The organism is Pseudomonas sp. DTU12.1 (assembly GCF_009873475.1).
GTDB classification, from domain to species: Bacteria; Pseudomonadota; Gammaproteobacteria; order Pseudomonadales; family Pseudomonadaceae; genus Aquipseudomonas; species Aquipseudomonas proteolytica.
In genome coordinates, this window is sequence record NZ_CP045254.1 from 170231 (window position 1) to 226397 (window position 56167).

Annotated in this window: 56 protein-coding genes (2 of these 56 cut by a window edge); 22 read left to right on the forward strand and 34 right to left on the reverse strand. The window is 59.9% G+C overall.

Annotation, left to right across the window (positions count from 1 at the left end):
• From atpG to rpmH, 16 genes are all read right to left on the reverse strand, one after another.
• Nucleotides 1–420, reverse strand: the 5' portion of a protein-coding gene (gene atpG / locus GDV60_RS00795; RefSeq protein ID WP_029290134.1) for a F0F1 ATP synthase subunit gamma. It extends 441 nt beyond the left edge of the window; only the first 420 of its 861 coding nucleotides appear in the window; the start codon lies at nt 418–420; the stop codon falls past the left edge of the window.
• A 50-nt stretch (nt 421–470) separates the two neighbouring features.
• Nucleotides 471–2015 carry a F0F1 ATP synthase subunit alpha gene (gene atpA / locus GDV60_RS00800; protein WP_029290137.1) on the reverse strand — a complete coding sequence of 515 codons (1545 nt, stop codon included), beginning with the start codon at nt 2013–2015 and terminating at the stop codon, nt 471–473.
• A gap of 21 nt (nt 2016–2036) precedes the next feature.
• Entirely contained in the window at nt 2037–2573 is a 537-nt protein-coding gene (locus GDV60_RS00805; protein ID WP_057439298.1) for a F0F1 ATP synthase subunit delta, read from the reverse strand.
• 12 nt (nt 2574–2585) lie between these two features.
• Nucleotides 2586–3056, reverse strand: a complete 471-nt coding sequence (locus GDV60_RS00810; RefSeq protein WP_008439543.1) for a F0F1 ATP synthase subunit B — start codon at nt 3054–3056, stop codon at nt 2586–2588.
• A gap of 56 nt (nt 3057–3112) precedes the next feature.
• On the reverse strand, nt 3113–3370 hold the full coding sequence (gene atpE, locus GDV60_RS00815; protein ID WP_002555987.1) for a F0F1 ATP synthase subunit C: 258 nt from the start codon (nt 3368–3370) through the stop codon (nt 3113–3115).
• 133 nt (nt 3371–3503) lie between these two features.
• Entirely contained in the window at nt 3504–4373 is an 870-nt protein-coding gene (gene atpB / locus GDV60_RS00820) for a F0F1 ATP synthase subunit A (RefSeq protein WP_029290172.1), read from the reverse strand.
• 16 nt (nt 4374–4389) lie between these two features.
• Nucleotides 4390–4797 (reverse strand): F0F1 ATP synthase subunit I, encoded by a 408-nt coding sequence (locus tag GDV60_RS00825; RefSeq protein ID WP_010565865.1) that lies wholly within the window; start codon nt 4795–4797, stop codon nt 4390–4392.
• A gap of 148 nt (nt 4798–4945) precedes the next feature.
• Nucleotides 4946–5818, reverse strand: a complete 873-nt coding sequence (locus GDV60_RS00830) for a ParB/RepB/Spo0J family partition protein (RefSeq protein WP_070996615.1) — start codon at nt 5816–5818, stop codon at nt 4946–4948.
• 9 nt (nt 5819–5827) lie between these two features.
• Nucleotides 5828–6625 (reverse strand): ParA family protein, encoded by a 798-nt coding sequence (locus tag GDV60_RS00835; RefSeq protein WP_005792605.1) that lies wholly within the window; start codon nt 6623–6625, stop codon nt 5828–5830.
• An 18-nt stretch (nt 6626–6643) separates the two neighbouring features.
• Complete coding sequence (rsmG, locus tag GDV60_RS00840) at nt 6644–7288, reverse strand: 16S rRNA (guanine(527)-N(7))-methyltransferase RsmG (RefSeq protein WP_104911259.1); 645 nt, start codon at nt 7286–7288, stop codon at nt 6644–6646.
• The gene (mnmG, locus tag GDV60_RS00845) at nt 7285–9177 is read right to left on the reverse strand and encodes a tRNA uridine-5-carboxymethylaminomethyl(34) synthesis enzyme MnmG (RefSeq protein ID WP_159905995.1); all 1893 of its coding nucleotides are present in this window, start codon (nt 9175–9177) and stop codon (nt 7285–7287) included. The genes rsmG and mnmG overlap by 4 nt, the downstream gene beginning before the upstream one ends.
• 550 nt (nt 9178–9727) lie before the next feature.
• Nucleotides 9728–11098, reverse strand: coding sequence for a tRNA uridine-5-carboxymethylaminomethyl(34) synthesis GTPase MnmE (gene mnmE, locus GDV60_RS00850; protein WP_159905997.1), 1371 nt, complete (start codon nt 11096–11098; stop codon nt 9728–9730).
• 79 nt (nt 11099–11177) lie between these two features.
• Nucleotides 11178–12860 (reverse strand): membrane protein insertase YidC, encoded by a 1683-nt coding sequence (gene yidC, locus GDV60_RS00855; protein ID WP_029290187.1) that lies wholly within the window; start codon nt 12858–12860, stop codon nt 11178–11180.
• Nucleotides 12861–12862: 2 nt separating this feature from the next.
• Nucleotides 12863–13108, reverse strand: a complete 246-nt coding sequence (gene yidD / locus GDV60_RS00860) for a membrane protein insertion efficiency factor YidD (RefSeq protein ID WP_010465488.1) — start codon at nt 13106–13108, stop codon at nt 12863–12865.
• On the reverse strand, nt 13101–13505 hold the full coding sequence (gene rnpA, locus GDV60_RS00865; protein ID WP_029290189.1) for a ribonuclease P protein component: 405 nt from the start codon (nt 13503–13505) through the stop codon (nt 13101–13103). Before rnpA ends, yidD begins: the two co-directional genes overlap by 8 nt.
• 16 nt (nt 13506–13521) lie before the next feature.
• On the reverse strand, nt 13522–13656 hold the full coding sequence (gene rpmH, locus GDV60_RS00870; protein ID WP_003213577.1) for a 50S ribosomal protein L34: 135 nt from the start codon (nt 13654–13656) through the stop codon (nt 13522–13524).
• A gap of 585 nt (nt 13657–14241) precedes the next feature.
• Here rpmH and dnaA point away from each other — a divergent pair.
• The 4 genes from dnaA to gyrB are packed head-to-tail and all read left to right on the forward strand — an operon-like array spanning nt 14242 to nt 20451.
• Nucleotides 14242–15762 (forward strand): chromosomal replication initiator protein DnaA, encoded by a 1521-nt coding sequence (gene dnaA / locus GDV60_RS00875; protein WP_029290191.1) that lies wholly within the window; start codon nt 14242–14244, stop codon nt 15760–15762.
• A gap of 39 nt (nt 15763–15801) precedes the next feature.
• On the forward strand, nt 15802–16905 hold the full coding sequence (dnaN, locus tag GDV60_RS00880; protein ID WP_029290193.1) for a DNA polymerase III subunit beta: 1104 nt from the start codon (nt 15802–15804) through the stop codon (nt 16903–16905).
• A gap of 20 nt (nt 16906–16925) precedes the next feature.
• Nucleotides 16926–18029 carry a DNA replication/repair protein RecF gene (gene recF / locus GDV60_RS00885; RefSeq protein WP_029290195.1) on the forward strand — a complete coding sequence of 368 codons (1104 nt, stop codon included), beginning with the start codon at nt 16926–16928 and terminating at the stop codon, nt 18027–18029.
• Nucleotides 18030–18033: 4 nt separating this feature from the next.
• The gene (gene gyrB, locus GDV60_RS00890) at nt 18034–20451 is read left to right on the forward strand and encodes a DNA topoisomerase (ATP-hydrolyzing) subunit B (RefSeq protein WP_032857164.1); all 2418 of its coding nucleotides are present in this window, start codon (nt 18034–18036) and stop codon (nt 20449–20451) included.
• 85 nt (nt 20452–20536) lie between these two features.
• On the opposite strand, the gene GDV60_RS00895 is transcribed toward gyrB, so the two are convergent.
• Entirely contained in the window at nt 20537–21256 is a 720-nt protein-coding gene (locus GDV60_RS00895; protein ID WP_029290199.1) for a response regulator transcription factor, read from the reverse strand.
• Nucleotides 21257–21273: 17 nt separating this feature from the next.
• Between GDV60_RS00895 and GDV60_RS00900 the strand changes: the two genes are divergently transcribed.
• From GDV60_RS00900 to GDV60_RS00910, 3 genes are all read left to right on the forward strand, one after another.
• Complete coding sequence (locus tag GDV60_RS00900) at nt 21274–21726, forward strand: hypothetical protein (RefSeq protein WP_133715196.1); 453 nt, start codon at nt 21274–21276, stop codon at nt 21724–21726.
• A 369-nt stretch (nt 21727–22095) separates the two neighbouring features.
• The gene (locus GDV60_RS00905) at nt 22096–23085 is read left to right on the forward strand and encodes a FecR domain-containing protein (RefSeq protein WP_029290203.1); all 990 of its coding nucleotides are present in this window, start codon (nt 22096–22098) and stop codon (nt 23083–23085) included.
• 18 nt (nt 23086–23103) lie between these two features.
• Entirely contained in the window at nt 23104–25407 is a 2304-nt protein-coding gene (locus GDV60_RS00910; protein ID WP_159905999.1) for a CHASE2 domain-containing protein, read from the forward strand.
• A 169-nt stretch (nt 25408–25576) separates the two neighbouring features.
• Here the strand turns inward: GDV60_RS00910 and GDV60_RS00915 are convergent, their stop codons facing one another.
• The 4 genes from GDV60_RS00915 to glyQ all read right to left on the reverse strand — a co-directional run bounded on the left by GDV60_RS00915 (nt 25577) and on the right by glyQ (nt 29973).
• Complete coding sequence (locus tag GDV60_RS00915; RefSeq protein ID WP_029290207.1) at nt 25577–26347, reverse strand: 1-acyl-sn-glycerol-3-phosphate acyltransferase; 771 nt, start codon at nt 26345–26347, stop codon at nt 25577–25579.
• A gap of 82 nt (nt 26348–26429) precedes the next feature.
• On the reverse strand, nt 26430–26969 hold the full coding sequence (gene gmhB, locus GDV60_RS00920; RefSeq protein ID WP_169870889.1) for a D-glycero-beta-D-manno-heptose 1,7-bisphosphate 7-phosphatase: 540 nt from the start codon (nt 26967–26969) through the stop codon (nt 26430–26432).
• Nucleotides 26969–29023 carry a glycine--tRNA ligase subunit beta gene (glyS, locus tag GDV60_RS00925; RefSeq protein WP_029290211.1) on the reverse strand — a complete coding sequence of 685 codons (2055 nt, stop codon included), beginning with the start codon at nt 29021–29023 and terminating at the stop codon, nt 26969–26971. Before glyS ends, gmhB begins: the two co-directional genes overlap by 1 nt.
• Nucleotides 29020–29973, reverse strand: coding sequence for a glycine--tRNA ligase subunit alpha (gene glyQ, locus GDV60_RS00930; protein ID WP_003213601.1), 954 nt, complete (start codon nt 29971–29973; stop codon nt 29020–29022). The genes glyS and glyQ overlap by 4 nt, the downstream gene beginning before the upstream one ends.
• 81 nt (nt 29974–30054) lie before the next feature.
• On the opposite strand from glyQ, the gene GDV60_RS00935 reads away from it, so the two are divergent.
• The gene (locus GDV60_RS00935) at nt 30055–30612 is read left to right on the forward strand and encodes a DNA-3-methyladenine glycosylase I (protein WP_159906001.1); all 558 of its coding nucleotides are present in this window, start codon (nt 30055–30057) and stop codon (nt 30610–30612) included.
• 41 nt (nt 30613–30653) lie between these two features.
• A complete protein-coding gene (locus GDV60_RS00940) occupies nt 30654–31541 on the forward strand; it encodes a lysophospholipid acyltransferase (protein WP_070996605.1) in 888 nt (295 codons plus the stop codon).
• Nucleotides 31542–31677: 136 nt separating this feature from the next.
• On the opposite strand, the gene GDV60_RS00945 is transcribed toward GDV60_RS00940, so the two are convergent.
• The 5 genes from GDV60_RS00945 to def are packed head-to-tail and all read right to left on the reverse strand — an operon-like array spanning nt 31678 to nt 36229.
• The gene (locus GDV60_RS00945; RefSeq protein WP_092232380.1) at nt 31678–31989 is read right to left on the reverse strand and encodes a tetratricopeptide repeat protein; all 312 of its coding nucleotides are present in this window, start codon (nt 31987–31989) and stop codon (nt 31678–31680) included.
• 18 nt (nt 31990–32007) lie between these two features.
• Entirely contained in the window at nt 32008–33381 is a 1374-nt protein-coding gene (trkA, locus tag GDV60_RS00950) for a Trk system potassium transporter TrkA (RefSeq protein ID WP_029290222.1), read from the reverse strand.
• A 23-nt stretch (nt 33382–33404) separates the two neighbouring features.
• Complete coding sequence (rsmB, locus tag GDV60_RS00955; protein WP_029290224.1) at nt 33405–34715, reverse strand: 16S rRNA (cytosine(967)-C(5))-methyltransferase RsmB; 1311 nt, start codon at nt 34713–34715, stop codon at nt 33405–33407.
• The gene (gene fmt, locus GDV60_RS00960; RefSeq protein WP_070996598.1) at nt 34715–35665 is read right to left on the reverse strand and encodes a methionyl-tRNA formyltransferase; all 951 of its coding nucleotides are present in this window, start codon (nt 35663–35665) and stop codon (nt 34715–34717) included. The genes rsmB and fmt overlap by 1 nt, the downstream gene beginning before the upstream one ends.
• Nucleotides 35666–35722: 57 nt before the next feature.
• The gene (gene def, locus GDV60_RS00965) at nt 35723–36229 is read right to left on the reverse strand and encodes a peptide deformylase (protein WP_029290229.1); all 507 of its coding nucleotides are present in this window, start codon (nt 36227–36229) and stop codon (nt 35723–35725) included.
• 265 nt (nt 36230–36494) lie between these two features.
• Here def and dprA point away from each other — a divergent pair, with 265 nt between their 5' ends.
• Nucleotides 36495–37589 carry a DNA-processing protein DprA gene (gene dprA, locus GDV60_RS00970; protein ID WP_159906003.1) on the forward strand — a complete coding sequence of 365 codons (1095 nt, stop codon included), beginning with the start codon at nt 36495–36497 and terminating at the stop codon, nt 37587–37589.
• A 54-nt stretch (nt 37590–37643) separates the two neighbouring features.
• Nucleotides 37644–38201: an L-threonylcarbamoyladenylate synthase gene (locus GDV60_RS00975; protein ID WP_029290233.1), complete on the forward strand. Its 558-nt coding sequence runs from the start codon at nt 37644–37646 to the stop codon at nt 38199–38201.
• A gap of 122 nt (nt 38202–38323) precedes the next feature.
• Here GDV60_RS00975 and GDV60_RS00980 read toward each other — a convergent pair whose 3' ends face one another.
• Nucleotides 38324–39301, reverse strand: coding sequence for a quinone oxidoreductase (locus GDV60_RS00980; protein WP_159906005.1), 978 nt, complete (start codon nt 39299–39301; stop codon nt 38324–38326).
• Nucleotides 39302–39461: 160 nt separating this feature from the next.
• Between GDV60_RS00980 and hemF the strand changes: the two genes are divergently transcribed.
• Complete coding sequence (hemF, locus tag GDV60_RS00985) at nt 39462–40394, forward strand: oxygen-dependent coproporphyrinogen oxidase (RefSeq protein WP_029290237.1); 933 nt, start codon at nt 39462–39464, stop codon at nt 40392–40394.
• Nucleotides 40394–41215, forward strand: a complete 822-nt coding sequence (aroE, locus tag GDV60_RS00990; protein ID WP_070996592.1) for a shikimate dehydrogenase — start codon at nt 40394–40396, stop codon at nt 41213–41215. The genes hemF and aroE overlap by 1 nt, the downstream gene beginning before the upstream one ends.
• 87 nt (nt 41216–41302) lie before the next feature.
• Here aroE and GDV60_RS00995 read toward each other — a convergent pair whose 3' ends face one another.
• The 3 genes from GDV60_RS00995 to betC form a co-directional block, all read right to left on the reverse strand.
• Nucleotides 41303–42865, reverse strand: a complete 1563-nt coding sequence (locus tag GDV60_RS00995) for a SulP family inorganic anion transporter (RefSeq protein WP_070996591.1) — start codon at nt 42863–42865, stop codon at nt 41303–41305.
• A 152-nt stretch (nt 42866–43017) separates the two neighbouring features.
• Nucleotides 43018–43935 carry a choline ABC transporter substrate-binding protein gene (choX, locus tag GDV60_RS01000; RefSeq protein ID WP_159906007.1) on the reverse strand — a complete coding sequence of 306 codons (918 nt, stop codon included), beginning with the start codon at nt 43933–43935 and terminating at the stop codon, nt 43018–43020.
• A gap of 19 nt (nt 43936–43954) precedes the next feature.
• Nucleotides 43955–45469 carry a choline-sulfatase gene (betC, locus tag GDV60_RS01005; RefSeq protein ID WP_104911265.1) on the reverse strand — a complete coding sequence of 505 codons (1515 nt, stop codon included), beginning with the start codon at nt 45467–45469 and terminating at the stop codon, nt 43955–43957.
• 103 nt (nt 45470–45572) lie between these two features.
• Here betC and GDV60_RS01010 point away from each other — a divergent pair, with 103 nt between their 5' ends.
• From GDV60_RS01010 to GDV60_RS01035, 6 genes are all read left to right on the forward strand, one after another.
• Entirely contained in the window at nt 45573–46496 is a 924-nt protein-coding gene (locus tag GDV60_RS01010; RefSeq protein WP_159906009.1) for a LysR family transcriptional regulator, read from the forward strand.
• Nucleotides 46497–46604: 108 nt separating this feature from the next.
• On the forward strand, nt 46605–46931 hold the full coding sequence (locus GDV60_RS01015) for a DOPA 4,5-dioxygenase family protein (RefSeq protein ID WP_029290249.1): 327 nt from the start codon (nt 46605–46607) through the stop codon (nt 46929–46931).
• A 163-nt stretch (nt 46932–47094) separates the two neighbouring features.
• Nucleotides 47095–48060 carry a 2-dehydro-3-deoxygalactonokinase gene (locus GDV60_RS01020; RefSeq protein WP_159906011.1) on the forward strand — a complete coding sequence of 322 codons (966 nt, stop codon included), beginning with the start codon at nt 47095–47097 and terminating at the stop codon, nt 48058–48060.
• A 1-nt stretch (nt 48061) separates the two neighbouring features.
• Nucleotides 48062–48682 (forward strand): 2-dehydro-3-deoxy-6-phosphogalactonate aldolase, encoded by a 621-nt coding sequence (locus GDV60_RS01025; protein WP_092232355.1) that lies wholly within the window; start codon nt 48062–48064, stop codon nt 48680–48682.
• Between the two features lie 48 nt (nt 48683–48730).
• Nucleotides 48731–49879: a galactonate dehydratase gene (dgoD, locus tag GDV60_RS01030; protein WP_029290255.1), complete on the forward strand. Its 1149-nt coding sequence runs from the start codon at nt 48731–48733 to the stop codon at nt 49877–49879.
• 138 nt (nt 49880–50017) lie between these two features.
• Nucleotides 50018–51334: an MFS transporter gene (locus GDV60_RS01035; RefSeq protein WP_133715185.1), complete on the forward strand. Its 1317-nt coding sequence runs from the start codon at nt 50018–50020 to the stop codon at nt 51332–51334.
• A 117-nt stretch (nt 51335–51451) separates the two neighbouring features.
• Here GDV60_RS01035 and trpA read toward each other — a convergent pair whose 3' ends face one another.
• Nucleotides 51452–52261 carry a tryptophan synthase subunit alpha gene (gene trpA / locus GDV60_RS01040; RefSeq protein ID WP_029290259.1) on the reverse strand — a complete coding sequence of 270 codons (810 nt, stop codon included), beginning with the start codon at nt 52259–52261 and terminating at the stop codon, nt 51452–51454.
• Entirely contained in the window at nt 52261–53487 is a 1227-nt protein-coding gene (gene trpB / locus GDV60_RS01045) for a tryptophan synthase subunit beta (RefSeq protein ID WP_154908008.1), read from the reverse strand. The genes trpA and trpB overlap by 1 nt, the downstream gene beginning before the upstream one ends.
• Nucleotides 53488–53596: 109 nt before the next feature.
• On the opposite strand from trpB, the gene GDV60_RS01050 reads away from it, so the two are divergent.
• A complete protein-coding gene (locus GDV60_RS01050; RefSeq protein WP_133715184.1) occupies nt 53597–54493 on the forward strand; it encodes a LysR family transcriptional regulator in 897 nt (298 codons plus the stop codon).
• Here GDV60_RS01050 and GDV60_RS01055 read toward each other — a convergent pair.
• On the reverse strand, nt 54490–54816 hold the full coding sequence (locus GDV60_RS01055; RefSeq protein WP_003170746.1) for a YqjD family protein: 327 nt from the start codon (nt 54814–54816) through the stop codon (nt 54490–54492). The two genes, GDV60_RS01050 and GDV60_RS01055, sit on opposite strands and share 4 nt — an antisense overlap.
• A gap of 155 nt (nt 54817–54971) precedes the next feature.
• On the opposite strand from GDV60_RS01055, the gene GDV60_RS01060 reads away from it, so the two are divergent.
• Nucleotides 54972–55187: a dodecin gene (locus tag GDV60_RS01060; protein WP_029290270.1), complete on the forward strand. Its 216-nt coding sequence runs from the start codon at nt 54972–54974 to the stop codon at nt 55185–55187.
• A 113-nt stretch (nt 55188–55300) separates the two neighbouring features.
• The gene (locus GDV60_RS01065; protein WP_104911268.1) at nt 55301–55525 is read left to right on the forward strand and encodes a DUF1161 domain-containing protein; all 225 of its coding nucleotides are present in this window, start codon (nt 55301–55303) and stop codon (nt 55523–55525) included.
• A gap of 58 nt (nt 55526–55583) precedes the next feature.
• Here the strand turns inward: GDV60_RS01065 and GDV60_RS01070 are convergent, their stop codons facing one another.
• Nucleotides 55584–56167: the 3' portion of an LLM class flavin-dependent oxidoreductase gene (locus GDV60_RS01070; protein ID WP_159906013.1), read on the reverse strand. Its footprint extends 418 nt past the window's final position; the window shows 584 of its 1002 coding nt (coding positions 419–1002); its start codon lies off the right edge, out of view — the gene reads right to left on this strand; its stop codon occupies nt 55584–55586.

Sequence of the window (56167 nt, forward strand, 5' to 3'; positions counted from 1 at the left end):
CAGGTGGCTGATAGCTGCAACGACGTTACCGCCGAAGTTGCGGAAAAAGGCCGCACCCTTGCTACCAACAACACACAGATCAATCTCGACGCCGTTTTCGCGGTTTACCGCCATGTCCTTGACCAGGGCCTTGAACAGGTTGGTATTCAAACCACCGCACAAACCACGGTCACTGCTCACTACCACATAACCTACACGCTTGACGGCGCGCTCGATCATGAACGGGTGGCGGTATTCCGGGTTGGCGTTGGCCAGATGCCCAATTACCTGGCGGATACGCTCCGCATAAGGACGGCTAGCAGACATGCGCATTTGTGCCTTGCGCATTTTGCTGACCGCCACTTTCTCCATGGCGCTGGTAATTTTTTGCGTGCTTTTGATGCTCGCAATCTTACTGCGAATCTCTTTTGCGCCTGCCATGTAACACCTATCAGGTTAGCAAGCGGGAGCCTTGCGGCTCCCGCTGCGGCTTACCAGGTTTGGGTGGCCTTGAACTTCTCGATACCAGCCTTCAGGCCAGCGTCGATTTCGTCATTGAAGTCACCCTTCACGTTGATCTTGGCCATCAAATCGGCATGATCTCGGTTGAAGTAAGCAATCAGCGCTTGTTCAAAGCTGCCGACCTTGGCGATTTCGACGTCAGTCAGGAACCCACGCTCAGCGGCATACAGCGACAGCGACATGTCAGCGATCGACATTGGCGCGTATTGCTTCTGCTTCATCAGCTCGGTAACGCGCTGACCATGCTCAAGTTGCTTACGGGTCGCTTCGTCCAGGTCAGAAGCGAACTGGGCGAATGCCGCCAGTTCACGGTACTGAGCCAGAGCGGTACGGATACCACCGGAGAGCTTCTTGATGATCTTGGTCTGAGCGGCACCACCCACACGGGATACCGAAACACCGGCGTTCACAGCAGGACGGATCCCGGAGTTGAACATGGCCGATTCCAGGAAGATCTGACCGTCGGTGATGGAAATCACGTTGGTCGGAACGAACGCGGAAACGTCGCCAGCCTGGGTTTCGATGATCGGCAGTGCGGTCAGGGAACCGGTTTTGCCGGTCACTGCGCCGTTGGTGAACTTCTCTACGTACTCTTCGGATACGCGGGATGCGCGCTCCAGCAGACGGGAGTGGAGATAGAACACGTCGCCTGGGTAGGCTTCACGGCCTGGTGGACGGCGCAGCAGCAGGGAAATCTGGCGGTAAGCCACTGCTTGCTTGGACAGATCGTCATAAACGATCAGCGCGTCTTCACCGCGGTCGCGGAAGAATTCACCCATGGTGCAACCGGAGTACGGTGCCAGGAATTGCAGCGCAGGAGATTCCGAAGCACTGGCAGCCACGATGATCGTGTTGGCCAGGGCGCCGTTTTCTTCCAGCTTGCGAACCACGTTGGCGATGGTCGATTGTTTCTGACCGATTGCTACGTAGACGCAGAAAATGCCGCTGTCTTTCTGGTTGATGATCGCGTCGATCGCCAGAGCGGTCTTACCGATCTGACGGTCACCGATGATCAGCTCACGCTGGCCACGGCCGACTGGGATCATGGCATCGACAGCTTTGTAGCCAGTCTGTACAGGCTGGTCTACCGACTTACGCCAGATCACGCCTGGAGCAACTTTCTCGACCGCGTCGGTCTCGGTGTTGCCCAGTGGACCTTTACCGTCAACAGGGTTACCCAGTGCGTCGACAACGCGACCCAGCAGTTCCTTACCAACCGGAACTTCGAGGATGCGGCCTGTGCACTTGGCGCTCATGCCTTCAGCCAGACTGGTGTATGCGCCCAATACAACGGCACCTACGGAGTCTTGCTCCAGGTTGAGGGCCATACCGTAGACGCCGCCCGGAAACTCGATCATCTCGCCGTACATTACGTCGGCCAGACCGTGAATCCGCACGATGCCGTCAGATACGCTGACGACAGTGCCTTCGTTACGGGCTTGGGAGGTCACATCGAGCTTGTCGATGCGGCCCTTGATAATTTCACTTATTTCGGAAGGATTGAGTTGCTGCATTGCTCTGCTGCCCCTTCAAACTCAAGATTTCAATGCTTCGGCAAGATTCGCGAGTTTGCCGCGAATCGAGCCATCGATAACCAGGTCGCCGGCGCGAATGACAACACCCCCAATGAGGGATGGGTCTTCCGCAACTTGCAGGCGCACTTCCCGGTCGAGTCGTGCACTGAGAACCTTGGCGAGTTTGTCTTGCTGTTCTTGGTTCAATGCAAAAGCACTGGTCACTTCAACGTCTACCGACTTCTCTTGCTCGGCCTTGTACAGGTCGAACAGAGCGGCAATCTCCGGCAAAAGCGGGAGACGGTCGTTTTCGGCAACGACGTGGATGAAGTTCTGCACTTTCACATCAAACTTGTCGCCGCACACGTCAATAAACGTGGCGGCCTTGTCTGCGCTCGTCAGTCGCGGGGCCTTGAGCACGCGCTGCATGGTGTCGTCTTGCGACACTGCTGCAGCCAGGCCGAGCATGGCTGACCAAGAGGCCAGCTGCTGGTGGGCCTGGGCGTGCTCGAAGGCTGCCTTAGCGTAAGGTCGGGCCAACGTGGTCAATTCTGCCATGATCGCCCTCGCTTAAATTTCAGCAGCCAGTTTGTTTACCAGCTCCGCGTGCGCGTTTTGATCGATTGTGGCACCCAGGATCTTCTCAGCACCGCCGACGGCCAGAGCACCCAGTTGGGCACGCAGCGCATCTTTGACACCGTTCAATTCCTGTTCGATCTCGGCCTGAGCCTGAACCTTCACACGGTCAGCGTCGATACGGGCTTTTTCAACAGCCTCTTCAACAATCTGGTTACCGCGTTTCTTGGCTTGCTCAATGATTTCAGCTGCCTGAGCCTTCGCTTCGCGCAGTTGCTGACCCGCTTTATCTTGGGCCAACTCCAGGTCGCGAGCTGCTCGTGCGGCAGCGTCCAGTCCATCCGCGATCTTCTTCTGACGTTCGTGCAAAGCCGCGATGACCGGAGGCCATACGAACTTCATGCAGAAAACAACAAAAATCAAGAACGCTAAGGACTGACCAATAATGGTTGCATTAATGTTCACGCCAATACCTCGCTCGTTCGTTGCACAACACACCAATCACTCGAAAAAACGAGTGATTAACCGGCGAGTTGACCAACGAAGGGGTTCGCGAAGGTGAAGAACAGAGCGATACCAACACCGATCATGGTCACGGCGTCGAGCAGGCCGGCAACGATGAACATTTTAACTTGCAGCATTGGAACCATTTCTGGCTGACGCGCTGCGCCTTCCAGGAACTTGCCGCCCAACAGGCCGAAACCAATGGCAGTACCCAGGGCGCCCAGGCCGATCAACAGTGCAACAGCGATAGCGGTTAGACCAACTACAGTTTCCATCTTTCCTCCCGACTTTTACGTCGTATGGTTTAGGTTTTTTAGATTTTAAAGCGGTAAAACAAATCGTTTCATAGCCCTTGGGGGCCACCTTCCCGTTTCACCGGGAAGGACATCAGACTAGTCGAGACTGGTCTTAATGGTTCTCTTCGTGCGCCATCGACAGGTAGACGATGGTCAGCATCATGAAGATAAACGCCTGCAGGGTAATGATCAGGATGTGGAACACAGCCCACGCCCACTGCAGAACAATGCCCAGGCCGCTAAGCCAGAGCAGGCCGCTGCCGAACATCACAGCGATCAGAATGAACACCAGCTCGCCGGCATACATGTTGCCGAACAGTCGCAGAGCCAGGGAAATCGGCTTGGCGATCAGGGTGACGAATTCCAGCAGGAAGTTCACCGGGATCAGCAGGGCTTGAACGAAGATGTTCTTGCTGCCGAACGGGTGCAGGGTCAGTTCGCCGATGAAGCCGCCGATGCCCTTGATCTTGATGCTGTAGAAGATGATCAACGCGAACACCGACAGGGCCATGCCCAGGGTAGCGTTCGGGTCAGTGGTCGATACCGCGCGGAATGGGATGTGCGGGTCGCCGCTGATCCACATGGCCACTTGCGGGATCCAGTCCACCGGGATCAGGTCGACGGCGTTCATCAGGAACACCCAGACGAAGATGGTCAGTGCCAACGGTGCAATCACCGGGCTACGGCCATGGAAGCTGTCTTTCACGCTGCCATCGACGAATTCGACCAATACTTCAACGAAGTTCTGCAAAGCACCTGGCTGACCGGAAGTCGCCTTCTTTGCCGCCATGCGGAAAATCAGGACGAAGATCAGACCCAATGCGACCGACCAGCCCAGAGTATCCAGGTGGAAAGCCCAGAAGCCCATTTCTTTGGCCTCTGCTGCGGAGTGGGCAAAGCCCCAGCCGCCGTTGGGAAGCTGACCGAAGGTCAGGTTCTGCAAGTGGTGCTGGATATAGCCCGAAGCGGTTGTTTCTGCCATGGTTGCCTCAAACGCCCTAAGGTTTCGAAAGTCTTGTTTTCATTAGCAGGGGAGCGAACCAGCTGACCAGTTGGGTCAACACGAAGACGCCGAATACAGCTAGCGGCGCCAATGGCTTCACACCTGCAAAGGTCAGTGCAAACAGCACTGCCGTCAAAATCAGTTTCCCTGCTTCGCCGGCATAAAAAGACCGGACGATAGCCTGGGCTGCTCGGGCGCCGGAAAACCGAAAGGCCCTGTGAGCAAAATACATATTGGGCAGCAAGGCTATCAGGCCTCCGCAGAGTCCTGAATACCCGGCTACGACCCCATGCCAATACCAAAGCGCCAATGCGGCGATCAGCAGAATGACAAATTGGGCCAATAAAACCGGGAAAACGGCCAAGCGATGGAACGGCAACGTGTTTGGCGTGCGGGTTTCCATCACTCTTGCTCCTCAATGGTCGGCTGCCGGAAATCAATAACTTGGCATAATTTGTGCCGACAAAATGCGCGCAGAGTATAGGGGCGGTTCTGCCCCTATTCAACTGCCGGGTAGTGATTTCCGACTGCACGCTACATAAGCAAATGTTTCAGCGGATGTGGGAAAGAACGCCCTGGAGCTCATCGAGGGAGTTATATCCGATAACCAATTGCCCTTTACCCTTCTTACCGTGGCGAATTTGCACCGCAGAGCCCAGCCGCTCGGCCAGGCGCTGCTCAAGGCGCGCAATATCCGGATCAGTTTTGGCGGTTTCAACCGGTGCAGGTTTGCCACTGAGCCACTGGCGAACCAGGGCCTCGGTCTGACGAACGGTGAGACCTCGTGCGACAACGTGTCGCGCCCCTTCAACCTGTTGATTTTCCGGTAAACCGAGCAAAGCACGGGCATGACCCATTTCCAGGTCACCGTGGGACAACATGGTCTTGATCACTTCTGGAAGCGCGATCAGACGCAACAGGTTGGAAACCGTGACACGGGATTTGCCCACCGCATCGGCCACTTCCTGCTGGGTCAGCTTGAATTCCTGCTGCAAGCGCTGCAGGGCAATGGCTTCCTCGATGGGATTGAGGTCTTCGCGCTGGATATTCTCGATCAATGCCATGGCAATGGCAGTTTCATCCGGCACATCGCGCACCATCGCCGGGATGGTTTCCTGGCCGGCCTGCTGACTGGCGCGCCACCGGCGTTCGCCGGCGATGATTTCAAACCGACCGCCACCAATGGGGCGCACCACAATCGGCTGCATCACGCCCTGGGCCTTGATCGAATTGGCCAGCTCTTCCAGCGCCTGCGGGTCCATGTCCCGGCGCGGCTGGTACTTGCCACGCTGGATCAGGTCCAACGGCAAGTGTTGCAGCTCACGGGAGTCGGCCTGCACCGCCTGTTCTTCCAGCGAAGTGACAGTCGGACCACTCAGCAGTGCATCCAGTCCACGTCCGAGACCTCGTTTCTTGACGGCCATGGGGATTCCTTAAGTTGGCTGGGCGGCAGCGGTGCGTGAGTTGCGGCGTTGGCGACGAACCATCTCGCCGGCCAGCGCCAGGTAGGCAATGGCACCACGGGATGACTTGTCGTACGCCAGCGCGGGCATGCCATAGCTTGGCGCTTCGGCCAGGCGGATGTTCCGTGGGATCACCGTGTCGTAGAGCTGGTCGCCAAAGTGCTCCTTGAGCTGCGCCGACACATCGTTCATCAGGCTCAGGCGCGGGTCATACATGGTCCGCAGCAGGCCTTCGACTTTCAGGTTCGGGTTGAGCAACTCAGCGATGCGCTTGATGTTATCCACAAGGTCGCTCAAGCCTTCGAGGGCGAAGTACTCGCACTGCATGGGGATAATCACCCCATCGGCGGCGACCAACGCGTTGAGCGTCAGCATCGACAGCGACGGCGGGCAGTCGATCAAAATGTAATCGTAATTCTCGCGGATCGGCGCCAGGGCGCTGCGCAGACGGCTTTCTTTCATCTGCATTTCCAGCAGCACCACTTCCGCCGCGGTCAGATCGCGGTTGGCCGGCAGCAGTTGATAACCGCCGTGCTCGGAATAGTGCATGGCCTGGGCCAGGTCGCACTCGCCAATCAGCAAGTCGTAGACCGAGTTTTCCAGGCCGTGTTTATCCACACCGCTACCCATGGTGGCGTTGCCCTGTGGATCGAGATCGATCAACAGCACCCGACGCTTGGTAGCGACCAGGGATGCTGCGAGGTTGATGCAGGTGGTGGTTTTGCCCACGCCACCTTTCTGGTTCGCTATCGCGAATACCTTAGCCATTCTTGCTTGTGTTCCCAATCATGCCGTGCGGCGCAGTATCAGCAGATGGCGTTGGCCTTGGCAACCGGGTACGGCCAAGGCGTGTTCGCTATCGAGGTGGAAGTCTGCCGGCAATGCTAACAGCTCGTCGCTTGGATGAACGCCCTTCATTGCCAGCCAACGGGTGTTCAGGTCGCCCAGGTGGCGCGTCCAGTTGCTGAAGTTCTCCATGCTGCTGAAGGCCCTGGAAACAATTCCATTGAAGGGCTGCTCAGGCGTGAAGGCTTCTACGCGGCTGTGGATAACTTGCAGGTTGTCCAGCTTGAGTTCGAGTTTGACCTGGGTCAGGAAGCGGGTTTTCTTACCGTTGCTGTCCAGACATGTCACTTGCGACTCGGGAAACAGGATGGCCAGCGGGATGCCAGGCATGCCTCCGCCACTGCCAACGTCCAGCCAGCGCCCGTTTTCGATGAATGGCATCACGCTCAAGCTGTCGAGCAAATGCCGCGAAACCATTTCGTCCGGATCGCGCACCGCAGTCAGGTTGTAGGCCTTGTTCCATTTGATCAACAGGGCCAGATAGCCCAACAGCAACTCATGCTGGGCTTCGGTCAGTTCCACGCCCAATTGGCGCGCACCTGTGGATAACTCTTCGGCGTGTTGCAAGGTGACCAACGAACTCAAGCGCTTTGCTCCAACTGACGGCCCGCGCCGCGTTTTTTCAAATGAATCATCAACAGCGAAATGGCTGCCGGGGTGACGCCCGGGATACGGGAAGCCTGGCCCAGGGTCTCGGGACGAGTTATCCCCAGCTTGCTTTGAATTTCTTTCGACAGACCGGAAATCCCGGTGTAATCGATATCCACAGGCAGCTTGGTGTCTTCACTGGCGCGCAGTCGAGCGATCTCGTCCTGCTGACGATCAATGTAACCGGCATATTTGGTCTTGATTTCGACCTGCTCGGCCACCTGTGGATCTTCTGCGCCGCCGCCAGTGACTTCGACCAGACCAACGTAGTCGATTTCCGGACGGGACAGCAGGTTCAACAGGTTGTACTCGTGGGTCAGCGGCGTGCCAAATTTTTCGGCAATGGCATCGCCTTGCTCAGTACCCGGACGCACCCAAGTACTTTTCAGGCGCTGCTCTTCCAGTTCGATGCTTTCGCGTTTTTTGCAGAACGCTGCCCAACGCGCGTCATCGACCAGGCCCAGCTCGCGACCTTTTTCGGTCAGGCGCAGGTCGGCGTTGTCTTCGCGCAGGATCAGGCGATATTCGGCCCGGGAAGTGAACATCCGATACGGTTCCTGGGTACCCAGGGTAATCAGGTCGTCAACCAACACCCCGATGTACGCTTCATCGCGACGCGGGCACCAGCTGTCTTTGCCCTGGGCGCGCAATGCCGCATTGGTCCCGGCCAGCAAACCCTGGGCGCCGGCTTCTTCGTAACCGGTGGTGCCGTTGATTTGCCCGGCGAAGAACAGGCCGCCGATCACTTTGGTTTCCAGGCTGTATTTCAAGTCCCGTGGATCGAAGTAGTCGTACTCGATGGCGTAGCCAGGTCGCACGATGTGCGCGTTTTCCATGCCGCGAATCGACTGCACGATCTGGATTTGCACGTCGAACGGCAGGGAAGTGGAAATCCCGTTCGGGTACAGCTCGTGGGTAGTCAAACCCTCCGGCTCGATAAAGACCTGGTGGCTTTCCTTGTCGGCAAAGCGGTGGATCTTGTCTTCGATCGACGGGCAATAGCGCGGGCCGATGCCCTCAATCACCCCGGAATACATCGGCGAACGATCAAGGTTGGCCGCGATGATTTCGTGGGTACGCGCATTGGTGTGGGTAATCCAGCAACTCACCTGTTTCGGGTGCTGCTCCTTGGACCCCATGAACGACATCACCGGGATCGGCGTATCCCCGGCTTGCTCGGTCATTACCGAGAAATCCACAGAACGCCCGTCGATACGCGGCGGGGTCCCGGTTTTCAGGCGACCGACACGCAGTGGCAGTTCGCGCAGGCGATGAGCAAGGGCAATGGACGGCGGATCACCGGCACGGCCACCCGAATAGTTCTGCATCCCGATGTGGATAAGTCCACCGAGGAAGGTACCGGTGGTCAGCACCACGGATTCTGCAAAAAAACGCAGGCCCATTTGCGTGACAACGCCGCGAACCTGGTCCTGCTCGACGATCAGGTCGTCAGCAGCTTGCTGAAATATCCACAGGTTGGCCTGGTTTTCCAGGGTTTCGCGTACTGCCGCCTTGTACAGAATGCGGTCGGCTTGTGCTCGAGTAGCACGTACGGCCGGGCCTTTGCGGCTGTTGAGCACACGAAATTGAATACCACCCTTGTCGGTAGCCATGGCCATCACACCGCCAAGGGCGTCGATTTCCTTGACCAGGTGGCTTTTGCCGATCCCACCAATGGCGGGGTTGCAACTCATGGCACCAAGGGTTTCCACGTTGTGCGTCAGCAACAGGGTTTTGACCCCCATGCGGGCTGACGCCAGTGCTGCCTCGGTACCGGCATGACCGCCGCCGATGACGATCACTTCAAAACGGGAAGGGAAATCCACCACGCACCTCGTGCCTGCTTATGTAGGTAATCAGGAATTGTCTGTTGAAAGAGTTTTGGAGCTATGGCGGCAAGTATAGGGACTTAGCCCTTCCTAAAGAACCCTTTGCACAAAATTTAACCAGCTGTGGATGAATCAGAGGTAATAGAAATTAAAAGAGAGAAATTTATTAAATCTTTGTTTTTATGTTTATTTCTACTGAGCCTACTTTCTGTGGATAGATCTCTATAGGCCTTTATTTACGTGCTGTACAGAGATTCAAAAGTCTGTGGTTAGGTGCCAATGAGGCCCTTGGATAAGTGCTTTAAGCCTGTGGATTAAACAGGTGCTTATCCACAGGCGGGTTTTTACTCAGGTTTCGAGCCCTGTTATCAACTGGGCACAAGGGCGGTTATTCACAGGGCTTAATCCACAGAAAAGTGTCACACACGGCAAATTTCACCCACGGCAAGGCAGCCTTGGGGGAGGTAAATTTGAGGAAATGCGAAGGTGTGCCCTGAAACGGACGAAACAGACAGGCACCCATTGCCTGTCTGTGAACAGCGAAGGGTTATTTACCGATGCAGAAGCTGGAAAAGATCCTGCCGAGCAGATCATCAGAGCTGAACGCCCCGGTAATTTCCCCCAGCAGTTGCTGGGCCTGCCGTAAGTCTTCGGCCAACAGCTCTCCCGCGCCCGCCAGCGTCAGCTGTGCTCTGCCGTGCTCAAGGGCGGCGCTGGCATGGCGTAGGGCCTCAAGGTGCCTGCGACGAGCACTGAAGCTGCTCTCCGAGGTCTGTTCATAACCCATGCACGCCTTGAGATGATCACGTAGCAGTTCCAGGCCATCGCCGGCAGACTTGGCGCTGAGGCTGATCGTGACATGGCCATCGTCGCTGACTTCCAGGGCAATGGCTTCCCCCGTGAGGTCGGCTTTGTTGCGAATCAGCGTGACTTTGGCCGGGTCCGGCCGTTGTTCAAGGAATTCGGGCCACAGGGCAAAAGGATCCACAGCCTCAGGTGCTGTGGCATCCACCACCAACAGCACCCGATCTGCTTCACCGATGGCCTTGAGCGCCCGTTCCACACCGATTTTTTCCACCTGGTCATCGGTATCGCGCAAACCGGCAGTATCGACCACGTGCAGCGGCATGCCATCGATATGGATGTGCTCGCGCAGGATATCCCGGGTGGTACCGGCAATCTCGGTGACAATGGCCGCTTCACGCCCCGCAAGAGTGTTGAGCAAACTCGACTTGCCGGCGTTGGGCCGGCCAGCAATCACCACAGTCATACCGTCGCGCAGCAATGCGCCCTGCCCGGCTTCCTTCAGTACTGTGGATAACTCATCGCGGACCTTATCGAGCATGGCTAGGACATGACCATCGGCGAGAAAGTCGATTTCTTCTTCCGGGAAATCAATGGCTGCCTCGACATAGATGCGCAAACTGATCAGTTGCTCGGTGAGGTTATGCACACGCAGGGAAAACGCCCCCTGCAACGAGCGCAGGGCATTGCGTGCGGCCTGTGCAGAACTGGCCTCGATCAGGTCGGCGATGGCCTCGGCCTGGGCCAGGTCGAGCTTGTCATTGAGGAACGCGCGCTCGCTGAATTCACCCGGCCGGGCCAGGCGGCAGCCCAATTGCAGGCAGCGCTGCAGCAGCATGTCCAGCACCACAGGACCGCCATGGCCCTGCAGTTCCAGCACATCCTCGCCGGTGAACGAGTTAGGCCCGGGAAAATACAGGGCCAGGCCTTCATCCAGCACCTCGAGGTCTTCAGCAAAAAAGGGCCCGTAATGCGCATACCGGGGCTTCAGCTCGCGCCCGCTGATAGCCTTGGCGGCAATGCCGGCCAGCGGTCCGGAAATTCGAACGATACCGACACCGCCCCGGCCCTGGGCGGTGGCGACGGCAGCGATGGTTTCACGAGGAGCGCTCATCAGCGGTTTCCCAGATAAAAGTGACAGAATGCAAAACGCCCCACGAGGGGGCGTCTTGAGTGGTTATCCACAGAGTAAGTTACGCCTCGGCTTTTTTGGCAGCCGCTTCGATCTTACGTGTGATGTACCACTGTTGAGAGATCGACAACACGTTGTTGACCACCCAGTACAGGACCAGACCAGCCGGGAACCACAGGAAGAAGAAGGTGAAGATGATTGGCATCATTTTCATCACCTTGGCCTGCATCGGATCCGGAGGAGTCGGGTTCAGACGCTGCTGGATGAACATGGTCGCGCCCATGATGATCGGCAGGATAAAGAACGGGTCTTTGATCGACAAGTCAGTTATCCACAGCATGAACGGCGCCTGGCGCATTTCCACGCTTTCCAGGAGCACCCAGTACAGCGACAGGAACACCGGCATCTGTACCAGAATCGGCAAGCATCCACCCAACGGGTTGATCTTCTCTTTCTTGTACAGCTCCATCATGGCTTGCGACATCTTCTGCCGGTCATCGCCATGTTGCTCTTTCAGTGCAGCCAGTTTCGGTGCAACCGCACGCATACGGGCCATCGATTTGTAGCTGGCAGCCGACAGCGGGAAGAAAATCCCTTTGATCAGCATGGTCAGGAAGATGATCGACCAGCCCCAGTTACCGACGATGCTGTGGATATGTTGCAGCAACCAGAAGATTGGCTGGGCAATGAACCACAGGATGCCGTAATCCACAGTCAATTCCAGACCTGGGGATAACTCCTTGAGTACCGCCTGGCTTTTCGGGCCGGCATACAAGGTGGCACTGGTTTCAGCCTTGGCGCCTGGTGCAACGGTCAACGCCGGGCCAGTGAAACCAATGATGTAGTTGCCCTGGTTGTCCTTGCGGGTCTGAACCAGGTTGGCTTCACCCTTGTTCGGGATCCACGCGGTTACAAAGTAGTGTTGCAGCCAGGCTACCCAACCACCTTGCACCGTTTCTTTCAGCGCGGCCTTGTCGATATCTTTCATCGACACTTTTTTGTACGGCTCGTTACTTGTCCACAGGGCAGCGCCCAGGTAAGTCGCGGTGCCAGTGGCAGTGCTGGAAGACGGATCGGAGCTGCCGTCACGCTTGAGCTGGGCAAACAGGTTGCCAGTCCAGGCTTTTTCGCTGGTGTTGTCGATCAGGTAGGTGACTTTCAGATCGTACAAACCGCGAGTGAAGCTGAAACGCTTGATGTAATTGACGCCGTCGTGACTGAATTTCAGGTCGACGTTCAACTGGTTTTGGCCATCAGCCAGTTGATAAGTCTTCTGTTCGGTCGAATAAACCGGACGACCGGTAGCACGAGCATCAGGACCATCAGTGCCAGTCAGGCCGCTTTGCGCCAGATAAACACGTTCGCCACCGTTATCGAACAACTGGAATGGAACATCCGGATGGTCTTGGCGACGTGGATACAGTGGCAATTTCAGCTGGGCAATATCGCCGCCCTGTGGATCGATCGCCAGGTCCAGTACATCCGTTTTGACGTGGATGAGGTCTTTATTGGTGATGACCGCGTTGTCTACAGGGGTGCTGGTATCGGCATTCGCGCTGGGTACATCGGCACTGGCGGAAGCATTGTTACCCAACGGTGCATCTGCAATAGCAGGAGCAGACTGATTGGTAGCAACATTCTGAGTCGGCAGGGCAGCCTGGCCATAGTCCTGGTTCCATTTCAGAACCATAACGTAGGACACGATTGCCAGGGCGACGATCAGGATCGTGCGTTTAATATCCATGATTACTCGGCCATCGAAGAAGAACGGGAGGTAGGGATAGGCGGAACCGGGTCATAACCACCGGGATTCCACGGATGACAGCGACCTAAACGACGAAAGGTCAGCCAGCCACCGCGCAGAAGGCCATGATTTTCTATGGCTTCATACGCGTAGCAGGAACAACTGGGGTAGAAACGACAGTGGCTGGCCATCAGCGGACTGATGGCATAACGGTAAAACTGGATCGGAACGAGGGCCAGTTTACGCATCAGTGCTGTCTACCCCTACAGTTTCGGGGCTGACTGCTGGGGTCGGCTTGCTGGTGCGAGCCAAACGTTTCCAGAGCTTGCCGAAATGCTGAATCAATTCGGGGTTTTCTACGTCCCCCAAGCCTTTGCGCGCGACGATAACAATATCCCAACCAACCAGAGTGTCCTGGTGGAGGCGAAACGATTCGCGCATCAGACGCTTGAGGCGATTGCGCTCAACGGAGAGCTTTACGCTCTTCTTGCCGATCACCAACCCGAGACGGGGGTGATCCAGATCGTTGTTACGCGCAAGGAGCAGGAGATTTTTCCCCGGAACCTTGCCGGTGGGGGAGTCAAAGACTGCCTTGAAGTGCCGGGGGGTTAGCAGACGCTTTTCCCGACTGAAGTCCTGACTCACCACCAGTACCGGATTATCAAACTGCCAGACGCGCACGACCTTTGGCGCGGCGACGCGACAGGACAGCACGGCCGTTCTTGGTAGCCATGCGAGCACGGAAACCGTGAGTACGGGCGCGTTTGATGGTGCTTGGTTGGAAAGTACGTTTCATGGCGTGTTACCTGGTTCGTCCACAACGGGCCGGAATGGCCCCCGTTTTAAGAGACCGGGGATTCTAGAGAAAGCAAGCCTCTAGGTCAATTTCCAACCAGCTATTCCTTCAATTAGATATCTGCAGGCCCTGGGGCCTATTCCATGAGGTTCGGCTTTCACGAGCAATGCCATAGATATAAAAATAAAGAAGGAAGTTATTTAAAGCTTTTCTGTAAAGCTTATAAAAGCTAGGGAGCCGATCATCTGTGGATAACTGGCTTGAGACCATATTCCACGCGCTGTACAGAGGATGACAACACGGGGGAGAAGCAGTGCTCTGCCTGTGCTGCACTGTCGGATAAGCTGTGTGTGGAAGGGCTACTTATCCACAGGCCAGTTACCCACAGACTTTCGACCCCACTTGTACAACGAGCTTAGGGGCGCTTATCCACAGAGCTTATGCACAGACCATTTGTCGCCTTTTTTACGGTTAAGGCATTGATTCTTGGCGGCCTGTGAGCAACCTACATGTGGATAAGTGGCCCGCTCGCCGCTACAATGGCGGCTGTTTTTGCCTCACCGGCTTTCAACTTAGGGGATATCCGTGTCAGTGGAACTTTGGCAGCAGTGCGTGGAGCTTTTGCGCGATGAGCTGCCTGCCCAGCAATTCAACACCTGGATCCGTCCACTACAGGTCGAAGCCGAAGGCGACGAGTTGCGTGTCTACGCACCCAATCGTTTTGTTCTCGACTGGGTCAACGAGAAGTACCTGAGCCGCGTTCTCGAATTGTTCGACGAACATGGTAATGGGATGGCTCCTGCGCTCTCCTTATTAATAGGCAGCAAACGCAGCTCCGTACCTCGCGCCGCACCCAACGCGCCGCTTGCCGCCGCTGCGTCGCAAGCCCAGGCTGCCTCTGCCCCGGTCAATCATGCGCCGGCGCCCGCTGCGTCTATGCCGACGAAATCCGCCGCGCAGAAAAACGCGCCAGTCAGCGAAGAGCCCTCCCGCGACAGTTTCGACCCGATGGCAGGAGCCAGCTCCCAGCAGGCGCCGGTACGTGCCGAACAGCGCACGGTCCAGGTCGAGGGTGCGCTCAAGCACACCAGTTACCTGAACCGCACCTTTACCTTTGAAAACTTCGTCGAAGGTAAATCCAACCAGCTGGCCCGCGCTGCGGCCTGGCAGGTTGCTGACAACCCCAAGCATGGTTACAACCCACTCTTCCTTTACGGCGGTGTTGGCTTGGGTAAGACGCACTTGATGCACGCTGTGGGTAACCACCTATTAAAGAAGAACCCGAATGCCAAGGTCGTGTACCTGCACTCGGAGCGCTTCGTGGCCGACATGGTCAAGGCGTTGCAACTCAATGCGATCAACGAATTCAAACGCTTCTATCGCTCCGTCGATGCGCTGCTGATCGATGACATTCAATTCTTCGCGCGCAAGGAACGTTCCCAGGAAGAGTTTTTCCACACGTTCAACGCCCTGCTTGAAGGTGGCCAGCAGGTCATCCTCACCAGCGATCGCTACCCCAAGGAAATCGAGGGCCTGGAAGAGCGTCTCAAATCGCGCTTCGGTTGGGGCCTGACCGTTGCGGTAGAGCCGCCGGAACTGGAAACCCGGGTCGCGATCCTGATGAAAAAGGCCGACCAGGCGAAAGTCGATCTGCCTCACGACGCCGCATTCTTCATCGCCCAGCGCATCCGCTCCAACGTGCGTGAGCTCGAAGGCGCGCTCAAGCGCGTCATCGCTCACTCGCACTTCATGGGCCGCGATATCACCATCGAGCTGATTCGCGAATCCCTCAAAGACCTGCTGGCGTTGCAAGACAAACTGGTGAGTGTGGATAACATTCAGCGCACTGTGGCCGAGTACTACAAGATCAAGATTTCCGACCTGCTGTCCAAGCGCCGCTCGCGCTCGGTAGCGCGTCCGCGTCAGGTGGCCATGGCGCTCTCCAAGGAGTTGACCAACCACAGCCTGCCGGAAATCGGCGATGTATTTGGTGGTCGCGACCACACCACGGTCTTGCACGCGTGCCGCAAGATCAACGAGCTTAAGGAATCCGACGCGGATATTCGCGAGGACTACAAGAACCTGCTGCGTACACTGACAACTTGATGAACACCAGCGCAGCTTATTAAGGCAAGGGACTAGACCATGCATTTCACCATTCAACGCGAAGCCCTGTTGAAACCCCTGCAACTGGTCGCAGGCGTCGTCGAGCGCCGACAGACCTTGCCGGTACTTTCCAACGTACTGTTGGTTGTCGAAGGCCAGCAGTTGTCGTTGACCGGTACCGACCTGGAAGTCGAACTGGTTGGTCGTGTACAGCTGGAAGAACCCGCTGAGCCCGGTGAGATCACCGTGCCTGCGCGCAAGCTGATGGACATCTGCAAAAGCCTGCCCAACGACGCGCTGATCGACATCAAGGTCGATGAGCAGAAGTTGGTGGTCAAGGCCGGGCGCAGTCGTTTCACCCTGTCGACCTTGCCGGCCAACGACTTCCCGACTGTGGAAGAAGGCCCGGGTTCGCTGACCTGCAGCCTGGAACAAAGCCGTCTGCGTCGTTTGATCGAGCGCACCAGCTTCGCCATGGCCCAGCAGGACGTGCGTTACTACCTCAACGGCATGCTGCTGGAAGTCTCTGAAGGCATCATCCGTGCCGTGGCCACTGACGGTCACCGCCTGGCCATGTGCTCGATGAAGGCTGATATCGGCCAGCCGGATCGCCATCAGGTGATCGTGCCGCGCAAAGGTATCCTGGAGCTCGCGCGTCTGCTCACCGAGCCGGACGGTAACGTCAGCATCGTCCTGGGCCAGCATCACATCCGTGCGACCACTGGCGAGTTCACCTTCACCTCCAAGCTGGTAGACGGCAAGTTCCCGGATTACGAGCGTGTGCTACCCAAAGGTGGCGACAAGCTGGTGATCGGTGATCGTCAGGCGCTGCGTGAAGCGTTCAGCCGTACCGCGATCTTGTCCAACGAAAAGTACCGGGGTATTCGCCTGCAATTGGCCAACGGTCAGCTGAAAATCCAGGCCAACAACCCGGAGCAGGAAGAAGCCGAAGAAGAAATCAGCGTTGATTACAACGGTGGCTCGCTGGAGATTGGTTTCAACGTCAGCTACCTGCTTGATGTGCTGGGTGTGATGACCACTGAGCAAGTGCGTCTGATCCTGTCCGACTCCAACAGCAGCGCCCTGGTGCAAGAATCCGATAACGACGACTCGGCTTATGTTGTTATGCCGATGCGCCTGTAATCATGTTCAGCAGAAGCTAGATGTCCCTCAGTCGCGTCTCGGTCACCGCGGTGCGCAATCTGCACCCGGTGACCTTCTCCCCCTCCCCCCGCATCAATATCCTCCACGGCGCCAACGGCAGTGGCAAAACCAGCGTGCTGGAAGCCATTCACTTGTTGGGCCTGGCTCGTTCCTTTCGCAGCGCCCGCCTGTTACCGGTGATTCAGTACGAGCAATTGGCGTGCACCGTATTTGGCCAGGTTGAACTGGCGCAAGGCGGGCATAGCAGCCTGGGGATATCCCGTGATCGCCAGGGGGAGTTCCAGATCCGTATCGATGGGCAGAATGCGCGCAGTGCGGCGCAACTGGCGGAAATCCTGCCACTGCAATTGATCAACCCCGACAGCTTCCGTTTGTTGGAAGGTGCCCCCAAGATTCGCCGGCAGTTCCTCGATTGGGGAGTGTTCCACGTGGAACCGAGGTTCATGGCCACTTGGCAGCGCCTGCAGAAGGCCCTGCGGCAGCGGAACTCATGGCTGCGGCATGGTACACTTGACGCCGCTTCGCAAGCGGCCTGGGACCGTGAACTGTGCCTGGCCAGCGACGAAATAGATGAATACCGCCGCACCTATATCAAAGCCTTGAAACCAGTCTTTGAACAGACCTTGAGTGAGTTGCTGGAACTCGAGGGGCTGACGCTGAGCTACTACCGTGGTTGGGACAAAGAGCGTGACTTGAGTGCAGTACTCGCCACCTCTTTGCAACGGGACCAGCAAATTGGCCACACCCAGGCAGGACCGCAACGCGCTGATTTGCGCCTTAGATTAGGTGCTCATAACGCCGCGGATATCTTGTCCCGTGGTCAGCAGAAGCTAGTGGTCTGCGCGCTGCGTATCGCCCAGGGGCACTTGGTTAGCCAGGCCCGACGCGGTCAATGTATTTATCTGGTGGATGATTTGCCGTCCGAACTGGACGAGCAACACCGCCGCGCGCTATGCCGCTTGTTGGAAGACTTACGCTGCCAGGTATTTATTACCTGTGTAGACCACGAATTATTGAGGGAAGGCTGGCAGACGGAAACGCCAGTCGCTTTGTTCCACGTGGAACAAGGCCGTATCACCCAGACCCACGACCATCGGGAGTGAAGGCATGAGCGAAGAAAACACGTACGACTCGACCAGCATTAAAGTGCTGAAAGGTTTGGATGCCGTACGCAAACGTCCCGGTATGTACATTGGCGACACCGATGATGGTAGCGGTCTGCACCACATGGTGTTCGAGGTGGTCGACAACTCCATCGACGAAGCTCTCGCCGGCCATTGTGACGACATCAGCATCATCATCCACCCGGACGAATCCATCACCGTGCGTGACAACGGTCGCGGCATTCCGGTAGATGTGCATAAAGAAGAAGGCGTATCGGCGGCAGAGGTCATCATGACTGTGCTCCACGCCGGCGGTAAGTTCGACGACAACTCCTATAAAGTATCCGGCGGTTTGCACGGTGTAGGCGTGTCGGTAGTAAACGCCCTGTCAGAAGAGTTGATCCTGACCGTTCGCCGTAGCGGCAAGATCTGGGAACAGACTTACGTGCATGGCGTACCTCAGGCACCCATGGCGATCGTCGGTGACAGCGAAACCACCGGCACCCAGATTCACTTCAAGCCTTCGGCTGACACCTTCAAGAATATTCACTTCAGCTGGGACATCCTGGCCAAGCGGATTCGTGAACTGTCGTTCCTCAACTCCGGTGTGGGTATCGTCCTCAAGGACGAACGCAGCGGCAAGGAAGAGCTGTTCAAGTACGAAGGTGGTCTGCGTGCATTCGTTGAATACCTGAACACCAACAAGACTGCGGTCAACCAGGTGTTCCACTTCAACATCCAGCGTGAAGACGGCATCGGCGTGGAAATCGCCCTGCAATGGAACGACAGCTTCAACGAGAACCTGTTGTGCTTCACCAACAACATTCCCCAGCGCGACGGCGGTACTCACTTGGTGGGTTTCCGTTCTGCACTGACGCGCAACCTGAACACCTACATCGAAGCCGAAGGCCTGGCCAAGAAGCACAAGGTCGCCACCACCGGTGACGATGCCCGTGAAGGCCTGACTGCGATTATTTCGGTCAAGGTCCCGGATCCGAAGTTCAGCTCCCAGACCAAAGACAAGCTGGTTTCTTCTGAAGTGAAGACCGCTGTTGAACAGGAAATGGGCAAGTATTTCTCCGACTTCCTGTTGGAAAACCCTAACGAAGCCAAGTTGGTCGTCGGCAAGATGATCGATGCGGCACGGGCTCGTGAAGCGGCGCGTAAAGCCCGTGAAATGACGCGTCGTAAAGGTGCGCTGGATATCGCTGGCTTGCCGGGCAAACTGGCGGACTGCCAGGAGAAGGACCCTGCCCTCTCCGAACTGTACCTGGTGGAAGGTGACTCTGCTGGCGGTTCCGCCAAGCAGGGTCGTAACCGCCGCACCCAGGCGATCCTGCCGTTGAAGGGTAAGATCCTCAACGTCGAGAAAGCCCGTTTCGACAAGATGATTTCCTCCCAGGAAGTCGGCACCTTGATCACCGCCCTGGGCTGTGGCATTGGTCGCGACGAGTACAACATCGACAAGTTGCGCTATCACAACATCATCATCATGACCGATGCTGACGTCGACGGTTCGCACATCCGTACCCTGCTGCTGACCTTCTTCTTCCGTCAGTTGCCGGAGTTGATCGAGCGTGGCTACATCTATATCGCCCAGCCACCGTTGTACAAAGTGAAAAAGGGCAAGCAAGAGCAATACATCAAAGACGACGACGCCATGGAAGAGTACATGACGCAGTCGGCCCTGGAAGATGCCAGCCTGCACTTGAACGATGAAGCCCCGGGGATCTCCGGTGAGGCGCTGGAGCGTCTGGTAAACGACTTCCGGATGGTGATGAAGACCCTCAAGCGTTTGTCGCGCCTGTACCCTCAGGAGCTGACCGAACACTTCATCTACCTGCCAGCCGTCAGCCTGGAACAGTTGGGCGATCACGCAGCGATGCAGGATTGGCTGGCCCAGTACGAAGTTCGCCTGCGCACCGTTGAGAAGTCTGGCCTGGTTTACAAAGCCAGCCTGCGTGAAGACCGTGAACGTAACGTTTGGCTGCCAGAGGTCGAACTGATCTCCCACGGCCTGTCGAACTACGTCACCTTCAACCGTGACTTCTTCGGCAGCAACGACTACAAGACCGTGGTTACCCTGGGCGCGCAACTGAGCACCCTGCTCGACGACGGCGCTTATATTCAGCGTGGCGAACGCAAGAAGCAGGTCAAGGAGTTCAAGGAAGCACTGGACTGGTTGATGGCGGAAAGCACCAAGCGCCATACCATCCAGCGATACAAAGGTCTGGGCGAAATGAACCCGGATCAACTGTGGGAAACCACCATGGACCCAGCGCAGCGTCGCATGCTGCGTGTGACCATCGAAGACGCCATTGGCGCGGACCAGATCTTCAACACCCTGATGGGTGACGCGGTCGAGCCACGTCGTGACTTCATCGAGAGCAATGCCTTGGCAGTGTCCAACCTGGACTTCTGATAACGCATTTGCGAAACAAAAAGGCCAACGTTTAACGTTGGCCTTTTTTATTGCGCATTTTTAAATGCTCCACGTGGAACATCTGTTATGCCGTAGCGGCAGTCACGCTCTCCAAACGATAGCCGTAGCCGTAGATGGTCAGCAGCTGCCAGCCTCGTTCCGGCGTCAGCCCAAGCTTGTTTCGTAGGCGATAAATATGGGTATCCAAGGGCCGTGAAGACACCATTTCTTCATGGGTCCAGAACCGCTCATAGAGATATTCCCGTGACAGCGGCCGCGCCAGGTTGGCGAACAGGCAGCGTGCCAGGCGGTACTCCCTTTCGGTCAGGTTGATCGGATCACCGGCGCGGCTGACGGTCAGCTCGGCATCGTCGAAAGTCAGGTCGTTGAAAACCAGCACTTCCGAGGCAGCCGATTTCTGCAGACCGTGACGGCGCAGGACGGCACTGACCCGTGCCTTCAGCTCGTTGGGACGAAACGGCTTGCTGACATAGTCATCTGCACCGCTGTTCAGGGCCTGGACGATATCGCTCTCGGCGTCGCGGCTGGTAAGCATGATCACCGGAGGCGGCGCCTCCATGTGCTCACGGGTCCAGCGCAGGATCGCGATACCGCTCAGGTCCGGCAATTGCCAGTCGAGTACCAGCAAGTCGAAGGTTTCTCGGCGCAGTTGGCGCAGCAAGTCTTCGCCACGCTCGAAGCAATGCAGCGTCCATGGCTGCTCCGAGGCACTTGGGATTTGTCGCAGAGTCTGTTCCACCCGCCGCAATTCGGCAGGTTCGTCATCCAGTATCGCGACACGCATGGCAGGGTCCTTTCTTTTTGAAGAGTGTTGCAGCGGTTGAAGAGAACATTGGTTCGCCGTTGAATCTGAACAATTATGGCCAGTTTCTCAAGCTCCCTGCATCTCTCGGTACGCTGATATCAAATAGCCCTAAGGCCGTTAAACATCGCGTACCCAGCTGGAAAGATACCGGCTCAAGCCCCTCAGGAAAAGGATCAATGGCAATCAGGTTTTATGCGCTGTCGGGACAGGTGAGTCTTGTGCAGAAGGTCAGAGTGTGGGGAAAGATGTTAGTGCTGGTTGCGGCAACAGGTTTTGGCACGGAAATGGTGGATGCGTGTAGCCCGGCGCCGTCTGCCCCCCTTAACGAAATGTCGGTGTATGCCGAATCGGTAGACGGCCTTGGTTACGCCGGACTCAGGGAAGTTGATGCACCCAATGCCTTTCAACACGGTAGCGTGCTCGACCAGGACCAACGGTGGATCTTCTAAATCTGAACAAATGTTGCGCTGCGCCCCTGTGCACCACTCTTGTAGGTAAATTCTCTTTCGCTGAGTGACACATGGAGGGCGTGCGCGGGAAGCGCTCTCGATACACGGACGTATCATCTGTAGTCCGCGGTTCGCTACGGGCTGCTGTCGGAGGGATGTGAGGGACAGTATTTCTTCGATGTACATCCGGTTCGGCCTCGTCGATCCGGCAGACACAGGGATGTGTCACCTTTCCGAGCACCTCATCCCTGCCACTACGGCTATCGAGTTCGATGCGTCATCGGGTATCGTAGGCGAGATTCAAGGTCCTGCCGCGGCAAGACGCTTTCTGAACGTACAGTCTGACGGACCTTTAGAACTAGAACCTTGATGAGCGCCATGACCCTCTTTCCTCGCCGCTATTCCCTTTCCTCTCTATTCGGTTCAAGCCTGGCCCTGGCGCTTGTGATCAACAGCCCACACGTTCTAGCCAAGCCTGCCCCTGTGCGTGCGCCCTACATAGATGACAACCTGATGTGCCGGGCACAGCCGCTGCCGGCAGTCGTGCAGCACCTGACCGGTGAAGCCTGGAAGCTAGATGCCAAGGGACGCCCCAGCGTGTTGGAAGAAGGCATGCTGATTGATGAGCAGGAAAGCGTAAAAACCTCGCCCTCGGCGTTTGTCAGCTTGTTGCTGGGTGACGGCTCGCGGGTTGTCCTGCCCTCCAGCTCCGAGGTGCGTCTGCACTTGGTGGAAGAACAGGCGATTCCCCAGGTGATCCTGCAACAAGGGCAAGTGGAAGCCTACGTTCTCAAGCGCGCCAGTGACTATGACCGTTTTCAGATCGTGACCCCGGTGGGCGTACTTGGCGTGCGCGGGACGCACTTCCGTGTGCGTAACGACGATCAGCAATCGGTTGTCGAAGTGCTCAACGGCCAGGTGGCCGCCAGCCGCAGCGAGTCGCAACCGCTGGGTAAACAGCTCAAGAAAAAACCGCAGACGGGGCCGGTGGACGGTGAGCTAAAGGTTGGCGCTCGACAAGGGTTGTTGCTCAAGACCCAGGGCGAGTTGAAGACGGTCGACTTATTGCCTGCTCCGCGCCTGATGGGCCAGGACGGTCAGAAAGGCGATGCGCCGGTCTGGACATTGATCCTGCACCCGCAACCGGGGGCCCAGCGCTACCGTGCGCAGGTGGCTACCGATAAAACCTTCATGAACATCAAGCAGGAAAACTTCTCCAGTGAACCGCGCTTGAGCTTCACTGGACTCAAGGCCTCGTTCTATCACGTGCGCGTGTCGGCCTTTGATGACCAGGGACTGGAAGGAGAAACAGGTGTTTATGACATCTTCTATTACCCACCTGCCACCCGTGTGCAGTAGCACCGCGGTGTTGGGACGGTGAAGTGGTGGCGCCGGGCTGAACAACGTCAGCCGAGCCAGGCCCAGCGCCTGTTCAATGGGCTGGTCAGGGAATGGCTGTGGATCAGCCTGCTCCTGCTGCCGATGACGGCCTTGTTGTCCCTGAGCCCTGGCCTGTCCCTGAATAACCTGTTGTACGACAGCTTGCGGCGTATGGCGCCGTTGCAGGTGGACCCGCGCATCCTGTTGGTGAGCATTGATGACATGAGCCTCAGGGAGCTTGGCCAATGGCCTTGGTCGCGGCGTCTGCATGCCGACCTGATCGACCAATTGAGTGCCGCAAAACCTGCCGGGATCCTGCTCGATGTGATCTTCAGCGAACCGGCGCGCGAGCCGGCCAATGATCAGCGCCTGGCCCAGGCGATCTGCAAGGCCGGCAATGTGCTGCTGCCGTTGATTCGCGAAGGCACGCCGCGCTTGGGGCAACCCCTCACGCAAATCCTCCCCGTGCTGCCACTGCGCGACTGTGCCGGGGCGGTGGGTCATATCAACGTGGAGGCGGACAGCGACGGTATTGTGCGCAGCCTCTATTTGCGTGAAGGGCCGCCGGGGCAACTGGTCCCGCAGTTGGCGTGGCTGGCCTTCGAACTGACCGGCCAACAGGCCGACATGCCGGGGCTGCCAGCGTCTTCTGAAACCAGTGATTGGCAACGGGACAATGCCATCCGCATTCCATTTATCGCCGCCGATAACGGCTTTCCCAGCGTGCCCTATGTCAGCGTGCTGCGCGGTGAAGTCCCGGCCCAACTGTTGCGCGATCGGATCATCCTGGTGGGAGCCACCGCGCCAGGCATGGGCGATCGCTACGTGACACCGCTTTCGGCCAGCGTCGGCACGACCCCAGGTGTCGAGATCCAGGCCAATATTCTCAACGGCCTGCTGCAAGGGCGCAGCATTACCGTGTTGCCTGGCTGGCTGGCCACGCTGCTGTCCACCTCGCTGGTGGCATTGCTGCTGGGCCTACTGCTGTTGCGCCCGCGTTATGCCCTGTGGCTGAGCCTGGGTTGTATGGTGGGTGCCCTCCTCGCTTCCTGGGGCTTGTTGCGCCTGGGGCTCTGGTGGTCGCCAGCAGCCACGTTGGTCGGCATGTTGCTCGGCTATCTGATCTGGAACTGGCGTCGCCTGAGCGTAATCCTGGCCTATTTCGGCTGGGAGTTGGCGCGCCTCGACAGTGAGCCCAAGGTGCTGCCGGAACGCCGTCGTGCCGCCGTCAGCAAGGGCGACGTATTGCAGGGCCGTATCGTGGCCCTGGAGCAAGCGGTCAGCCGTACCCGCGACACCCGGCGTTTTATGGCCGACGGCCTGGAGTGCCTGCCGGTCGCGACCCTGATTACCGATCCCACGGGCGAGATCCTGCTGGCCAATCGCATTGCCCGGGATGTGTTTGGCAACGAGCTGATTACCGAGAACCTGCTGCAGCAACTCAAGGCATTGGGCTACCCGCCCTTGCAAGGCGGGGTGAGCACGCCGCTGTCAGCCCTGGAAATCGTCGAGTTCCGCGACACCCAGCAACGCAGCCTGCGCCTGGAGTTGGCACCGTTGTTACCGGTCGACGGTGATGTGGCGTTGGGTTGGCTGCTGAGCCTGACTGACCTGAGTATCGAACGTGACGCCCAACAGCAACGTGAAACCCTGCTGCGCTTCCTCTCCCATGATCTGCGGGCGCCCCACTCAGCCATTCTGGCGTTGTTGGATGTGCAGCGACATGAGGCCTCTGACGTCTGGCAGGTATTTACCCAGATCGAACAGCAAGTGCGGCGGGCATTGAGTTTGACCGAGTCGTTCGTTCAATTGGCCAAGGCCGAGTCCGACGGCTACCAGTTTGAGCCCAGCCTGTTTGCCATGCTGGTGCTCGATGCGTTTGACCAGGTAGCGCTGCTGGCCCAACTGAAAAAGATCCAATTGGTCCACGACCTGGACGAGGCGGGTGAGGACATGGTCCTGGCGGATCAATCCCTACTGACCCGAGCCTTGTTCAACCTGATGGAGAATGCGATCAAGTACAGCCCATCCGGCACCACAGTGACGGTGCGACTCGAACGCAAAGGCCAATGGTTGGCCTGTCATATCCAGGACCAGGGGCCCGGCATCGCGGCCCAGGAGCTTCCCGAACTGTTCAGCCAATACCGACGTTTTGCTTCGGCCCAGGGCAGCGAAGGCCTTGGGTTGGGCCTGACCATGGTCAAGGCGGTCATGGACCGCCATGGGGGCCGGATCGAGTGTGCGAGTGAGGTCGGGCAAGGCACGGTTTTCAGCCTGCAGTTGCCGTTGTGGGAAGAGTAAACAGCTGTGCATAAAAAACCGGCCGCAAGGGCCGGTCTTCAACGGTCGAAAAAACTTATGCACGTTTTTCGGTGTTTTATTAGCTTAAGAAATATGTAATCAAATCATAAGCCTATAAGCCAAAAACTGCTTTTCGCCAACAAACCGTACACAGGTTATCCACAGAACGTCAGATCACCGCGCGGTCTTCGGCAACCGGCAGTGGCGGCAGCGAACCCATGGCCCGTTGCTGCGCTTCATTCCAGGCTGCAGCGCGGTCATTGAGCGCGGCAATTGCACGCGGTCCTTCCCCTTCGGCATACATCGGCTCGCCGATCACCACAGTGATGGTGCCCTTGCGCTTGGCCCAGCCTTCCTTGGGCCAGAACTTGCCGGCATTGTGGGCAATCGGCAGCACCGGCAGATTGGCGTTGACCGCCAGTGCCGTACCGCCCCGGGAGAACTTGCCGACCGTGCCAAAGGGAACGCGGGTGCCCTCAGGGAAGATCAGGACCCAAACGCCGTCCTTGAGCAGTTCGTCACCTTTCTTGGCCACATGCTTGAGCGCGGCCTTGGGGTTGTCGCGGTCGATGGCAATCGGGCGCAGCATGGCCATGGCCCAACCAAAGAACGGTACGAACAGCAACTCACGCTTGAGCACCTGGCTCAGGGGCGAGAAGTAGGCAGAAAGAAAAAACGTCTCCCAGGTGCTCTGGTGGTTCGACAGGATCACGCACGGCTGGTCCGGGACATTCTCGGCGCCCTTGACCTCGAAACGGATGCCCAGGAACACCTTGGTCAGCCACAACGCGCAGCGGCACCAATAGACGTTGATAAAGCGATAGCGCGCCTTGAATGGCAAAAAGGGCGCAATAAAAAAGCTCAGGGTGCACCAGAGAAACGAACTGGTGCCCAGCAGCAGGTAAAAGAAGAAGGTTCTGATGGCCTGCAAAATCGACATGGCAGCATTTACCGTTGCGGGACAACGCCCGCCTGTTAAAAGTGCACTCCCGAACAATCCTTGGTCAGGAAGTCGAGGGCGACTAGTTGTTGATAAGTTCTGCGGCAACCGCCGCCAGATCGTCAAAAATCAAGGTGCCTACCGGCAGGTTTTTCGCCTGGGTCTTTTCGCCTTTTCCGGTCTTTACCAAAACTGGCTGAGAGTCGACGGCTTTGGCCGCCTCCAGGTCACCGAGACTGTCCCCGACGAACCATATCCCAGCCAGGGGCACCTTGTAATGTTCTGAAATGATTTTCAACATGCCAGGCTTGGGTTTGCGGCAATCGCAACCCTCGTCCGGCCCGTGGGGGCAATACACCACCAGCCCCACCTCACCGCCCTGCTCTGCCACCAACGTGCGCAAGCGCGCGTGCATGGCGTCCAGGGTGGCGATGTCGTAGTAGCCGCGGGCGATGCCGGACTGGTTGGTAGCAATGGCTACCGTCCAGCCGGCCTTGCTCAACTGCGCGATGGCCTCGATCGAGCCGGGCAGCGGGATCCACTCCTCTACCGACTTGATGTAAGCGTCGGAGTCATAGTTGATCACCCCGTCCCGATCGAGAATCAGCAGTTTCAACATGATCAGCTCAGCGTCGAAATGTCAGCGATGTTGACGAACAAACCGCGCAGACGCGCCAGCATGGCGTAGCGGTTTTTCCGCACGCCAGCATCTTCGGCATTGATCATCACCGCTTCGAAGAACGCATCCACCGGCTCACGCAAGGTGGCCAGGCGCGCCAGTGCTTCGGCGTAGTTGCGTTCGGCGATCAGCGGCTTCACTGCGTTTTCTGCCTTGGCGATAGCCGAGTTCAGCGAGAACTCCTTGGCATCGGCAAACAGGCCAGGATCGACGTCGCCGGTGCCCAGGCCTTCGGCCTTGCTCAGCAGGTTCGACACACGTTTGTTCACGGCGGCCAGGGCATCGGCTTCCGGCAGCTTGCGGAAGGCTTGTACGGCCTGCACTCGTTGGTCGAAGTCCAGTGCCGAACCCGGTTGCAGGGCACGCACCGACAGGTAGACGGAAACGTCCACGCCTTCGTCTTCGTAGCGCGCACGCAGGCGGTCGAACACGAACTCCAGCACTTGCTCGGCCAAACCGGCTTGCTTGACCTTGGCCCCGAACTGACCAACTGCAAACACCACGGCCTGGGTCAGGTCCAGGTCCAGCTTCTTGTCGATCAGGATGCGCAGCACGCCCAGGGCCGCACGGCGTAGGGCATACGGGTCTTTGCTGCCGGTGGGCAACATGCCGATACCGAAGATCCCCACCAGGGTATCCAGCTTGTCAGCGATGGCTACGGCCGCGCCGGTCAGGGTGGTCGGCAGTTCGGCGCCAGCACCGCGTGGCATGTACTGCTCGTTCAAGGCCAGGGCGACGTCTTCAGGCTCGCCGTCATTGAGCGCGTAGTAGTAACCGGCAACACCTTGCATTTCCGGGAACTCGCCGACCATCTCGGTGGCCAGGTCGCATTTGCACAACAGGCCCGCGCGGGCGGCCAAGGCCGCATCGCCGCCAATGCGTGGCGCGATGTAGGCCGCCAGCTTGGAAACCCGCACAGCCTTGTCGTAGACGCTGCCAAGTTTTTCTTGGAACACCACGTTCTGCAGGCGCAGGTTGAAGTCTTCGAGCTTCTGCTTCTTGTCTTGCTTGAAGAAGAACTCGGCATCGGTCAGGCGCGGGCGTACGACTTTTTCGTTACCGGCGATGATCTGCTGCGGGTCCTTGCTTTCGATGTTGGCCACGGTGATAAAGCGCGGCAGCAATTTGCCGTCCACATCCAGCAGGCAGAAGTACTTCTGGTTGTCCTGCATGGTGGTGATCAAGGCTTCTTGTGGCACATCGAGGAAGCGCTCTTCGAACGAGCACACCAGCGGCACCGGCCACTCGACCAGCGCGGTTACTTCGTCGAGCAGGCTTGGCGGCACGATGGCGGTGCCTTCCTGCAAACGAGCCAGCTCTTCGGTGCGCTTGCTGATCAGCTCGCGACGCTCGTTGGCATCCGCCAGCACATAGGCTGCACGCAGGTCCTCGAGGTAGCTGGCCGGCGAACCGATGCGCACGTTTTGCGGGTGGTGGAAGCGATGGCCACGGGAGTCGCGGCCGGCCTTCTGGGCGAGGATAGTGCAATCGATGACTTGATCACCGAGCAGCATTACCAACCATTGGGTCGGACGGACGAACTCTTCCTTGCGTGCACCCCAGCGCATGCGCTTGGGGATCGGCAGGTCGTTCAGGGAGTCTTCAACGATGGTCGGCAGCAGGCTGGCGGTCGGCTTGCCGGTGATGACCTGGCTGAAACGCAGTTTCGGGCCACTTTGGTCGATTTCGCTCAGCTCGACGCCGCACTTCTTGGCAAAACCCAGGGCGGCCTGGGTCGGGTTGCCTTCGGCATCGAAAGCGGCCTGGCGTGGCGGGCCGTCGAGGTTGATGTTGCGGTCCGGCTGCTGGGTTTGCAGCGCGGTCAGCAACACCGCCAGGCGACGTGGCGCGGCGTAGACCTTCTTGGCTTCAAACTTCAGGCCGGCAGTCTGCAGGCCTTTTTCGATACCGGCCAGAAATGCGTCGGCCAGGGTGTTGAGGGCCTTGGGTGGCAGCTCTTCGGTGCCCAGTTCAACCAGGAAATCTTGAGCACTCATTGTGCAGCCTCCAGCTTAGCCAACACTTCATCACGCAAATCCGGGGTGGCCATCGGGAAGCCCAGCTTGGCGCGAGCCAGCAGGTAGGCTTGGGCGACGGAACGCGCCAGGGTGCGTACACGCAGGATGTATTGCTGGCGCGCGGTTACCGAGATGGCACGGCGAGCGTCCAGCAGGTTGAAGGTATGGGATGCCTTCAGGACCATTTCATAGCTTGGCAACGGCAGCGGTTGATCCAGTTCGATCAGGCGCTTGGCTTCGCTTTCATAGAAGTCGAACAGTTCGAACAGCTTCTCGACGTTGGCGTGTTCGAAGTTGTAGGTCGACTGCTCCACTTCGTTCTGGTGGAACACATCGCCATAAGTCACTTTGCCGAACGGGCCGTCAGCCCATACCAGGTCGTAGACCGAGTCCACGCCCTGCAGGTACATGGCCAGGCGTTCCAGGCCGTAGGTGATCTCGCCGGTCACCGGGTAGCACTCGATGCCGCCCGCTTGCTGGAAGTAAGTGAACTGCGTCACTTCCATGCCGTTGAGCCAGACCTCCCAGCCCAGGCCCCAGGCGCCCAGGGTTGGCGACTCCCAGTTGTCTTCGACGAAACGGATATCGTGGACCAGCGGGTCCAGGCCGACATGTTTCAGCGAGCCCAGGTACAGCTCCTGGAAGTTGTCCGGGTTTGGCTTGAGGACGACCTGGAACTGATAGTAGTGCTGCAGGCGGTTGGGGTTTTCGCCGTAGCGGCCGTCAGTCGGGCGACGACTGGGCTGCACATAAGCGGCGTTCCAGGTTTCCGGGCCGATGGCCCGCAGGAATGTTGCGGTGTGGAAAGTGCCGGCGCCTACTTCCATATCGTAGGGCTGAAGTACCACACAACCTTGCTCGGCCCAGTATTGCTGGAGGGCGAGGATCAAGTCTTGGAAGGTACGCACGGCTGGCGTAGGCTGGCTCACAAAATTCACCTGTTACTTGGGCTGCGATTTAAAGGGCGGCAGTATACCCGATTCGGCCTTGCCACCACTCCCTGGAGCCTTATGCCACGCTGCTTTTGGTGTTCTGAAGATCCGCTGTACATGGCTTATCACGATCAGGAGTGGGGAACGCCGCTGCGCGATGCGCAGGGTTTGTTCGAGTTGCTTTTGCTCGAAGGGTTCCAGGCGGGCCTGTCCTGGATCACCGTTTTACGCAAACGCGAGCATTATCGAAAGGTCTTGTTCGGTTTTGATCCCCAGCGCCTGGCGCAGTTGAGTGATGCCGAGATCGAGCAGTTGATGCTCGACCCAGGCATCGTGCGCAACCGCTTGAAACTCAATGCCACCCGGCGCAATGCCGCCGCCTGGCTGGCGCTGGAAGACCCGGTGGGGTTGCTCTGGGCGTTTGTCGGCGGCGTGCCCAAGGTCAATCATTTCAAGGATCGCAGCCAGGTTCCGGCGATTACGCCAGAGGCCGAAGCCATGAGCAAAGCGCTCAAGAAAGCCGGCTTCACGTTCGTCGGGCCGACCATCTGCTATGCGTTCATGCAGGCCTCGGGCATGGTCATGGACCACACTCAGGATTGCGACCGTTACGCGGACTTGGTCAACGCCGGGTAGAATGGCGCACTTTGCGCACCGCACAACATCAGGAGTGACCTGTGGAAAAGTTAAAAGGCGCCTTGCTGGTAGGCGCTCTGCGATTGTTTGCCCTGCTGCCCTGGCGCGCCGTCCAGGCGGTGGGTACGGCCATTGGCTGGATCATGTGGAAAACCCCCAACCGCTCCCGCGATACGGTGCGGATCAACCTATCCAAGTGCTTCCCCGACATGGACCCGATCGAGCGTGAGCGCCTGGTCGGCCAAAGCCTGATGGACATCGGCAAGTCCCTGACCGAAAGCGCCTGCGCCTGGATCTGGCCGGCCCAGCGTTCCATCGACCTGGTGCGCGAAGTCGAAGGCCTGGAAGTGCTGCAGCAAGCCCTGGCCTCAGGCAAGGGCGTGGTAGGCATCACCAGCCACCTGGGCAACTGGGAAGTGTTGAACCACTTCTATTGCAGCCAGTGCAAACCGATCATTTTCTACCGCCCGCCCAAGCTCAAGGCGGTGGATGACCTGCTGCGCAAGCAACGCGTGCAGTTGGGCAACCGGGTGGCGGCCTCCACCAAAGAAGGCATCCTCAGTGTCATCAAGGAAGTGCGCAAGGGCGGCCAGGTGGGGATTCCCGCTGACCCGGAGCCGGCAGAGTCGGCCGGGATCTTCGTGCCGTTCTTCGCCACCCAGGCGCTGACCAGCAAGTTCGTGCCGAACATGCTCGCCGGTCACAAGGCGGTCGGGGTATTCCTGCATGCCCTGCGGCTGCCGGATGGCTCGGGCTACAAAGTGATTTTGGAAGCGGCGCCGGAAGATATGTACAGCACCGACACGGCCACGTCCTGCGCGGCGATGAGCAAGGTGGTGGAGCGTTATGTGGGTGCTTACCCGAGCCAGTACATGTGGAGCATGAAGCGCTTCAAGAAACGCCCGCCGGGCGAGGCGCGGTGGTACTGATTCGCGACTGATTCAAGGTCGATGCGAAACCAATGTGGGAGCGGGCTTGCTCGCGAATGCGGTGTATCAGCTACACATTCAGTGGCTGAGACTCCGCATTCGCGAGCAAGCCCGCTCCCACAGTTGTGATCTCCATTCAGGCTTGGCGGTCGAGTTTTTTCAGGAACACCGTCATCTCTTTTTCGGCCTGCTTGTCGCCATGGGCCTGGGCCGCTGCAATCCCCTGCTCCCACGCCTGCCGTGCCGCGTCTTTATCGCCCAGCGCAGCATGCGCCTTGCCCAACAGCTTCCACGCTGCTGAATACTTCGGATCAAAGCCGACGCACTTGCTTAAATGCTCGGCCGCCTTGGCGTTGTCTTTCAGGTCCAGATAACCCTTGCCCAAACCAAAGCGCAGCAGCGAGTTATCCACACCCTTGGCGAGCATTTTTTCCAGGGATTCGAGCATTTCAATCACTCCACTTGATCAGAAGAAGCTCAACCCCACGTGGAACAGTTTCTCCACATCGCGGATATGTTTTTTATCCACCAGGAACAGAATCACATGGTCCCCCGTGGCGATCACCGTGTCGTCGTGGGCGATGATCACTTCTTCATCCCGAATGATCGCGCCAATGGTGGTGCCCGGTGGCAAGCCAATATCGCGGATCGCCCGGCCGATCACCTTGCTCGACTTGGAGTCACCGTGGGCAATCGCCTCGATGGCTTCCGCCGCGCCCCGGCGCAGTGAGTGCACGCTGACGATATCGCCGCGCCGCACGTGGGCCAGCAACGTGCCGATGGTGGCCAATTGCGGGCTGATGGCAATGTCGATGTCGCCGCCCTGGATCAGGTCCACATAGGCCGGGTTATTGATGATCGTCATGACCTTCTTCGCCCCCAGCCGCTTGGCCAGCAGCGACGACATGATATTGGCCTCGTCGTCGTTGGTCAGGGCCAGGAAGATATCGGCGTCGGCGATGTTCTCTTCCATCAGCAGGTCACGATCCGAAGCGCTGCCTTGCAGTACCACGGTGCTGTCGAGGGTGTCGGACAAATGCCGGCAGCGTGCCGGGCTCATCTCAATGATCTTCACCTGGTAGCGGCTTTCGATAGCCTCGGCCAGGCGCTCGCCGATCTGCCCGCCGCCGGCGATGACGATGCGTTTGTAGCTCTCGTCGAGCCGGCGCATTTCGCTCATCACTGCACGGATGTTGGCCTTGGCGGCGATGAAGAACACTTCGTCGTCGGCTTCGATCACTGTGTCGCCCTGGGGCAGGATCGGCCGGTCGCGGCGGAAAATCGCGGCCACGCGGGTTTCCACATTCGGCATGTGTTCGCGCAGTTGACGCAGTTGCTGGCCCACCAGAGGCCCACCGTAGTAGGCCTTGACCGCCACCAGTTGCGCCTTGCCTTCGGCGAAGTCGATCACCTGCAGTGCACCGGGGATTTCGATCAGGCGCTTGATGTAGTGGGTGACCACCTGCTCCGGGCTGATCAGCACGTCCACCGGAATCGCGTCGTTGTCGAACAGCCCGGCGCGGGTCAGGTAGGCCGCTTCACGCACTCGGGCGATCTTGGTCGGGGTGTGGAACAGGGTGTGGGCGACCTGGCAGGCGACCATATTGGTCTCGTCGCTATTGGTCACCGCCACCAGCATATCGGCGTCGTCGGCGCCGGCCTGGCGCAGCACGGTGGGGAACGAGGCACGGCCCTGGACCGTCCGGATATCCAGGCGATCCCCCAGGCCACGCAGGCGTTCGGCGTCGGTGTCGACCACGGTAATGTCGTTGGCTTCACTGGCCAAATGCTCGGCCAGCGTACCGCCGACCTGCCCTGCGCCAAGGATGATGATCTTCATCCGGTCACTCCCTTAAAAACCATTCAACCGCGTGCAGCGGCAATCTTGATCAGCTTGGCGTAATAGAAGCCATCGTGCCCGCCTTCCTGCGCCAGCAGCTGGCGGCCATGGGGCTGCTTGATGCCGGCCGTGGTGGCAATGTCCAACTCCCGCGCGCCGCTGGTGCGGGCAAGGAAGGCTTGGATCACTTCGGTATTCTCGGTGGGCAAGGTCGAGCAGGTGGCGTAGAGCAGGATGCCACCGACTTCCAGTGTCGGCCACAGCGCGTCCAATAGCTCGCCTTGCAGCACAGCCAGGGCGGCGATGTCGTCGGGTTGGCGGGTCAGTTTGATATCCGGGTGGCGGCGGATCACCCCGGTGGCAGAGCACGGTGCGTCGAGCAGGATGCGCTGGAACGGTTTGCCATCCCACCAGGTGGCGGTGTCGCGACCGTCGGCGGCAATCAACTCAGCTTCCAGGCCCAGGCGTGCGAGGTTTTCGCGCACCCGCACCAGGCGCTTGGCTTCCAGATCCACGGCCACCACGCCGGCCAGGTTGGGCTGGACTTCCATGATGTGGCAGGTCTTGCCACCAGGCGCGCAGCAGGCGTCCAGCACCCGTTGGCCGGGCGCTAGGTCGAGCAGGTCGGCGGCCAGTTGCGCGGCTTCGTCCTGCACGCTGATCCAGCCTTCGGCAAAGCCTGGCAGGCTGCGTACATCGCCAGCCGTTTCGAGGACGATACCGTCCTGGCTGTACACACAGGCGCTGGCGTTGATGCCGGCATCTGCCAGCAGCGTGAGATAGGCATCGCGGCTGTTGTGGCGGCGATTGACCCGCAGAATCATCGGCGGGTGCGCATTGTTGGCGGCGCAGATGGCTTCCCACTGCTGGGGCCAGAACGCCTTGAGGGATTTTTGCAGCCAGCGCGGGTGTGCGGTGCGCACTACCGGGTCGTGTTCCAGCTCGGCCAGCAATGCCTCGCTTTCGCGCTGGGCGCGGCGCAGCACGGCGTTGAGCAAGGCCTTGGCCCAGGGTTTTTTCAGCTTGTCGGCGCAGCCCACGGTTTCGCCGATGGCGGCGTGGGCCGGCACGCGGCTGTAGAGCAACTGGTAAAGCCCCACCAGCAGCAGCGCCTCGACGTCGGCATCGGCTGCCTTGAATGGCTTTTGCAGCAACTTGGCCGCCAGCGCCGATAGACGCGGCTGCCAGCGCGCGGTACCAAATGCCAGGTCCTGGGTGAAGCCGCGATCACGGTCTTCGACCTTATCCAGTTGCACCGGCAACGAGCTGTTCAGGGAAGCCTTGCCATTGAGCACGGCGGCCAGGGCCTTGGCGGCGGCCAAACGCGGGTTCATCAAGCGTCCACTCCGAGGATGATGCCGGGGGCAAATTTCTCACGACGGCTATTGAACAAATCGCTGAAGTTCAGCGCCTTGCCACCGGGTAATTGCAGACGGGTCAGACACAAGGCCTGCTCCCCGCACGCTACCAACAGGCCTTCCTTGCTGGCACCGATGATTTCACCGGGGGCGCCGTGGCCTTCGGCCAGGTTGGCGGCGAGGACTTTCAAGGCTTCGCCATTGAGGGTGCTGTGGCAGATCGGCCATGGGTTGAACGCCCGTACCAGGCGTTCCAGCTCCACGGCCGGGCGGCTCCAGTCGATGCGCGCTTCGTCCTTGTTCAGCTTGTGGGCGTAGGTGGCGAGGCTGTCGTCCTGCACTTCGCCTTCCAAGGTGCCAGCCGCAAGGCCGGCAATGGCCTGGATCACCGCAGGCGGGCCCAGCTCGGCCAGGCGGTCGTGCAGGCTGCCGCCGGTGTCTTGCGCGGTGATGGGCGTGGTGACCTTGAGCAGCATCGGCCCGGTGTCGAGGCCGGCTTCCATGCGCATCACCGTCACGCCGCTTTCGGCGTCACCGGCTTGCACCGCGCGCTGGATCGGCGCGGCACCGCGCCAGCGTGGCAGCAGCGAGGCGTGGCTGTTGATGCAACCCAGGCGCGGGATATCCAGCACGGCTTGCGGGAGGATCAGGCCGTAGGCCACCACCACCAACAGGTCCGGCTTCAGCGCGGCCAGTTCAGCCTGGGCTTCGGCGTTGCGCAGGGTGGGCGGTTGCAGCACGACGATGCCGTGCTCCAGGGCCAGTTGCTTGACCGGGCTGGGCATCAGTTTTTGCCCACGGCCGGCCGGGCGATCCGGCTGGGTGTACACCGCGACGATTTCATAAGGGCTGGCAAGCAGGGCCTTGAGGTGTTCGGCGGCAAATTCGGGGGTGCCGGCAAAAACGATGCGCAGTGGCTCGGTCATGGGAAACGTCTCACAAAAGAAAAAGGCTTGCCGGAGCAAGCCTTTGGAAGAAGGGAATCAAGCTTGCTGGCGATGCTTCTTTTCCAGTTTCTTCTTGATCCGGTCGCGTTTGAGCGTGGACAGGTAATCGACGAACAGCTTGCCGTTGAGGTGGTCGCACTCGTGCTGGATACACACGGCCAGCAGGCCTTCGGCAATCAGCTCGAAGGGCTTGCCGTCACGGTCCAGGGCCTTGATCTTGACGCGCAGCGGGCGCTCGACGTTCTCGTAGAACTCCGGCACCGACAGGCAGCCTTCCTGATACTCGCCCATCTCGTCGGTCAGCGGCTCGAACTCGGGGTTGATGTACACCATCGGTTCGCTGCGGTCTTCGGACAGGTCCATGACCACCACGCGCAGGTGCACATTGACCTGGGTCGCGGCGAGGCCGATGCCCGGGGCTTCATACATTGTTTCAAACATGTCATCGACCAACTGACGAACCTTGTCGTCCACTACGGCCACCGGTTTGGCGATAGTGCGCAGGCGCGAGTCCGGGAATTCGAGGATGTTCAAAATAGCCATAAGCGTAATTGCTGCACATGTGAGGTAAAGGCAAATCGGCCTCGGGACAACCCGCACGACCGGTGTGAAACGCTCGCAGGCCGCGAAGGCCAAGGCATTTCACGCGAACCGACATAATAAAGGAGATTGCGCCCATGAGGAAATCGCTACTCGTCTTCAAAATGCAGTGGCCGGTTGGGCGGCGATGACCCGCTGCAATAATTAGCCTGCTACAGAAGTTACCAACAGAGTTATCCACAGCTTGTTCCTGATCAAGGATGATCATATGTCAGTAATCCATACCCCGGATATTTCCCCCGCCGAGCTGGAAGCCCGCCTGCGTTTGCATCGCATGCCGGAGCTCGGTCCCAGGCGTTTCAAGACATTGATCGAGGCCTTTGGCTGCGCCTCGAAAGCCCTCGGCGCCCCGGCCAGTGCCTGGCGTTCGCTGGGGTTGCCGGCGGCCTGTGCCGAAGCCCGGCGCAGCGTGCAAGTGCGCGATGGCGCCAGCGTCGCATTGGCCTGGCTAGAGCGTCCGGCCCAGCATTTGCTGATGTGGGACCAACCCGATTACCCAGCCTTGCTGGCCGAGCTGGATGATGCACCACCGTTGTTATTCGTAGCCGGCAGCCCCGCTATCTTGGAAAAACCGCAGTTGGCCATGGTCGGCAGCCGCCGCGCTTCCCGGCCCGGAATGGATACGGCGGCGGCCTTTTCCCGCAGCCTGGCAAGCGCCGGTTTTGTCATTACCAGCGGCCTGGCCCTGGGTATCGACGGGGCGGCCCACCAGGCAGCATTAGATGTCGGGGGTCAGACTATCGGCGTGCTGGGCACCGGCCTGGAAAATTTTTATCCACAGCGCCACCGCCGGCTCGCCGAGGCGATGATTGCCCAAGGCAGCGCGGTGGTTTCCGAGTTCCCGCTGGACGCCGGTCCCCAGGCCGGCAACTTCCCTCGGCGCAACCGCATTATCAGTGGCCTGTCCCTGGGGGTCCTGGTGGTGGAGGCCAGCGTCGCCAGCGGCTCGCTGATCACCGCGCGCCTGGCCGCCGAGCAGGGGCGCGAGGTGTATGCAATACCGGGGTCGATTCATCATCCAGGTGCCAGGGGCTGCCACCAACTGATCCGTGACGGGGCGGTGCTGGTGGAAACCATCGAACACATCCTTGAAGGGTTGCGCGGTTGGCAGGCGTTATCGCGGCCCGCGCCGGTGGCGGTAACCCACCCACTGGTGGCGCTGTTGCATGCGGCGCCCCAGACCAGTGAAGGCTTGGCCATCGCTAGCGGTCAGAGCCTGTGCCAGGTGCTGGCGAGCCTCACCGAACTGGAGCTGGAGGGTCGGGTGATCTGCGAAAGTGGCCGCTGGCTTGCGCGCAGTTAGGTTTTGTAACGAACATCGGTAAACTGCGCAGAGCTTTAGTCCGGAGAGTGAGTAATGGTCAACAGGTGGCGTGTGCAAGAAGCCGCACGAGAAATTCGCGCAGGCGCGGTGATTGCCTATCCGACCGAGGCCGTCTGGGGCCTGGGCTGCGACCCGTGGAACGAGGAAGCGGTGGATCGCTTGCTGGCGATCAAGGGCCGGTCGGTGGATAAGGGGCTGATTCTGGTCGCCGACAATATCCGGCAATTCGACTTTCTGTTCGAAGACTTCCCCGACACCTGGATCGACCGCATGGCCAGTACCTGGCCGGGGCCCAATACCTGGCTGGTGCCCCATCAGGACCTGCTGCCTGAATGGGTGACTGGTAAGCACGACACCGTGGCATTGCGGGTCAGCGATCATCCGCTGGTGCGCGATTTGTGTTCACTGGTGGGGCCATTGATCTCCACCTCTGCCAACCCCCAAGGCCGGCCGGCGGCGCGCTCGCGGATCCGGGTGGAGCAGTATTTCCGTGGTCAGGTGGACCGGGTGCTGGGTGGCAGCCTGGGTGGGCGCAAGAACCCGAGCTTGATTCGGGATCTGGCCACGGGTGAGGTTCGGCGCCCGTCTTGAGACCGGGGTACTGCCATCGCGGGCAAGCCCGCTCCCACATTCGACCGATTTCCAACATGGGAATGCGTTCGAATGTGGGAGCGGGCTTGCCCGCGATGGCAGCATTCCAAGCAGCCGAAATGTTACGGCAGCAAAATGGTCGACCCAGTGGTCCGTCGCCCCGACAACTCCACCTGCGCCTTCGCCGCTTCCGCCAACGAGTAACGCTGGTTGATATCAATCCGTACCTTGCCGCTTTCGATCATGGCAAACAGGTCGTCGGCCATGGCCTGCAGGTTCTGCGGATTGTTGGCGTAGGTCGCCAGTGTCGGCCGGGTCACGTACAGCGAGCCTTTCGCCGCCAGAATCCCCAGGTTCACCCCGTCCACCGCACCTGACGCATTACCGAAACTCACCAGCAGGCCCCGGGGCGCGACGCTGTCCAGCGAGGCGAGCCAGGTGTCCTTGCCGACGCCGTCGTACACCACCGGGCATTTCTTGCCGTCGGTCAGTTCCAGTACGCGCTGTGGGACGTTTTCCTTGCTGTAGTCGATGGTTTCCCAGGCGCCGAGGGATTTGGCCAGGGCGGCTTTTTCCGGCGAACTGACCGTACCGATCAACTTCACACCCAGGGCCTTGGCCCATTGGCAGGCCAGAGAGCCGACGCCACCGGCAGCGGCGTGGAACAGGATGGTTTCACCGCCTTTCAATTCATAGGTCTGGCGCAACAGGTACTGCACGGTCAGGCCTTTGAGCATGGCCCCAGCAGCCTGTTCGAAGCTGATCCCATCCGGCAGATGCACCAGGTTGGCGGCCGGCAGCACGTGCAGTTCGCTGTAGGCACCCAGCGGGCCGCTGCCGTAGGCCACGCGGTCGCCGACCTTGAACTGGCTGACTTCGCTGCCCACCGCATCCACCACCCCAGCGCCTTCCGCGCCCAGGCCCGAGGGCAAGGCCGGCGGTGCATACAGGCCACTGCGGTAATAGGTATCGATAAAATTCAGGCCAATGGCCTGGTTACGCACACGTACCTGTTGCGGGCCCGGTTCTGCCGGCGTGTAGTCCACATACTCAAGTACTTCGGGGCCGCCATGGGCGCTGAACTGGATACGTTTGGCCATCTGCTCTGTCCTCAAGTCTGTTTCGCGAAAGGCTCCTATCGGACTCCTATGCTTGATCTTCGTCAACTGTGGCAGCGCCCGGCGCGGTGGTATCCTGTGCGCCCCTTTGCCGCCGACGCCCAATGGCCTCGCGTAGCTTTGCCCGATTCAAGGTGATGCCATGACTACTCGCACCGAGGCTGTAAAAGCCTACCTGCTCGACCTGCAAGACCGCATTTGCAGTGCCCTGGAAACCTTCGAGGCGGATACGCGCTTTATCGAAGATGCCTGGACCCGCCCAGCCGGTGGCGGTGGCCGCACGCGGGTGATTGAGAACGGGGCAGTGATCGAGAAAGGCGGCGTCAACTTTTCCCATGTTTTCGGCAGCGGCCTGCCACCGTCCGCCAGTGCCCACCGTCCGGAACTCGCCGGTCGTGGTTTTGAAGCCCTTGGCGTGTCACTGGTGATCCACCCGCATAACCCCCATGTGCCGACTTCCCACGCCAATGTGCGATTTTTCATCGCCGAGAAAGAAGGCGAAGAGGCTGTCTGGTGGTTCGGTGGTGGCTTCGACCTGACGCCCTACTACGGCAACGAAGAAGACTGCATCCACTGGCACCGTGTGGCCGAGCAGGCTTGCGCGCCGTTTGGCGCAGACGTTTACCCGCGCTACAAGGCCTGGTGCGATAGCTACTTCCACATCAAGCATCGCAACGAGCCCCGTGGGATCGGCGGCCTGTTCTTCGATGACTTGAACGAGTGGGACTTCGACACCTGCTTCGCCTTTATGCGCGCCATAGGCGATGCCTACATCGACGCCTATCTGCCCATCGTCCAGCGTCGCCAGGCGCTGGCCTATACCGAGCAGCAACGCCAGTTCCAGGAGTTGCGCCGTGGGCGCTACGTGGAGTTCAACCTGGTGTACGACCGTGGCACCCTGTTTGGCCTGCAATCGGGCGGGCGCACCGAGTCGATCCTGATGTCGTTGCCACCGCAAGTACGCTGGAGCTATGACTGGAAGGCTACCGCCGGCAGCGAAGAAGCACGTTTGACCGATTATTTCCTGCAAGACCGTGACTGGCTCGGCCTTGCTGCACCCCAGGTGGCCAGCTGATGGATCGTTATGTGGTGTTCGGCAACCCCATCGGCCACAGCAAGTCGCCGCTGATCCATCGCCTGTTTGCCGAGCAGACGGGCGAGGCGCTGGACTACAGCACGTTGCTGGCGCCGCTTGAGGATTTCACCGGCTGTGCCCGGGAGTTTTTCCTGCATGGGCGCGGCGCCAACGTCACCGTGCCGTTCAAGGAAGAGGCCTATCGCCTGGCCAGCGCCCTGACCGAGCGCGCGCAACGCGCAGGCGCGGTGAACACCCTGAGCAAGCTGGCCGACGGCAGCCTGTTGGGTGATAACACCGACGGTGCGGGTCTGGTGCGCGACCTGACCGTCAACGCCGGCTTGAGCCTGGCGGGCAAGCGCATCCTGCTGCTCGGTGCCGGTGGCGCGGTGCGTGGGGCCTTGGAGCCGCTGCTGGCGCAACAGCCAGCCTCGCTGATCATCGCCAACCGCACCGTGGAAAAAGCCGAGTTGCTGGCCGAACTGTTCGATGACCTGGGGCCGGTGTCTGCCAGTGGCTTCGATTGGCTGAGTGAGCCGGTGGACTTGATCATCAACGCCACCTCCGCAAGCCTGTCAGGCGATGTACCGCCGATTGCCAGCAGCCTGATCGATCCGGGCAAGACCTTTTGCTACGACATGATGTATGCCAAGGAACCGACGGCATTCTGCCGCTGGGCCACTGAACACGGCGCGGCAGTGGCGATGGATGGCCTGGGCATGTTGGTGGAGCAGGCCGCGGAAGCCTTCTACCTGTGGCGCGGCGTGCGCCCGGATTCGGCGCCGGTGCTGGCCGAGCTGCGGCGCCAGTTGGCCCTGTAATCGCACCCCTGTAGGAGCCGGCTTGCCGGCGATGGCGATTTCAAGGCCGCCATCGCCGGCAAGCCGGCTCCTACAGAAAAGCGGTATTCAGTCTTCGAAATGGATGGGGCACTTGTCGGCCCCTTCCAGTTTTTTCAATTCTTCGACCACCTGCGGCCGCGCCCGGCGCAACGTCAGGCTGCGCCCCAACCCGCGCAAACGGCGGGCTTCCTGGTGCAGCATCTCCACCCCGGAATAGTCGATAAAGTTGATCTGCTGGGCCTCGATCACCACCCGTTGGCCTTGCAGGCGCTGCAAGCGCACTTGCAGGTAGTGGCTGGCGCCAAAGAAGATCGAGCCGCCGACCCGCAGCACATCATCGTCACCGTCGCGCCACTGTTGCACCCGTGGCTGCGAGGTGCGCTTGAGGTAGAAGAACAGCGACGCCAGCACGCCTGCATAAATCGCCGTTTGCAGCTCTAGCAGCAAGGTGGCCAGGCATGTCAGGCCCATCACCACAAACTCCGCACGGCTGACCCGCCACAGTGCGCGAATGCCCCGATGATCCACCAGGCCCCAGCAGATCAGCAGGATGCTGGCGGCCATGCTCGGGATCGGGATGTGCGCGATCAGGACCGCACCGAACAGCGCAAACAGCGCGACCCACAACGCAGAGAACACCCCCGCCAGTGGTGAGCAGGCGCCCGCCTCGTAGCTCAGGCCCGAGCGGGTGAAGGATCCGGCCGACAGGTAGCCGGAGAAAAATCCGCCGACGATATTGGATAAACCCTGGGCGCGGACCTCCTGATTGGCGTCGAGCAACTGCTGCGAACGTGCCGACAGCGAGCGGGCAATCGACAGGCTGGTCACCAGCCCCAACATGCCGACCGCCACGGCGCTGGGCAGCAGGCGCAGGATCATATCCAGGTCCAGCGGCAACGGGCTGAACGGCGGCAGTTGGCCGACAAATGAGCTGACCCGCGCCACATGCCCGAACATCGCCGGCCACGCCCACGCCACCAGGCTGCCGAGGACCAGGGCAATCAACAGGCTCGGCCAGCGCGGCACGCAGTATTTGAGCAGCACGCCCACCAGCAAGGTGCCGAGCCCGAGGGCCAGGGACGGGCGATCCCATTCGCCGCTGTGGTCGATCAGTGCCAGCAGGCTGTTGAACGCCGTGCCCTGGCTGGGCAGGTCGAGCCCCAGCAGGTTGGGCAATTGGCCCAGGGCAATGACAGCTGCCGCGCCAAGGGTGAAGCCGAGGACTACGGAATGGGAGACGAAATTGACCAGCGCGCCAAAGCGCAACATGCCCAACAGCCATTGGAAGACGCCGGCGAGCAAGGTCAGCAACAGGATCAAGGTGATGTAGTCCTGCGATCCGGGCACCGCCAGCGGGCTGATGCTGGCGTAGAGCACTATGGAAATCGCCGCCGTCGGGCCACAGATCAAGTGCCACGAAGAGCCCCACAGGCAGGCAATCAGCACCGGGACGATCGCCGCATACAGGCCGTATTCGGGAGGCAGGCCGGCGATCAGGGCATAGGCGATCGATTGCGGCAAGGCCAGCACTGCGCCGCTGAGGCCGACAATCGCATCCCGGCCAACGCTGGCGCGGGTCTGGCGCGGTAGCCAGCGCAGGAATGGGAGCAGAGTGTGGGGCCGGGACATGGATCGCTCGAAATACTGTAGGAGCGAGCTTGCTCGCGAAGATGGATAACGATAACGCGGGTTGCCTGAAAAAACGCGGCGTTTTCCAATTCTTCGCCGGCAAGCCGGCTCCTACAGGGTGATAGGAAGACCTGTAGGAACCAGGGCAATATTTAGAGTTTGGCTTTGACCGCCGCCAATGCCTCCTGGCCATCGAGGGTTTCAACCCCCTCCAGCCACTTGTCCAATACCGCCGGGTTGGCTTTGATCCACGCCTTGGCCGCATCGCTATTGCTGACCTTGTTGTTCACCACCTCGGCCATGATGCTGTTCTCCATGTCCTGGGTGAACTTAAGGTTGGTCAGCAGCTTGGCCACATTCGGGCAGGCCTGTGCATAACCTTTGCGCGTCAGGGTGTACACGCTGCCGGTGTCGCCGAAGTATTTTTCCCCGCCCTTGAGGTAGCGCATCTTCAACTGCACGTTCATCGGGTGCGGTGTCCAGCCGAGAAAGGTGACGAAACGTTCGCGCTTCACCGCCCTGGACACTTCGGCCAGCATCGCCTGCTCGCTGGACTCGATCAGCTTCCATTGGCCGAGGTCGAAGTCGTTCTTCTGGATGATTTCCTTCAGCGAAAGGTTGGCCGGCGCGCCGGACCCGATGCCGTAGATCTTCTTGTCGAACTTGTCGGCAAATTTATTCAGATCGGCAAAGTCATGCACGCCGGCCTCCCACACATAGTCCGGCACCGCGAGGGTGAACTCCGTACCTTCAAGGTTCTTGGCCAGTTGCACCACATCGCCGTTGGCCACGAACTTGTCGTAGAAGCCCTGATGCGCTGGCATCCAGTTGCCCAAAAACACATCCACCTGGCCGTCCTTGAGCCCGCCGTAAGTGATCGGCACCGCCAGGGTATCGACCTTGGCCTTGTAACCCATGCCGCTGAGTAAAAAGCCGGCGATGGCGTTGGTGGCGGCAATGTCGCTCCAGCCGGGGTCGGCCATCTTCACCGTCTCGCAACGGGCGTCGGCATACACGTGGCTGGCACTGAGCAACAACGCGGCACTGACGACTGTGGATAACTTTTGCATGGCCTTCCCCTTACTGGATTTATTGGTTTTGGCAGGGTTGTGGATAACGAGCCTTGCGCTCCAGATCGTCGAGGTCGATATGGTTGCGCATGTACTGCTGGCTGGCGTCGACCAGCGGCTGGTGATCCCAGCTCTTGAGTTTGCCCACCGCCAAGGCTTCGCCTACCAGACGCCGGCGGCGCTGGCTGGCGAGCACTTGCCGGTGGATCGCGGGCATGTCCCATTTGGCCCGCGCCTCGGCCAGGAAGGCTTCAAACAGCGGGCGATGGGCTGGCGACTGACTGAGTTCTTCCTGCTCACGAGGGTCGCGGTGAACATCGAACAACAAGCAGGGATCGTCCTCGCTATAGATGAATTTGTAGGCGCCGCGGCGAATCATCATCAGCGGGCCGATGGTGCCTTCGGCCATGTACTCGCCGAACACTTCGTCATGCCCGCCCTGCCCTTGCAAGTGCGGGACCAGTGAGCGGCCGTCCAGAGGCAGGTCGGCGTCCAGTTCACCGCCGGCCAACTCCACCAGGGTCGGCAACAGGTCGGCGGTGGACACCGCCGCGCTCACCCGCCCGGCCTGGAATTGCCCTGGCGCACTGACCAGCAGCGGCACGCGGGCGGCCATTTCAAACCAGTGCATTTTGTACCAGAGCCCACGCTCGCCGAGCATGTCGCCGTGGTCGCCGGAGAACACGATGATCGTGTCTTCGGCTAGGCCAGTGTCTTGCAAGGTTTGCAGGAGTTTGCCGACATTGCTGTCGATGTAGCTGCACGCGCCGAAGTAAGCCCGCCGTGCATCGCGGATCTTATCCACTGGCAGCGGCTTGTCCCACAGGTCGTAGACCTTGAGCAGACGCTGGGAGTGCGGATCCTGGTCGGCCTGGGCCGGCGTTGTAGGCATCGGGATGTCGTTATCGTCGTACATATCCCAGAACGGCTTGGGAATGGTGTACGGGTCGTGGGGGTGGGTCATGGAGACCGTCAGGCAGAACGGCTGGTCGCCGTCCTCGCGAATATGGTCGAACAGGTATTGCTGGGCCTTGAACACCACCTCTTCGTCGAAATCCAGTTGGTTGGTGCGCACACAGGGGCCGGCTTGCAGCACCGACGACATATTGTGATACCAGGTGGGGCGCACGTCGGGCTCATCCCAGTTCACCGCCCAACCGTAGTCGGCGGGGTAGATATCGCTGGTGAGGCGCTCTTCGTAGCCGTGCAACTGGTCCGGCCCGCAGAAATGCATCTTGCCCGACAGCGCCGTGCGATAGCCGAGGCGACGCAGGTAGTGGGCGTAGGTCGGTACATCGGCGGGGAAATCCGCCGCGTTGTCGTAGGCGCCGATCTTGCTCGGCAACTGGCCGCTGACCAGGGTAAAACGCGACGGCGCACACAGCGGGCTGTTGCAGTACGCGGCGTCGAACACCACGCCTTGTGCGGCCAGGCGGCTGAGGTTGGGCAGTTTGATTGGCGAAGGACCGTAGAACGGAAGCAACGGCGCGGCCATTTGATCGGCCATGATGAAAAGAATGTTCTTGCGCTTCATGGTTTCGCGGCATTCCATAGTCAATATTTATGCGATTGAGCATGCAGGCCATGGAAAACGTGGTAAAGCCCATGAAAAGCAATGTCTAGGATAAGTACTGCTTATGTATGAAGCCCTGGGAAACCTGTCGCTGGACCTGCTGCGTGCCTTTGAAGCCGCGGCCCGTCATCGCAGCTTCACGGCAGCAGCGATGGAGCTGGGCACTACCCAGCCGGCGGTCAGCCAGCAGATCAAGCGCCTGGAGGACCAGCTGGCGGTGCGTCTGTTCGACCGTATCTACCGGGGCATCGAATTGACGGATGCGGGCAGGCTGTTGTTCGAGCACGTGCAGGCTGGGTTGCAGAGCATGGATGCGGGCCTGGGGTTGATCACCCAGCAGGACCAGCACGAAGTGTTGCAAGTGGCGACCGACTTCGCCTTCGCCGCCTACTGGCTGATGCCGCGCCTGCATCGCTTTCATGAGGCCAACCCGCAGGTGGATGTGAGCCTGGTCACCAGCGAGCGCAATCACGCGACCTTGCGCAGCGATATCGACGTAGCCGTGTTGTTTGGCGATGGGCGTTTTCGCCAGGGGCACAGCCAGTGGTTGTTCAGCGAAGAAGTGTTCCCGGTGTGCAGCCCGCAACTGCTCAAGGGCCGCACCACGCCGCTGTCGCTGCAGAGCCTGCAGCAATTGCCGTTGCTGCACCTGCGCCAGGAAAACAATAGCCAGTGGTTCGACTGGAACGGGGTCTTTCGCGAACTGGGGATCAGCGCCGCACCGACCCCGGGACCGCTACGTTTCGACAATTACACGCTGCTGATCCAGGCGGCGATTGCCGGCCAGGGTGTGGCCATTGGCTGGCGCCACCTGGTGGATAACCTGCTCGAGCAGAACTGGCTGTGCCGGCCGATTAGCGACACGGTGATCTCGCGCTTTGGGTATTACGTGGTATTGCCCCAGCGCAAACGGCGTGGGCAGTTGATCGAGCGGTTTGTCGACTGGCTGGCGGCCGAACAGGCCAGCAGCCTGATGCCGCCCGATTGAGGGGGCTTGTCCCCTTGCCACAGAGTTGCCTCATCGCTGAGCCTCCCAGGCTTGGCCTGCCGTCGATTGCGGTCTAGGATCGGCCGATCAACGAGTCCGGAGCCAGTCATGCAACGTATCAAGGGTTATCACGCCCATATCTACTTCGACGCCAGCACGCTCGATCAGGCGCGCAAGCTCTGTGAAGAAGCGGCGGCCATCTTCCCGGTGCGCATGGGGCGCATGCATGAGCGTGCGGTGGGGCCGCATCCGGACTGGAGTTGCCAGTTGGCCTTCGACCCGCAGTACATCGGCGTGGCGTTGCCGTGGTTGGCCCTCAATCGCAACGGTTTGGTGGTGTTTCTGCACCCGGATACCGGCGATGATCTGAAGGACCATACCGACTACGCGATCTGGATGGGGGCCATGCGTCCGTTGGATTTGTCTATTTTTTAACCAGTTCCTGTCGGTCGAATCCTCACGTTCATGTGCGAAGCAAAGCACGGGGACGTGGGGATTTTTTCTGCGATGTTCCACTATATGGGATATGTATTTATATATTGAGATATTCCGGGCCTTAGGTTTATATTCGGCCATCTGCCACATTCCAGGTGAAGCGATGCCGGCGCAATTGATCGCGCTCGATTGGGGAACCAGTTCCCTTCGTGCTTATAAACTCGGCCCCGATGGCCAGGTCCTTGAACAGCGCTCGCTGGCGTCGGGGATCATGCATTTGCCCAGTGAACCGCGGTTGATTGCCGGCGTTCACTGCAGTGATGGTTTTGAGCTGGCCTTTGATGCCGCGTGCGGCGACTGGCTCGACGCGCAGCCCGGTCTGCCGGTGATCGCCTGCGGCATGGTCGGCAGCGCCCAGGGTTGGAGCGAAGCGGCCTATCGCCATACGCCGGTCGACGTTGCCAGCCTGGGCCTGGCGCTGCACAAGGCGCGCAGCCGGCGCGGTGTCGATGTGCATATCGTGCCCGGCGTGATCGAGCAGGTCGGTTTGCCCAACGTGATGCGCGGCGAAGAAACCCAGGTGCTCGGCGTGCTGCAAAGCTTTGCGGCCAGCGCTGAGTTATTGATCGGCCTGCCCGGCAGCCATTCCAAATGGGTCGAGGTAATCGCAGGTCGCATCACCCACTTTGACACCTTCATGACCGGTGAGCTGTTCGCGGTGCTGAGCACTCACAGCATTCTCGGGCGCACGCAAAAGATCTCCGGGCAGTTCCAGGCTGAGGCCTTTGACCGAGGCGTGCGCGTGGCGCTTTCACAGGACGGCCAACGCGGTGTGCTGTCGACGCTATTCAGCGCGCGCACGCTGGGGCTGACCGCCGAACTGGCTGCGGAGCAGCAGTCGGACTACCTGTCCGGCCTGCTGATCGGCCATGAACTGGCCGGCTTGCCCGACCGTACTCGCAACACGCCGATCATCCTGGTAGGCGCCACCGCCCTCTGCGCCCGTTATCAACGCGCCCTCGCCCTGTGTGGTTTCAGCCAAGTCAGCCTCGCGCAACAAGCGACCGAGCGCGGCCTGTGGCAATTGGCGCTGGCCGCCGGGCTTACTCAACCTGCAATCGAGGCCTGACATGCTCAAGCAAGCACTCACACACAACGGTTTGATCGCGATCCTGCGGGGCCTGCGCCCGGATGAGGCCGGCGCTGTCGGCCAGGTGCTGTACCAGGCAGGGTTGCGGGTAATCGAAGTGCCGCTCAACTCGCCCGATCCCTACACCAGCATCCGCACCCTGCGTGAGACGTTGCCCGCCGATTGCCTGATCGGCGCCGGCACGGTGCTGACGCCCGAGCAGGTGGAACAGGTGAAGGCGGCCGGTGGCCAGGTCATCGTCATGCCCCACAGCGATGCCAAGGTGCTACGTGCGGCAAAAGCTGCGGGCCTGTACCTGTCGCCCGGCGTTGCGACCCCCACCGAAGCCTTTGCCGCCCTGGCCGAAGGTGCCGATGTGCTGAAGCTGTTTCCGGCCGAGCAAATGGGCCCAGCAGTGGTCAAGGCCTGGCTGGCGGTGTTGCCGGCCGGCACGGTATTGCTGCCGGTGGGCGGGATTACCCCAGACAACATGCAAGTGTTCGTCGACGCCGGGGTCAAGGGGTTTGGCCTGGGTTCCGGGCTGTACAAGCCCGGCATGACGGTCGAGCAGGTGGCGAGCCGTGCCCAGGCGTATGTCGCTGCCTGGAACGCCCTGAACTGAGTGTGCCTGGCACCCCAGGTGCCGCATCCGACAAGAGAGAACAAGAAGATGAAAATCACCAAACTGACCACCTTCATCGTGCCGCCGCGCTGGTGCTTCCTCAAAGTGGAAACCGACCAGGGCGTGACCGGTTGGGGCGAGCCCGTGGTTGAAGGCCGCGCCCACACCGTGGCGGCCGCTGTCGAGGAACTGTCCGACTACTTGATCGGCAAAGACCCACGCAACATCGAAGACATCTGGACGGTGCTGTATCGCGGCGGCTTCTACCGCGGTGGCGCGATCCATATGAGTGCGCTGGCGGGCATCGACCAGGCATTGTGGGACATCAAGGGCAAGGCCCTCGGTGTGTCGGTCAGCGACCTGCTGGGCGGCCAGGTGCGGGACAAGATCCGCGTCTATTCGTGGATCGGCGGCGACCGCCCGGCCGACACCGCCCGCGCCGCCAAGGAGGCCGTGGCCCGTGGGTTTACAGCGGTGAAGATGAACGGCACCGAGGAGCTGCAGTTTCTCGACACCTTTGACAAGGTCGACCAGGCCCTGGCGAACGTAGCCGCCGTGCGCGATGCAGTCGGGCCGAATGTCGGCATCGGCGTGGACTTCCATGGCCGCGTGCACAAGCCCATGGCCAAGGTGCTGATGAAAGAGCTGGATGCGTACAAGCTGATGTTCATCGAAGAACCGGTGCTGAGCGAAAACTATGAAGCGCTCAAAGAGCTGGCGCCTTTGACCAGCACCCCGATTGCCCTGGGTGAGCGGTTGTTTTCGCGCTGGGACTTCAAGCGTGTGCTCAGCGAAGGTTACGTCGACATCATCCAGCCGGACGCGTCCCACGCCGGCGGCATCACCGAAACCCGCAAGATCGCCAACATGGCCGAGGCCTACGACGTGGCCCTGGCGCTGCACTGCCCCTTGGGGCCGATTGCTCTGGCGGCGTGCCTGCAACTGGACGCGGTTTGCTACAACGCGTTTATCCAGGAGCAAAGCCTGGGCATTCACTACAACGAAAGCAACGACCTGCTCGATTACGTACGCGACCCGGGGGTTTTTGACTACGACCAGGGCTTTGTGAAGATCCCCAATGGGCCAGGGCTGGGGATCGAGATCAACGAGGAATATGTGATTGAACGGGCCGCCATCGGCCATCGCTGGCGCAACCCGATCTGGCGGCATGCCGATGGCAGCTTTGCCGAGTGGTGATAACGCGGTCCATGTGGGAGCTGGCTTGCCAGCGATAGCGATGTTGAATGTTCCACCGCCATCGCAGGCAAGCCAGCTCCCACCTCCCCATCAGATAGCCGTCAACCGACCTCAATAAACATAATAAGAGGCTCCCCCATGCACCCTGAAACCCTCACCGGGCAGGCATCTTTAGTCACGCCCAGCCGCAAGCGCTACTTCATCATGGTCCTGCTGTTTATTACGGTGGTGATCAACTACCTGGACCGCAGCAACCTGTCGATTGCCGCGCCGGCCCTGACCAGCGAACTGGGGATCGACCCGGTGCATGTGGGGCTGATCTTCTCGGCGTTCGGCTGGACCTACGCCGCCATGCAAATCCCCGGCGGCTGGCTGGTGGACCGGGTGCCGCCGCGCATTCTCTACACTGTCGCCCTGCTGTTGTGGTCCATCGCCACGGTGATGCTGGGATTTGCCGCCAGCTTCATTGCCCTGTTCGTGTTGCGCATGGCAGTGGGCGCCCTGGAGGCGCCGGCCTATCCAATCAACAGCCGGGTGGTCACCAGTTGGTTTCCCGAGCGTGAGCGCGCCACGGCCATTGGCTTCTACACGTCGGGGCAGTTCGTCGGGCTGGCATTCCTCACCCCGGTGCTGGCCTGGTTGCAGCACCACTATGGCTGGCACATGGTGTTTATCAGCACCGGCGCGGTAGGCATTCTCTGGGCGCTGGTGTGGTATGCGGTGTACCGCGAGCCGCGCGATTTCAAAGGGGTCAACAGCGCGGAAATCGAGCTGATCCGCGCAGGCGGCGGGCTGGTGGACCTGGATGCACAAACCGCCAAGCGCAAGGCGCCGTTCAGTTGGGTCGACCTGGGTATCGTCCTGACTAAACGCAAGCTATGGGGCATCTACCTGGGCCAGTTCTGCCTGAACTCGACCTTGTGGTTTTTCCTGACATGGTTCCCCACCTACCTGGTGAAATATCGCGGCATGGACTTCATCAAGTCCGGCCTGCTCGCGTCGCTGCCCTTCCTCGCGGCGTTTGTCGGGGTGCTGTGTTCCGGGTTGTTTTCCGACTGGCTGATCCGCCGTGGCGCCTCGGTGGGTTTTGCGCGCAAGTTGCCAATCATCAGCGGCCTGCTGATCTCCACGGCGATCATCGGCGCCAACTTCGTCGACTCGACGCCGTTGGTGATCGCGTTCCTGGCGGTGGCGTTTTTCGGCAACGGGCTGGCGTCGATCACCTGGTCGCTGGTCTCGACCCTGGCGCCAGCGCGGTTGTTGGGATTGACGGGTGGGGTGTTCAACTTCATCGGCAACCTGGCGGCGATCACCACGCCCATCGTCATTGGCTTCCTGGCCACGGGCGACTCGTTTGCGCCGGCGATTACCTACATTGCAGTGTTGGCGTTGCTGGGGGCGCTGTCCTACATATTGCTGGTGGGCAAGGTCGAACGTATCGAGCTGAGGGAATAAAGCTGTTGTAGGAGCGAGCTTGCTCGCGAAGATCGTCAACGATAACGCGAGCATCCTGGATGAGCGCGTTGTCTTGGCGTTTTTCGCGAGCAAGCTCGCTCCTACAAGGGGTGGGGATTATTTACGGGCGTTGCGTACACCTTCCGACAAGGCTGCACACAGGCTCAACACCCCATCAATCGCTTGCTGGTCGTTGCTGGCATTGGCGATATGGTCGATCAGTGCCGAGCCCACTACCACACCGTCCGCCAGGCGGGCGATGGCAGCGGCTTGTTGCGGGGTGCGGATGCCAAAGCCGATGCTGATCGGCAGGTCGGTATGGCGGCGCAGGCGGCCGACCGCTTCTTCGACGTGTTCCAGGGTGGCGGCACCGGCACCGGTCACACCGGCTACCGAGACGTAGTACACAAAACCCGAGCTGCCGTTGAGCACCGTCGGCAGGCGTGCATCGTCGGTGGTCGGCGTGGTCAGGCGGATAAAGTCGATGCCCGCGGCCTGGGCCGGGTCGCACAGTTCGCTGTTATGTTCCGGCGGTACGTCGACCACGATCAGTCCATCGACGCCGGCTTCTTTTGCGTCAGCGATAAAACGTGGCACGCCGTACATGTGGATCGGGTTGAAGTAGCCCATCAACACCAGCGGCGTATCGCTGTTGTCCTTGCGGAACTCGCGCACCATTTGCAGGGTTTTCACCAGGTTCTGCTTGGCGCCCAACGCCCGGATGTTGGCCAGTTGGATCGCTGGGCCGTCGGCCATCGGATCGGTGAAGGGCATGCCCAGCTCGATCACATCGGCGCCGGCTGCCGGCAAGCCCTTGAGGATCGCCAGGGAGGTGTCATACCCCGGGTCGCCAGCGGTGACGAAGGTCACCAGGGCGGCACGGTTTTGTTCCTTGAGTTGCGCAAAACGGGTTTGCAGGCGGCTCATCAGTGTTTCTCCTGCTTGGCGGTTTCCATATGGTGCATCACGGTCTGCATGTCCTTGTCGCCACGGCCCGACAGGTTGACCACCATCAGGTGATCCTTGGGCAGGGTCGGGGCGCGCTTGAATACTTCGGCCAGGGCGTGGGCGCTTTCCAGTGCCGGAATAATCCCTTCCAGGCGACAGCATTTGTGGAAGGCGTCGAGGGCTTCGTCGTCCGTTACCGAGGTGTACTGGACGCGGCCGATGTCGTGCAACCACGCATGCTCAGGGCCGATGCCGGGGTAATCCAGGCCCGCGGAAATCGAATGGGCGTCGATGATCTGGCCATCGTCGTCCTGCAACAGGAAGGTCCGGTTGCCGTGCAGCACGCCCGGTACGCCGCCGTTGAGGCTGGCGGCGTGCTTGCCGGTTTCGATGCCGTAGCCGGCCGCTTCGACGCCGATGATCTCGACACTGGTGTCATCGAGGAACGGGTGGAACAGGCCCATGGCATTCGAGCCACCGCCGATGCAGGCCACCAGGCTGTCCGGCAGGCGGCCTTCCTGGGCTTGCAACTGGGTGCGGGTTTCCTTGCCGATCACCGCCTGGAAGTCGCGCACCATCGCGGGGTAAGGGTGCGGGCCGGCCACGGTGCCGATCAGGTAGAAGGTGCTGTCGACGTTGGTCACCCAGTCACGCAGGGCTTCGTTCATTGCATCCTTGAGGGTGCCGGTGCCGGCCACCACGGGGATCACTTCGGCGCCCAGCAGCTTCATGCGGAACACGTTGGCCTGCTGGCGCTCGATGTCGGTGGTGCCCATGTAGATCACGCATTGCAGACCAAACCGCGCGGCGACGGTGGCGGTGGCCACGCCGTGCATGCCGGCGCCGGTCTCGGCGATGATGCGTTTCTTGCCCATGCGCCGGGCCAGCAGGATCTGGCCGATGCAGTTGTTGATCTTGTGCGCGCCGGTGTGGTTCAGCTCTTCGCGCTTGAGGTAGATCTTGGCGCCGCCGCAGAATTCGGTCAGGCGTTCGGCGAAGTACAGTGGGCTTGGGCGTCCGACGTAATCGCGCTGGAAGTACGCAAGTTCTTCGTTGAAGGCCGGATCGATCTTCGCCGCTTCGTATTCGCGGGCCAGGTCGAGGATCAACGGCATCAGGGTTTCCGCCACGTAGCGGCCGCCGAACGCGCCAAACAGGCCGTTGGCGTCAGGGCCGTTGCGTAAATCGGTCTGGGACTGAGTCATGGGGCGCTCCAGGAGCAAAGTGTGGGAGAGGCAATGACGGCCACTCTACCTCTGACGCTTGACCGTGAAAACCGATAAGATCGCCACAACCTGTCAGGAAAACTCACATATGAGCCGAGACCTTCCCCCGCTTAACGCCCTGCGTGCATTCGAAGCCACTGCCCGCCTCAACAGCGTCAGCCAGGCTGCAGAGCAATTGCATGTGACCCATGGCGCTGTCAGCCGACAACTGAAAGTCTTGGAAGAACATCTTGGGGTGAGCCTTTTCGTCAAGGATGGGCGCGGCATTAAACTCACAGATTCCGGTGTGAGGCTGCGCGATGCCAGCTTCGAGGCGTTCGAGCGCTTGCGCGATGTGTGCGGGGAGCTGACCCAGAGCAGCGCCGACGCGCCGTTTGTGCTTGGCTGCTCTGGCAGCCTGCTGGCGCGCTGGTTTATCCCGCGGCTGGGGCGCTTGAATGCCGATTTGCCGGATTTGCGCCTGCATCTGTCGGCGGGCGAAGGCGACCTTGATCCACGGCGGCCTGGCCTGGACGCCCTGCTGCTGTTTGCCGAGCCCCCGTGGCCTGCGGATATGCAGGTATACGAACTGGCCAGCGAACGCATTGGCCCGGTGATGAGCCCACACTTTGCCCACTACCAAGCCCTGCGCCAGGCCCCTGCGCAGGCTTTGTTGGACGAGGCTTTGTTGCACACCACTTCACGCCCGCAAGCCTGGCCCAACTGGGCACAGCACCATGGCATCGACGCCGGCGCGTTGAAGTACGGCCAGGGGTTTGAGCATTTGTATTATTTGCTGGAGGCGGCCGTGGCTGGCCTGGGGGTGGCGATCGCCCCGCAACCGCTGGTGGCGGAGGACGTGCGTGCCGGTCGCCTGGTTGCGCCGTGGGGCTTTAGCCAGACCCCGGCGCAACTGGCGTTGTGGCTACCCAAGCGCGCCGCGGATGGGCGCGCTCGGCAGTTGGCGCAGTGGCTCAAGGCTGAGCTTGCGCGCCAACCGGTTTAGTCACCGCGTTTGCACAGCAGGTAGGCAGCCAGCAGGCCCAGTGCGCCAACGGCAACGCCGGCGGTGGTCCACGGGTGTTCCTGCGCATAGTCACGGGTGGCAACCCCGGTTTCGCGGATTTTGACTTTGCTTTCTTCGTAGGCATCGCTGATCAAGTGGCGAGAGTGCTTGAGGGCATTCTCGGCATTGCTTTTGAGGGCCTTCAGGGTTTTGCGCGACTCGTCAGACGCATCGTCCTTGAGGCTCTCAAGGGATTTGAGCAGGCTCGAAATCTCGGCTTCCATGCTTTCCAATGACGCTTTGCGTAAAGAGGTGTTGGCCATGTGGGCTCTCCTGGAGTGAATGAGTAACGTGTGTTGATTCCGACTGCGGGGGTTTCAGAAAGTGCAGTAAATCTGAACTTTCAAGTGAGATGTACCGCCAGAAGCAGTACGAAGAATCACTGCTAGGCTTCATTCAACCACCCAGGAGAACGCTCATGACTGATCATCACACCTATAAGAAAGTCGAACTGGTGGGCTCGTCGCCAACCAGCATCGAGGACGCCATCAACAATGCCCTGGCCGAGGCCAGCAAGAGCATCAAGCACCTGGAGTGGTTTGAGGTGACCGAAACCCGTGGCCACATCAAGGACGGCAAGGCCGCGCACTTCCAGGTGACCCTCAAGGTGGGCTTTCGTATTGCCAATAGTTGATAGGCAGGGTTGAACTTGCACGCTGGCCGATTGCCATAACCTGCGCGACACCTTGGGGCGCCGATGCCAAATGCATCGGCGTACATTTTTTGATCAGCGCAAGGAAGTAACGGATGAAGAAGTTTCTGTTAGCAGTAGGTTTGTTGAGCCTGGCAGGTACAGCCCTGGCGGCTGGCAAGGACTGTGGCGAGCTGAAAAGCGAAATCGAGGCCAAGATCCAGGCCAATGGCGCCTCCGGGTACACCCTGGAAATTGTCGATAAAGGCAGCGCAACCAACGGCGACGTGGTCGGCAGTTGCGAGGGCGGTACCAAGGAAATCGTCTACAACCGCGGGTGATCCCGTGTGGCAGACATAAAAACCGACGCCAGGGCGTCGGTTTTTTTGTGCCTGTGGATCAGCCTTTCATCACTTGCGCCAGCAGCTCGTAGGAATGAATCCGATCAGCATGTTCGTACAGGTCGCAGGTAAAGATCAGCTCATCGGCACCGGTTTGCTCGATCAATACTTCCAGCTTGGCGCGAATTTTCGCCGGGCTTCCGACCATGGCCAGGCCCAGGAAACTGCCTACCGCGTCCTTCTCATGGGGCAGCCACAGGCCGTCCATGCTATCCACCGGCGGGCGCTGCACCAGGCTTTGCCCCCGCATCAGGGCGAGAATGCGTTGGTAGACCGAGGTGGCCAGGTAATTGGCCTGCTCATCGGTATCGGCGGCCACCAGGGGGACGCCGAGCATCACGTAGGGTTTGTCGAGTACCGCTGAAGGCTTGAAGTGATTGCGATAGACGCGAATCGCCTCATGCATCATGCGCGGTGCGAAATGGGAGGCGAAGGCGTAGGGCAAACCGCGTTCACCGGCCAGTTGCGCGCTGAACAGGCTGGAGCCGAGCAGCCACACCGGTACGTTGGTGCCGGTGCCAGGTACGGCGATCACCCGTTGGTCGGGGGTGCGTGGGCCCAGGTACGCCATGAGTTCGGCCA

Excerpts from the sequence above, each read along its gene's own strand:
- atpA (WP_029290137.1), bottom strand. The coding sequence starts at position 2,015 with ATGCAGCAACTCAATCCTTCCGAAATAAGTGAAATTATCAAGGGCCGC.
- GDV60_RS00805 (WP_057439298.1), bottom strand. The coding sequence starts at position 2,573 with ATGGCAGAATTGACCACGTTGGCCCGACCTTACGCTAAGGCAGCCTTC.
- atpE (WP_002555987.1), bottom strand. The coding sequence starts at position 3,370 with ATGGAAACTGTAGTTGGTCTAACCGCTATCGCTGTTGCACTGTTGATC.
- atpB (WP_029290172.1), bottom strand. The coding sequence starts at position 4,373 with ATGGCAGAAACAACCGCTTCGGGCTATATCCAGCACCACTTGCAGAAC.
- GDV60_RS00825 (WP_010565865.1), bottom strand. The coding sequence starts at position 4,797 with ATGGAAACCCGCACGCCAAACACGTTGCCGTTCCATCGCTTGGCCGTT.
- GDV60_RS00830 (WP_070996615.1), bottom strand. The coding sequence starts at position 5,818 with ATGGCCGTCAAGAAACGAGGTCTCGGACGTGGACTGGATGCACTGCTG.
- GDV60_RS00835 (WP_005792605.1), bottom strand. The coding sequence starts at position 6,625 with ATGGCTAAGGTATTCGCGATAGCGAACCAGAAAGGTGGCGTGGGCAAA.
- mnmE (WP_159905997.1), bottom strand. The coding sequence starts at position 11,098 with ATGAGCGCTCCTCGTGAAACCATCGCTGCCGTCGCCACCGCCCAGGGC.
- yidC (WP_029290187.1), bottom strand. The coding sequence starts at position 12,860 with ATGGATATTAAACGCACGATCCTGATCGTCGCCCTGGCAATCGTGTCC.
- yidD (WP_010465488.1), bottom strand. The coding sequence starts at position 13,108 with ATGCGTAAACTGGCCCTCGTTCCGATCCAGTTTTACCGTTATGCCATC.
- rpmH (WP_003213577.1), bottom strand. The coding sequence starts at position 13,656 with ATGAAACGTACTTTCCAACCAAGCACCATCAAACGCGCCCGTACTCAC.
- dnaN (WP_029290193.1), top strand. The coding sequence starts at position 15,802 with ATGCATTTCACCATTCAACGCGAAGCCCTGTTGAAACCCCTGCAACTG.
- recF (WP_029290195.1), top strand. The coding sequence starts at position 16,926 with ATGTCCCTCAGTCGCGTCTCGGTCACCGCGGTGCGCAATCTGCACCCG.
- gyrB (WP_032857164.1), top strand. The coding sequence starts at position 18,034 with ATGAGCGAAGAAAACACGTACGACTCGACCAGCATTAAAGTGCTGAAA.
- GDV60_RS00895 (WP_029290199.1), bottom strand. The coding sequence starts at position 21,256 with ATGCGTGTCGCGATACTGGATGACGAACCTGCCGAATTGCGGCGGGTG.
- GDV60_RS00905 (WP_029290203.1), top strand. The coding sequence starts at position 22,096 with ATGAGCGCCATGACCCTCTTTCCTCGCCGCTATTCCCTTTCCTCTCTA.
- GDV60_RS00915 (WP_029290207.1), bottom strand. The coding sequence starts at position 26,347 with ATGTCGATTTTGCAGGCCATCAGAACCTTCTTCTTTTACCTGCTGCTG.
- glyS (WP_029290211.1), bottom strand. The coding sequence starts at position 29,023 with ATGAGTGCTCAAGATTTCCTGGTTGAACTGGGCACCGAAGAGCTGCCA.
- GDV60_RS00935 (WP_159906001.1), top strand. The coding sequence starts at position 30,055 with ATGCCACGCTGCTTTTGGTGTTCTGAAGATCCGCTGTACATGGCTTAT.
- GDV60_RS00945 (WP_092232380.1), bottom strand. The coding sequence starts at position 31,989 with ATGCTCGAATCCCTGGAAAAAATGCTCGCCAAGGGTGTGGATAACTCG.
- trkA (WP_029290222.1), bottom strand. The coding sequence starts at position 33,381 with ATGAAGATCATCATCCTTGGCGCAGGGCAGGTCGGCGGTACGCTGGCC.
- rsmB (WP_029290224.1), bottom strand. The coding sequence starts at position 34,715 with ATGAACCCGCGTTTGGCCGCCGCCAAGGCCCTGGCCGCCGTGCTCAAT.
- fmt (WP_070996598.1), bottom strand. The coding sequence starts at position 35,665 with ATGACCGAGCCACTGCGCATCGTTTTTGCCGGCACCCCCGAATTTGCC.
- def (WP_029290229.1), bottom strand. The coding sequence starts at position 36,229 with ATGGCTATTTTGAACATCCTCGAATTCCCGGACTCGCGCCTGCGCACT.
- dprA (WP_159906003.1), top strand. The coding sequence starts at position 36,495 with ATGTCAGTAATCCATACCCCGGATATTTCCCCCGCCGAGCTGGAAGCC.
- GDV60_RS00975 (WP_029290233.1), top strand. The coding sequence starts at position 37,644 with ATGGTCAACAGGTGGCGTGTGCAAGAAGCCGCACGAGAAATTCGCGCA.
- GDV60_RS00980 (WP_159906005.1), bottom strand. The coding sequence starts at position 39,301 with ATGGCCAAACGTATCCAGTTCAGCGCCCATGGCGGCCCCGAAGTACTT.
- hemF (WP_029290237.1), top strand. The coding sequence starts at position 39,462 with ATGACTACTCGCACCGAGGCTGTAAAAGCCTACCTGCTCGACCTGCAA.
- aroE (WP_070996592.1), top strand. The coding sequence starts at position 40,394 with ATGGATCGTTATGTGGTGTTCGGCAACCCCATCGGCCACAGCAAGTCG.
- GDV60_RS00995 (WP_070996591.1), bottom strand. The coding sequence starts at position 42,865 with ATGTCCCGGCCCCACACTCTGCTCCCATTCCTGCGCTGGCTACCGCGC.
- choX (WP_159906007.1), bottom strand. The coding sequence starts at position 43,935 with ATGCAAAAGTTATCCACAGTCGTCAGTGCCGCGTTGTTGCTCAGTGCC.
- betC (WP_104911265.1), bottom strand. The coding sequence starts at position 45,469 with ATGAAGCGCAAGAACATTCTTTTCATCATGGCCGATCAAATGGCCGCG.
- GDV60_RS01010 (WP_159906009.1), top strand. The coding sequence starts at position 45,573 with ATGTATGAAGCCCTGGGAAACCTGTCGCTGGACCTGCTGCGTGCCTTT.
- GDV60_RS01015 (WP_029290249.1), top strand. The coding sequence starts at position 46,605 with ATGCAACGTATCAAGGGTTATCACGCCCATATCTACTTCGACGCCAGC.
- GDV60_RS01020 (WP_159906011.1), top strand. The coding sequence starts at position 47,095 with ATGCCGGCGCAATTGATCGCGCTCGATTGGGGAACCAGTTCCCTTCGT.
- GDV60_RS01025 (WP_092232355.1), top strand. The coding sequence starts at position 48,062 with ATGCTCAAGCAAGCACTCACACACAACGGTTTGATCGCGATCCTGCGG.
- dgoD (WP_029290255.1), top strand. The coding sequence starts at position 48,731 with ATGAAAATCACCAAACTGACCACCTTCATCGTGCCGCCGCGCTGGTGC.
- GDV60_RS01035 (WP_133715185.1), top strand. The coding sequence starts at position 50,018 with ATGCACCCTGAAACCCTCACCGGGCAGGCATCTTTAGTCACGCCCAGC.
- trpA (WP_029290259.1), bottom strand. The coding sequence starts at position 52,261 with ATGAGCCGCCTGCAAACCCGTTTTGCGCAACTCAAGGAACAAAACCGT.
- trpB (WP_154908008.1), bottom strand. The coding sequence starts at position 53,487 with ATGACTCAGTCCCAGACCGATTTACGCAACGGCCCTGACGCCAACGGC.
- GDV60_RS01050 (WP_133715184.1), top strand. The coding sequence starts at position 53,597 with ATGAGCCGAGACCTTCCCCCGCTTAACGCCCTGCGTGCATTCGAAGCC.
- GDV60_RS01055 (WP_003170746.1), bottom strand. The coding sequence starts at position 54,816 with ATGGCCAACACCTCTTTACGCAAAGCGTCATTGGAAAGCATGGAAGCC.
- GDV60_RS01060 (WP_029290270.1), top strand. The coding sequence starts at position 54,972 with ATGACTGATCATCACACCTATAAGAAAGTCGAACTGGTGGGCTCGTCG.
- GDV60_RS01065 (WP_104911268.1), top strand. The coding sequence starts at position 55,301 with ATGAAGAAGTTTCTGTTAGCAGTAGGTTTGTTGAGCCTGGCAGGTACA.